The 56,945-nt window shown below is 56.0% G+C and carries 55 protein-coding genes and 1 tRNA gene (1 of these 56 running past the window's edge); 22 read left to right on the top strand and 34 right to left on the bottom strand.

Features of this window, described 5'->3' with window-relative positions:
• Nucleotides 1-18: 18 nt before the first annotated feature.
• The 8 genes from GOW48_RS05640 to GOW48_RS05675 are packed head-to-tail and all read right to left on the bottom strand — an operon-like array spanning nt 19 to nt 10,113.
• A complete protein-coding gene (locus GOW48_RS05640) occupies nt 19-1,383 on the bottom strand; it encodes an aminotransferase (protein WP_170752049.1) in 1,365 nt (454 codons plus the stop codon).
• Nucleotides 1,376-2,938, bottom strand: coding sequence for a trimethylamine methyltransferase family protein (locus tag GOW48_RS05645; RefSeq protein WP_170752051.1), 1,563 nt, complete (start codon nt 2,936-2,938; stop codon nt 1,376-1,378). The genes GOW48_RS05640 and GOW48_RS05645 overlap by 8 nt, the downstream gene beginning before the upstream one ends.
• Nucleotides 2,931-4,163 carry an aromatic ring-hydroxylating oxygenase subunit alpha gene (locus GOW48_RS05650; protein ID WP_170752054.1) on the bottom strand — a complete coding sequence of 411 codons (1,233 nt, stop codon included), beginning with the start codon at nt 4,161-4,163 and terminating at the stop codon, nt 2,931-2,933. The genes GOW48_RS05645 and GOW48_RS05650 overlap by 8 nt, the downstream gene beginning before the upstream one ends.
• Entirely contained in the window at nt 4,160-6,223 is a 2,064-nt protein-coding gene (locus tag GOW48_RS05655; protein ID WP_170752055.1) for an oxidoreductase, read from the bottom strand. Before GOW48_RS05655 ends, GOW48_RS05650 begins: the two co-directional genes overlap by 4 nt.
• 60 nt (nt 6,224-6,283) lie before the next feature.
• Nucleotides 6,284-7,345, bottom strand: coding sequence for an extracellular solute-binding protein (locus tag GOW48_RS05660; protein WP_234899375.1), 1,062 nt, complete (start codon nt 7,343-7,345; stop codon nt 6,284-6,286).
• A gap of 19 nt (nt 7,346-7,364) precedes the next feature.
• On the bottom strand, nt 7,365-8,462 hold the full coding sequence (locus tag GOW48_RS05665; RefSeq protein ID WP_170752059.1) for an ABC transporter ATP-binding protein: 1,098 nt from the start codon (nt 8,460-8,462) through the stop codon (nt 7,365-7,367).
• A complete protein-coding gene (locus GOW48_RS05670; RefSeq protein WP_170752062.1) occupies nt 8,459-9,247 on the bottom strand; it encodes an ABC transporter permease in 789 nt (262 codons plus the stop codon). The genes GOW48_RS05665 and GOW48_RS05670 overlap by 4 nt, the downstream gene beginning before the upstream one ends.
• On the bottom strand, nt 9,244-10,113 hold the full coding sequence (locus GOW48_RS05675) for an ABC transporter permease (RefSeq protein ID WP_170549885.1): 870 nt from the start codon (nt 10,111-10,113) through the stop codon (nt 9,244-9,246). Before GOW48_RS05675 ends, GOW48_RS05670 begins: the two co-directional genes overlap by 4 nt.
• Nucleotides 10,114-10,222: 109 nt before the next feature.
• Here GOW48_RS05675 and GOW48_RS05680 point away from each other — a divergent pair, with 109 nt between their 5' ends.
• Nucleotides 10,223-10,876, top strand: coding sequence for a TetR family transcriptional regulator C-terminal domain-containing protein (locus GOW48_RS05680; protein WP_170752065.1), 654 nt, complete (start codon nt 10,223-10,225; stop codon nt 10,874-10,876).
• A gap of 404 nt (nt 10,877-11,280) precedes the next feature.
• Here GOW48_RS05680 and GOW48_RS05685 read toward each other — a convergent pair whose 3' ends face one another.
• Entirely contained in the window at nt 11,281-11,928 is a 648-nt protein-coding gene (locus tag GOW48_RS05685; protein WP_170752068.1) for a class I SAM-dependent methyltransferase, read from the bottom strand.
• Nucleotides 11,929-12,024: 96 nt separating this feature from the next.
• Between GOW48_RS05685 and GOW48_RS05690 the strand changes: the two genes are divergently transcribed.
• Complete coding sequence (locus GOW48_RS05690) at nt 12,025-12,924, top strand: LysR family transcriptional regulator (protein WP_170603273.1); 900 nt, start codon at nt 12,025-12,027, stop codon at nt 12,922-12,924.
• 16 nt (nt 12,925-12,940) lie between these two features.
• Nucleotides 12,941-13,432: a P-loop nucleotide/nucleoside kinase family protein gene (locus GOW48_RS05695; RefSeq protein WP_170388911.1), complete on the top strand. Its 492-nt coding sequence runs from the start codon at nt 12,941-12,943 to the stop codon at nt 13,430-13,432.
• 299 nt (nt 13,433-13,731) lie between these two features.
• On the opposite strand, the gene GOW48_RS05700 is transcribed toward GOW48_RS05695, so the two are convergent.
• Genes GOW48_RS05700 through GOW48_RS05715 form a run of 4 tightly spaced genes read right to left on the bottom strand, consistent with a single transcriptional unit; the run spans nt 13,732 to nt 17,813 of the window.
• Nucleotides 13,732-14,643, bottom strand: a complete 912-nt coding sequence (locus GOW48_RS05700) for a glycosyltransferase family 4 protein (protein WP_108862101.1) — start codon at nt 14,641-14,643, stop codon at nt 13,732-13,734.
• 13 nt (nt 14,644-14,656) lie between these two features.
• Entirely contained in the window at nt 14,657-15,643 is a 987-nt protein-coding gene (locus GOW48_RS05705) for a glycosyltransferase family 2 protein (RefSeq protein WP_170752244.1), read from the bottom strand.
• A 20-nt stretch (nt 15,644-15,663) separates the two neighbouring features.
• Complete coding sequence (locus GOW48_RS05710) at nt 15,664-16,578, bottom strand: glycosyltransferase family 2 protein (protein ID WP_170752070.1); 915 nt, start codon at nt 16,576-16,578, stop codon at nt 15,664-15,666.
• Nucleotides 16,575-17,813, bottom strand: coding sequence for an oligosaccharide flippase family protein (locus tag GOW48_RS05715; protein WP_170752072.1), 1,239 nt, complete (start codon nt 17,811-17,813; stop codon nt 16,575-16,577). Before GOW48_RS05715 ends, GOW48_RS05710 begins: the two co-directional genes overlap by 4 nt.
• 194 nt (nt 17,814-18,007) lie before the next feature.
• Between GOW48_RS05715 and GOW48_RS05720 the strand changes: the two genes are divergently transcribed.
• Complete coding sequence (locus GOW48_RS05720) at nt 18,008-19,237, top strand: polysaccharide biosynthesis/export family protein (RefSeq protein ID WP_170752074.1); 1,230 nt, start codon at nt 18,008-18,010, stop codon at nt 19,235-19,237.
• Nucleotide 19,238: 1 nt separating this feature from the next.
• Here GOW48_RS05720 and GOW48_RS05725 read toward each other — a convergent pair whose 3' ends face one another.
• The 4 genes from GOW48_RS05725 to GOW48_RS05740 all read right to left on the bottom strand — a co-directional run bounded on the left by GOW48_RS05725 (nt 19,239) and on the right by GOW48_RS05740 (nt 24,705).
• A complete protein-coding gene (locus GOW48_RS05725) occupies nt 19,239-21,776 on the bottom strand; it encodes a PAS domain-containing hybrid sensor histidine kinase/response regulator (protein ID WP_170752076.1) in 2,538 nt (845 codons plus the stop codon).
• A 45-nt stretch (nt 21,777-21,821) separates the two neighbouring features.
• Entirely contained in the window at nt 21,822-22,328 is a 507-nt protein-coding gene (locus tag GOW48_RS05730) for a putative pterin-binding protein (protein WP_170752078.1), read from the bottom strand.
• Nucleotides 22,329-22,429: 101 nt separating this feature from the next.
• On the bottom strand, nt 22,430-23,311 hold the full coding sequence (locus tag GOW48_RS05735; protein WP_170752081.1) for a UTP--glucose-1-phosphate uridylyltransferase: 882 nt from the start codon (nt 23,309-23,311) through the stop codon (nt 22,430-22,432).
• A 20-nt stretch (nt 23,312-23,331) separates the two neighbouring features.
• Nucleotides 23,332-24,705 carry a WecB/TagA/CpsF family glycosyltransferase gene (locus tag GOW48_RS05740; RefSeq protein ID WP_234899560.1) on the bottom strand — a complete coding sequence of 458 codons (1,374 nt, stop codon included), beginning with the start codon at nt 24,703-24,705 and terminating at the stop codon, nt 23,332-23,334.
• A 252-nt stretch (nt 24,706-24,957) separates the two neighbouring features.
• Between GOW48_RS05740 and GOW48_RS05745 the strand changes: the two genes are divergently transcribed.
• The 4 genes from GOW48_RS05745 to GOW48_RS05760 all read left to right on the top strand — a co-directional run bounded on the left by GOW48_RS05745 (nt 24,958) and on the right by GOW48_RS05760 (nt 28,928).
• Nucleotides 24,958-25,572, top strand: a complete 615-nt coding sequence (locus tag GOW48_RS05745) for a response regulator transcription factor (protein ID WP_170752082.1) — start codon at nt 24,958-24,960, stop codon at nt 25,570-25,572.
• Nucleotides 25,573-25,686: 114 nt separating this feature from the next.
• Nucleotides 25,687-27,168: a GumC family protein gene (locus tag GOW48_RS05750; RefSeq protein ID WP_170752084.1), complete on the top strand. Its 1,482-nt coding sequence runs from the start codon at nt 25,687-25,689 to the stop codon at nt 27,166-27,168.
• Nucleotides 27,169-27,173: 5 nt separating this feature from the next.
• Nucleotides 27,174-28,442, top strand: a complete 1,269-nt coding sequence (locus GOW48_RS05755) for an O-antigen ligase domain-containing protein (protein ID WP_331251845.1) — start codon at nt 27,174-27,176, stop codon at nt 28,440-28,442.
• Between the two features lie 204 nt (nt 28,443-28,646).
• Nucleotides 28,647-28,928, top strand: a complete 282-nt coding sequence (locus GOW48_RS05760; RefSeq protein WP_170752088.1) for an HlyU family transcriptional regulator — start codon at nt 28,647-28,649, stop codon at nt 28,926-28,928.
• Nucleotides 28,929-29,281: 353 nt separating this feature from the next.
• On the opposite strand, the gene GOW48_RS05765 is transcribed toward GOW48_RS05760, so the two are convergent.
• The 6 genes from GOW48_RS05765 to GOW48_RS05790 form a co-directional block, all read right to left on the bottom strand.
• On the bottom strand, nt 29,282-30,895 hold the full coding sequence (locus tag GOW48_RS05765; protein WP_170752090.1) for a mechanosensitive ion channel family protein: 1,614 nt from the start codon (nt 30,893-30,895) through the stop codon (nt 29,282-29,284).
• Nucleotides 30,892-32,214: a mechanosensitive ion channel family protein gene (locus GOW48_RS05770; protein ID WP_170752092.1), complete on the bottom strand. Its 1,323-nt coding sequence runs from the start codon at nt 32,212-32,214 to the stop codon at nt 30,892-30,894. Before GOW48_RS05770 ends, GOW48_RS05765 begins: the two co-directional genes overlap by 4 nt.
• A 325-nt stretch (nt 32,215-32,539) precedes the next feature.
• On the bottom strand, nt 32,540-33,061 hold the full coding sequence (locus GOW48_RS05775) for a hypothetical protein (RefSeq protein ID WP_170752094.1): 522 nt from the start codon (nt 33,059-33,061) through the stop codon (nt 32,540-32,542).
• 351 nt (nt 33,062-33,412) lie between these two features.
• Entirely contained in the window at nt 33,413-34,891 is a 1,479-nt protein-coding gene (gene terL, locus GOW48_RS05780) for a phage terminase large subunit (RefSeq protein WP_170752097.1), read from the bottom strand.
• Nucleotides 34,878-35,309, bottom strand: a complete 432-nt coding sequence (locus tag GOW48_RS05785) for a DUF5681 domain-containing protein (protein ID WP_170752099.1) — start codon at nt 35,307-35,309, stop codon at nt 34,878-34,880. The genes terL and GOW48_RS05785 overlap by 14 nt, the downstream gene beginning before the upstream one ends.
• Entirely contained in the window at nt 35,302-36,696 is a 1,395-nt protein-coding gene (locus tag GOW48_RS05790) for a site-specific DNA-methyltransferase (RefSeq protein ID WP_234899559.1), read from the bottom strand. Before GOW48_RS05790 ends, GOW48_RS05785 begins: the two co-directional genes overlap by 8 nt.
• 458 nt (nt 36,697-37,154) lie before the next feature.
• Here GOW48_RS05790 and GOW48_RS05795 point away from each other — a divergent pair, with 458 nt between their 5' ends.
• From GOW48_RS05795 to GOW48_RS05805, 3 genes are read left to right on the top strand one after another with little or no spacing between them, the layout of a single operon-like run.
• Nucleotides 37,155-37,385, top strand: coding sequence for a DUF3489 domain-containing protein (locus GOW48_RS05795; protein WP_170752101.1), 231 nt, complete (start codon nt 37,155-37,157; stop codon nt 37,383-37,385).
• Nucleotides 37,382-37,798 (top strand): DUF2924 domain-containing protein, encoded by a 417-nt coding sequence (locus tag GOW48_RS05800; RefSeq protein WP_170752103.1) that lies wholly within the window; start codon nt 37,382-37,384, stop codon nt 37,796-37,798. The genes GOW48_RS05795 and GOW48_RS05800 overlap by 4 nt, the downstream gene beginning before the upstream one ends.
• A complete protein-coding gene (locus tag GOW48_RS05805; protein ID WP_170752105.1) occupies nt 37,795-39,474 on the top strand; it encodes a recombinase family protein in 1,680 nt (559 codons plus the stop codon). Before GOW48_RS05800 ends, GOW48_RS05805 begins: the two co-directional genes overlap by 4 nt.
• A 375-nt stretch (nt 39,475-39,849) precedes the next feature.
• Here GOW48_RS05805 and GOW48_RS05810 read toward each other — a convergent pair.
• Nucleotides 39,850-39,939: transfer RNA gene (locus GOW48_RS05810), tRNA-Ser, on the bottom strand.
• 201 nt (nt 39,940-40,140) lie between these two features.
• Between GOW48_RS05810 and GOW48_RS05815 the strand changes: the two genes are divergently transcribed.
• From GOW48_RS05815 to GOW48_RS05850, 8 genes are all read left to right on the top strand, one after another.
• Entirely contained in the window at nt 40,141-41,283 is a 1,143-nt protein-coding gene (locus tag GOW48_RS05815) for an SPOR domain-containing protein (RefSeq protein WP_170752107.1), read from the top strand.
• Nucleotides 41,284-41,332: 49 nt separating this feature from the next.
• Nucleotides 41,333-42,466: a D-alanyl-D-alanine carboxypeptidase family protein gene (locus GOW48_RS05820; protein WP_170752249.1), complete on the top strand. Its 1,134-nt coding sequence runs from the start codon at nt 41,333-41,335 to the stop codon at nt 42,464-42,466.
• Between the two features lie 12 nt (nt 42,467-42,478).
• On the top strand, nt 42,479-43,087 hold the full coding sequence (tmk, locus tag GOW48_RS05825; protein ID WP_170752109.1) for a dTMP kinase: 609 nt from the start codon (nt 42,479-42,481) through the stop codon (nt 43,085-43,087).
• Nucleotides 43,088-43,097: 10 nt separating this feature from the next.
• Nucleotides 43,098-44,219 (top strand): DNA polymerase III subunit delta', encoded by a 1,122-nt coding sequence (locus GOW48_RS05830; protein ID WP_170752111.1) that lies wholly within the window; start codon nt 43,098-43,100, stop codon nt 44,217-44,219.
• A complete protein-coding gene (locus tag GOW48_RS05835; RefSeq protein ID WP_170752112.1) occupies nt 44,216-45,022 on the top strand; it encodes a TatD family hydrolase in 807 nt (268 codons plus the stop codon). Before GOW48_RS05830 ends, GOW48_RS05835 begins: the two co-directional genes overlap by 4 nt.
• Nucleotides 45,019-45,816: an MBL fold metallo-hydrolase gene (locus GOW48_RS05840; RefSeq protein ID WP_170752114.1), complete on the top strand. Its 798-nt coding sequence runs from the start codon at nt 45,019-45,021 to the stop codon at nt 45,814-45,816. The genes GOW48_RS05835 and GOW48_RS05840 overlap by 4 nt, the downstream gene beginning before the upstream one ends.
• Before the next feature lie 42 nt (nt 45,817-45,858).
• Nucleotides 45,859-46,791, top strand: a complete 933-nt coding sequence (locus GOW48_RS05845; RefSeq protein ID WP_170752116.1) for an AEC family transporter — start codon at nt 45,859-45,861, stop codon at nt 46,789-46,791.
• Nucleotides 46,792-46,862: 71 nt separating this feature from the next.
• Nucleotides 46,863-47,561, top strand: a complete 699-nt coding sequence (locus tag GOW48_RS05850) for a CbiX/SirB N-terminal domain-containing protein (protein WP_170752118.1) — start codon at nt 46,863-46,865, stop codon at nt 47,559-47,561.
• Between the two features lie 11 nt (nt 47,562-47,572).
• Here the strand turns inward: GOW48_RS05850 and GOW48_RS05855 are convergent, their stop codons facing one another.
• The 5 genes from GOW48_RS05855 to GOW48_RS05875 form a co-directional block, all read right to left on the bottom strand.
• Nucleotides 47,573-48,595 carry a GGDEF domain-containing protein gene (locus tag GOW48_RS05855; protein WP_170752119.1) on the bottom strand — a complete coding sequence of 341 codons (1,023 nt, stop codon included), beginning with the start codon at nt 48,593-48,595 and terminating at the stop codon, nt 47,573-47,575.
• Nucleotides 48,592-49,179, bottom strand: coding sequence for a heme NO-binding domain-containing protein (locus tag GOW48_RS05860; protein WP_170724230.1), 588 nt, complete (start codon nt 49,177-49,179; stop codon nt 48,592-48,594). The genes GOW48_RS05855 and GOW48_RS05860 overlap by 4 nt, the downstream gene beginning before the upstream one ends.
• A 121-nt stretch (nt 49,180-49,300) precedes the next feature.
• Nucleotides 49,301-50,860, bottom strand: coding sequence for a trimethylamine methyltransferase family protein (locus tag GOW48_RS05865; protein ID WP_170752121.1), 1,560 nt, complete (start codon nt 50,858-50,860; stop codon nt 49,301-49,303).
• A 121-nt stretch (nt 50,861-50,981) separates the two neighbouring features.
• On the bottom strand, nt 50,982-51,674 hold the full coding sequence (locus tag GOW48_RS05870) for an HAD family hydrolase (protein WP_170752251.1): 693 nt from the start codon (nt 51,672-51,674) through the stop codon (nt 50,982-50,984).
• A 23-nt stretch (nt 51,675-51,697) separates the two neighbouring features.
• Nucleotides 51,698-51,982 (bottom strand): DUF3572 domain-containing protein, encoded by a 285-nt coding sequence (locus GOW48_RS05875; protein ID WP_170752123.1) that lies wholly within the window; start codon nt 51,980-51,982, stop codon nt 51,698-51,700.
• Nucleotides 51,983-52,069: 87 nt separating this feature from the next.
• Here GOW48_RS05875 and GOW48_RS05880 point away from each other — a divergent pair, with 87 nt between their 5' ends.
• The gene (locus GOW48_RS05880) at nt 52,070-53,458 is read left to right on the top strand and encodes a diguanylate cyclase (RefSeq protein WP_170752254.1); all 1,389 of its coding nucleotides are present in this window, start codon (nt 52,070-52,072) and stop codon (nt 53,456-53,458) included.
• A gap of 4 nt (nt 53,459-53,462) precedes the next feature.
• Here GOW48_RS05880 and GOW48_RS05885 read toward each other — a convergent pair whose 3' ends face one another.
• The 4 genes from GOW48_RS05885 to GOW48_RS05900 are packed head-to-tail and all read right to left on the bottom strand — an operon-like array spanning nt 53,463 to nt 55,361.
• The gene (locus GOW48_RS05885) at nt 53,463-53,936 is read right to left on the bottom strand and encodes a periplasmic heavy metal sensor (protein ID WP_170752125.1); all 474 of its coding nucleotides are present in this window, start codon (nt 53,934-53,936) and stop codon (nt 53,463-53,465) included.
• Nucleotides 53,933-54,286, bottom strand: a complete 354-nt coding sequence (locus tag GOW48_RS05890; RefSeq protein WP_234899558.1) for a hypothetical protein — start codon at nt 54,284-54,286, stop codon at nt 53,933-53,935. Before GOW48_RS05890 ends, GOW48_RS05885 begins: the two co-directional genes overlap by 4 nt.
• On the bottom strand, nt 54,267-54,887 hold the full coding sequence (locus GOW48_RS05895) for an RNA polymerase sigma factor (RefSeq protein WP_170752127.1): 621 nt from the start codon (nt 54,885-54,887) through the stop codon (nt 54,267-54,269). Before GOW48_RS05895 ends, GOW48_RS05890 begins: the two co-directional genes overlap by 20 nt.
• Nucleotides 54,888-54,893: 6 nt before the next feature.
• The gene (locus GOW48_RS05900) at nt 54,894-55,361 is read right to left on the bottom strand and encodes an EF-hand domain-containing protein (RefSeq protein ID WP_170752130.1); all 468 of its coding nucleotides are present in this window, start codon (nt 55,359-55,361) and stop codon (nt 54,894-54,896) included.
• Nucleotides 55,362-55,550: 189 nt separating this feature from the next.
• Here GOW48_RS05900 and GOW48_RS05905 point away from each other — a divergent pair, with 189 nt between their 5' ends.
• Nucleotides 55,551-55,946: a DUF983 domain-containing protein gene (locus GOW48_RS05905; RefSeq protein ID WP_170352630.1), complete on the top strand. Its 396-nt coding sequence runs from the start codon at nt 55,551-55,553 to the stop codon at nt 55,944-55,946.
• Between the two features lie 28 nt (nt 55,947-55,974).
• Complete coding sequence (locus GOW48_RS05910) at nt 55,975-56,676, top strand: NUDIX hydrolase (protein WP_170752132.1); 702 nt, start codon at nt 55,975-55,977, stop codon at nt 56,674-56,676.
• Between the two features lie 8 nt (nt 56,677-56,684).
• On the opposite strand, the gene GOW48_RS05915 is transcribed toward GOW48_RS05910, so the two are convergent.
• Nucleotides 56,685-56,945: the final stretch of a ribonuclease J gene (locus tag GOW48_RS05915; RefSeq protein WP_170752134.1), read on the bottom strand. It continues 1,407 nt past the right edge of the window; only the last 261 of its 1,668 coding nucleotides appear in the window; its start codon lies beyond the right edge, outside the window; the stop codon is at nt 56,685-56,687.

The raw sequence follows: 56,945 nt of genomic DNA on the forward strand, positions 1-56,945 counted from the left end.
AACAGTGGCGCAAGCTCTTCATTGTTCACTGATTCCGCCAAGCCACGTTCGTGTCGCTTCAAGCCCCTTGCGCAAGATAGAAAACATCTGCTCAATTTCACTTTCGCTGATGATAAGGGGCGGTGAAAGAACACACATGTTGATAATAGGTCGAACTAATAACCCACGTTTTTGGCATTCTATATCGATCTGGCCGCCAATCTCGTAGTCGCATCCCAGATCACTCCGGGGATCACCATCGACTGAGCATTGTACGCATCCCATCAACCCCATCCCGCGCACATCGGCAACGATATCAATCTGTCGCAAATGCTGCAGCTGATCCTGAAAAACCGGAGCGACCTTTTGAACGTGTTCGAGAAGTTTTTCCCGCTCTATGATCTCAATGCTCTTCAAACCCGCAGCCGCGCTAACCGGATGACCAGAATAGGTGTAGCCATTTGAGAAGGTCGCATCTTTTCCTCCAACGTCTGCGATCAATCGGTCAGAGATAACCGCGGCACCCATCGGCGCATACCCAGATGTCATTCCTTTGGCACAAGTGATTATGTCAGGCTGAATGCCGAAAACAGCATCTGACGAAAACCAATGGCCCAATCGCCCAAATGCCGTCACCACTTCGTCGGAGATATATAGAACATCATACTTCTTGCAGATGTTTAGGCAGCCTTTGTGGTATCCATTCGGCGGCACGATCACGCCGCCAGATGCCAGAACCGGTTCGGCGATAAAAGCGGCAACGTTTTCGGGGCCAAGAGCTACAATGGCGTTTTCAAGATCGGAAATTTTCTCCTTTAGAAAACTCTCGTCGCTTTGACCAGGTGAACGGTAGAGCGGATTCACGTCGGGCAGGAAATGTGCGAGGTCATCCGCCTTGTCTAGCCAAAGCCTGTCACGCTCTTTTCCACTGACGCTGGCCGCCAGATAAGTGCTTCCGTGATAGGCTTTTTGCCTTGAAATGATCTTCTTTTTCTCGGGCCGACCCAAAAGGTTGTTTCGAAAGTGGACAAAGCGGATGGCCGTATCCACCGCAGTCGAACCGCCGGTGGTAAAAAAGACATTGTTCAAGTCGCCCGGCGCACGTTTGGCGATTTCGCGTGCGAACAGCGCGGCAGTTGAGTTGGCGTTGTTGAAGGGAGAGAAATAGGCGAGGTTTCGAGCCTGCTCAGCCATGGCCTCGGCCATCTCCTCTCGCCCATAACCGATCTGAGTGCACCACATCCCGCCTGGTCCGTCGATCAAGCGTTCGCCTATTTCGTTAACCACATGGATGCCGCTGGCACCTTCGATAAAAGTGCGGTCGCTTTTGCCCAAAGTTGCCATTCCTTCCCACGGGTGCAGGAAATGATCGTTGTCCCAGTGCTTGGCGTTAGAGTTATCCACGGCGGGCCATGCTTTCTGCGCTCATCACAATTGGGAACTCTTCGCGCACCTGAGCGTCTGAGGCGCCGAAGTAGTTGGGGAAATGGCTGTCGAGAATGGAATTGGCCTTGTCACGGGCGCGGTCCAATAGATCAGTTTTGCCTTCGTTTTCCCATGTATCTGTACGCTCACGATCCATGAGCCGCGGGTAGACAAATTCGGTGTTCATATAGTTCAGCGTGTGAGGGTTACCGAGGAAATGACCTGGGTCGATGGCACACTGGTGGATCACATCTACCGCCATGGTTTCATCCGTGACCTCTATCCCGCGCAACGATCGCAGGATCATACCACCCGCTTCGTCATCGATGACCATACTTTCAAAGCTGCATCCCATCAGGCTACCCATCATACCGCCGAACTCGCACAAACGATTGGCACCGGCATGGGCGGCAAGCGTGAAGGTCAGTGCTTTTTCCAACCCGTATTGCGCGTCGGGTATTTTTGCATCGGTCATGCCTGCGCCAACGGATGTGGGAAGGCCGTAGAAATTGCCCATCTGAATGGCTGCCGCCCCGATGAGAGCCTGTTCACCGCTGCCGCCGGTGAACGATCCGCTACGCAGGTCTGTGATGAAGGGCCAGGCGGCAAAGCAGACCGGACAGCCCGGTGTGATGAGGTTTACAATGGCAACACAGGCCAGCGTTTCGGCCACGGTTTGCACCAGTGTTCCCGCAAGCGTCGCGGGGGCTGTGGCCCCGGCCTGAGGAGGCACGGCCAGATCGACAGTTAGACCAAGTTTGGCAGTATCAATCAGGATTTCCATGTTCTCCTTGCCGATCCGCAAGGGGGAAACCATTGGGCAGCCGCCAAATATGACGCTTGGCTTCTTCATGAAAGCCCCTTCACCACCGTGAGCCAAATCAAACATGCGGATGGCATGCGGGATATGGCTGCGGTCGCGAAAGGTCAGACAGGCAGGCTTTTGGCTGCCTGCGAGCATCGCATATATGGTGTTCATGTCGTGAGCGAAATTATCGGTCACGTCGGTGGCCAAAACTGTGTCGCCCAGCATATGGATGTTGTCCAAGCGGTCCACTAGTCGGGTGAAATCATAAACGTCGCGCAGAACCGATGGACGATAGGACTTGGTCTCGGAATCGAAGGTTGTGACGGCGGTGCCAGAGTTGGCGAAATAGACACTCTCGGCCGAGCAATGCATGTCGTCTTTGCCTGCACGCTCACCGCGGGCATAGACATAAAACTCTCTGGCGGCAACCGCCAGGATGTCTTCCATAAGGGCGCGGGGGAAGCACAGCCTATTGAGGTCATTCAAAACTGCGCCTTTGGGAAGCACCAGATCAAGCAATTCCGGGAAATGGTCGGTAACGCCCGTGTTTTCCACAACGGTTAAGGCCGCTTGATGGATGTTCTCCATATCTGCTTGGGTCAGCGGTTTATAGCGGCCGCCACTTAGGCCTCCACGTACGGCCTCATTGCCCGTGGTAGCCTGTTGAACCTTGATGCGCGCGGCGCGTCCGCCGCCGCCGCGACGGCGTGATTTTGCCTCAGCCATGACCGGACATCCTTTGTTCTGGGTCCGGGCTGATCATGTTGAAATAGAAATCGTAGAAGTCCTGGATCGAGGTTTCCATCTCGCCCAAGGGGCCCGGTTGGAAGTATTGAGAATTTACGCCGGACTGGTTGTGGCGAATGATGCGTTCGTCATCCAAAGATGTGACATGCCAAAGCCAGGTCAGGTCTTCTTTGTCGTAGTCTTCGCCTTCTTCGGCGTCAGCGCGAACCAGCCAGACCACCTGAATGTCGGTTTCCTGTAAGCCTCGTGGAATGAAGCGGTAGCCGACCATGTGATCCGAATAAATCAGGAACCAATTCAACGGACCAACATCAAAGTCTGTTGCGCCACCGTCGAAGCCTTTGAGCGTTCCAAGCAATGGTGCAAGTGCCTCGCCCGATTGGCTGCCGGTTTTGTAGCCTTGGTAAAGCGGATAGCGACGATAGTACCCGCTGGTAAATGGGGTCAGCGCAGCGTCGCCGACAAGAGTCAATTCATTGGGTGACAGCCCGGCTTCTACAGCCCTAGCCTTTAGCGGTTCGACCAAACCAGCCATGTCTTGCGGTGATTTCAAGCTATGGGATCGAGAATACTCTTTGTGAGCTGGCCCGCAGTGGTAGCATTCAAGGTAGTTCTCAACCGCTAGTTTCCAATTCGCGGGAACAGGAAATGACGCGGTATGCGCTACTTTCAAATCGTTCAGGCCATAGGGTTCGACGAGTGGCTCAAGTTTGCTGAGGACAGGATCAAGTGATGGGGTGTTTGCATCGGCACAGACAAAGATCAGGCCCTTTAAGACACTCACCTGAACGGGAAGAAGCCCAAACTTTGACGGGTCGAATTGTTCCCCCATATTGTGACTTGCACGAAGTTTTCCTGATAGCTCATATGTCCATGCGTGGTAGGGGCAAACAAGAACGCGGGCGTTGCCGGATTGTTCAGTGCAGACGCGAGATCCGCGATGGCGGCAGACATTCAAATGAGCACGAATGTCGCCATCGCGGTCGCGAACAACGATAATGCTCTCCGGGCCATAGTCTAACAGGAAGTAGTCACCGGGGCTTGGGATTTGACTGACGTGACCTGCCCAAAGCCAGTTGCGGTTCCAGACCCGGGCGATGTCATAGTTATAGATGTCTTGGGAGGTATAGAATTCGCGCGGCAGGGCGTGGCCGTACTGGTGCGAGGCTATCAGCGCATCCAACTCAAACGGTCGGCTGTTCATCTCGTTTCCTCCAAATCGATTATCTCGCGGCGAAACCAATCCTGGTCTGCTTCTGCCTTGGGGCGTTCAAAATCACGGGCCGCGCGGTGGCCCGCGAAGACTGCGTCGACGATCAGCCCTGGAGAAGCGGCATCGCCAATAAGTTCGACGGTTTTCAACCTGAGCCCGCGCAAGCTGTCATATAGCGTCGTCCCACGCTGACGTTCAGTGACCAGAATTGTCGAGGCACATGGAATATCCATTTCGCGACCAGTAAAGGCACAACCGATGCGGGCCATGTCACCTTGAACCGCCGTCAGCACCTGATTGCAACGAATGTCGATACCAAGCTCCATCAGACGGGCCTGAATGCGAGGCTGCTCCAAAGTATTGATGGAGTAAGCTGAAACCAAATTCTCCGGCGTGACAAAGACCACCTGGTATCCTGCCGTCGCCAGTTTTTCGGCGATCACTCCTGCCAGATAGATATGATCGTCATCATAGATCATGACCGGGCCATCAGGCGGTAGAACACCATTCATTATGTCATCAGGCGTCAGCACATTGGCGCTTTGCTCGATCTGTGGCACATGGCGCTGGGTGTTACGGCCCATGCCGTCGGTTCGCCAAAGGCTGCCGGTGGCCACAAAGACATGTTCGACGCCCAGCTCTGCCACTTGATCGCCATCAAGCCTGCTGTCAGTGAAAAGCTGAACGTTGCCGCGTTGCTTTAAATCATGCAGACGATAGTCGACGACGCGGGACCAAGCTGCGAGGCCGGGAAGTTTGCTTTCCTTCGTAACCCGCCCGCCCAATTCGGCTGACGCTTCGGCCAAGGTCACCTGATATCCTCGCCTTGCCAACTGCATGGCGCATTCAAGACCGGCAGGGCCACCGCCAACAACCAAAGTATCCGCGTTGCTCTTTTTCGGCGCGATGATCTCGGGGTGCCAACCGCGTCGCCATTCCTCACCCATCGTAGGGTTTTGAGTGCATCGGATTGGGATACCCAGATTGTCCGACGACACGCAGATATTGCAGCCGATGCATTCGCGGATTTCGTCGATCCTGCCTTCCTCGATCTTTTTTGGTATGAAAGGGTCCGCAATGGATGGCCGCGCGGCACCGATAAGGTCGACAATTCCTTTTTTGACCATCGACAGCATCATGTCGGGGGATGTCAGGCGACCGACACCAACCACAGGTTTTTGGGTGATCTGCTTAACGTCGGACAGAAACGCGTTCTGATATCCGTCCTCTGGCTGAAAACGAGTCGTGGCACTGTCATTGGACCAGTCAGCCACATTCACATCCCATAGGTCAGGAAGATCGGCCAAAAGCTCGACAACGGCGCGGCCTTCTTCTGCTACCTGCATGCCCCCGGCACCCATCATCTCATCAATAGCAAAACGGAACGCCACAGCGCAGCTGTCGCCCACGGCTTCGTGAGTGTCTTCCAGCAGTTCACGTGTCAGACGCACGCGATTTTCGAGCGACCCACCATATTCATCGCTACGCTGGTTCATATGCGGCAGCATGAAATGTTGCGCCAATGTCATGTTGTGCCCGGCATACACATAAATGATGTCAAATCCGGCATCTTTCGCGCGCAAGGCGGCCTCGCGGTGCCAACGGCGAAATTCCCGAATGTCGGCTTTATCCATAGCCCGCGCCTGCTTGGGGTGTGTAGTGTCGACAGACATTTCGGAAGGTGCAAGAACCGGGGCGCGGGTAAGCAGGTTTTGCGCATGATTGCCGTTATGAACCAGCTGGATAGCCGCCAGCGCACCATGTGCATGCACTGCGTCTGTCATCAGCCGCAACGCGGGCACATCGCGCGCGTCCCATAGCCGCCCTTCGGCGTAAGGAGAAAGGTCAGAAGTCGGGTGAATCTCGGTCTCCTGATTGGAAACCACCGCCCACCCGCCTTCGGCCTTCATTCCACGAACGGCAGCATCCGCCCTTGGTCGGAGGTGCCCCAGCCCGGTGCAATGAGGCACCTGATAGAAGCGGTTCCTGGCAGTGACTGGCCCGATCTGAACCGGTTCCAAGAGCATAGCATATGGGTTCGCGTCTGACATGTTCACGCGTTTTCCTGTGTTTGTGTTCCAGGGCTGGTTGGCCCCGGAGATACTGTTGAATCAGAAGCCGGCTTTGATCCGTTCAAACTCCGCCAGCATTTTTGCCTCAAGCTCGGGGTTCACCGCATCAAAGAACAAACTGCCCTCGAAGAAGCTTTTTGGATCGGAGAAACCATAGGCTTCGATGTTGGCCTGATCGGCAACTTCGAACGCTTTTGCGTTCGAATGCGGGTAGCCCCAGTTGTCGATGATGTACTGACCGCTGGCCGGGTCGGTAAGCGCGTTCAACAGATCATAGACCTGATCGACCGGTGTCGTGGATGATTTCAGATGCACGTAGCCGCACGCCCAGGTCGCGATACCCTTGTCGACGTCTCGCATCATCGCGGCAGGCACCTCATTCCAGATCAGGTTTAGTTCTGACTGGTTCCAGGCCCAACCGAATTCGATCTCGCCGCTGGTCATGGCCTGGTCAAACTGACCTGCGTCGGACCAGTAAAAGCGCATGTTCGGGTGGATCGAGCGCAGGAAGTCAGACGCTTCCTTGAACTGCTCATCGCTCAAGTTGGTGTAGTCGTCAGCATTTCCAGTAGCCAGCGCCGCTAACGCATAAGCAGATGATGCGGCATCCGGGATAGCGATCTTACCGGCATAGGCCGGGTCGGCCAGCAATTGCAGTGAGATATCGTCCCCCGAGATCTTGTCGGTGCGATAGATAAGGCCCGTGTTCCCCCATTCGAACGGCAACATGTAAAGCTGGCCGTCCAGAACGATGGCGTCGACCTCCTTGATCTCGGGCAGCACATCCGCCCAATTGGTCAGCTTGCTTTCGTCCAGCGGCTGAATCAGATCGGCTGCGACCCATTTTCTGACCGCGTCGGAACAAGGATGCGCTAAATCAGCTGTAAATCCGGAGCTTAGCTTGGTAAAGGCTTCTTCCTGGCTACCGAAATAGGAATAGCTCGGTGCTTCATTCCCGTATTTTTCCATGTAGCTGGCAAAGAATCCCGGGTCTTCATATCCCGACCAGTCAAATACCGTCAGATCAGCTCCACCAGCGCTGGCGCTTCCTGTACTTATTGCCGTCGCACATGCGAAGGCCGCAATTCCCTGAAGTTTCAATTTTTTTCCTCCCATTTTCTTATTCTGTGTCAGTGCCAAGATCGATCACGCTGGCGCTTTGGACTCCCAGCCAAACTGCGTCGCCGCGATTGAAATCAACCGTGTGAAAGTAGTTCGGAACCGAGACCGAGATCGGCTTGTCGGTTTCCGCAACCTGAATGTGGTAGTGAATGTTCTCGCCATAGAAGGCGACGTTGCTGACTTTGCCCTGAACAGTTGATGGATAGTCTTCGGGTTTTTCAGAGGTGATTTCCAATTGTTCGGGTCGAATACCGATGTTCATATCTCGGGCGCTGGTTGCGACGTTGGGGTTTTTTTCAATCTCCATTTGGCCAAAGGCCTTCGCGTCGATTGAAAGCGTATCGCCATTTTCCTCAAGCAACTGGGCAGGCAAAATGTTCATCTCACCGATGAAACTGGCAACCTGCTGATCGCAGGGCCGGGCGTAAAGCGTTGTTGGCGTATCCACCTGCTTTAGCCGCCCATTGAACATCACGCCAATGCGGTCAGACATTGTCATCGCCTCGTATTGGTCGTGTGTGACCATCACAAAGGTTATACCCAGCGATTGCTGCAGATTACGCATTTCAAATTGCATCTGCTCGCGCAGCTTCTTGTCCAAGGCCGACAAGGGCTCATCCAGCAACAATACTTTGGGTCGCATGATCAGCGCACGGGCGAGCGCCACCCTTTGCCGCTGCCCGCCTGACAGCTCACTTGCGCCGCGATCCTCAAGACCGCCCAGCTCGACCATTTCCAAGGCTTCGGCCACACGCTGGTCGATTTCGGCCTTGGGGGCCTTGCCACGTAATCCATAAGCCACGTTGTTTCCAACATTCAGGTGCGGGAAGATGGCGTAGCTCTGAAAAACCATGTTCGTCGGGCGGTTGTTGGCAGGCACACCATCCATATCCTGACCGTCGATCAGTACGGTGCCTTTGGTCGGCTCTTGGAAACCAGCGATCATCCGCAATACCGTGGTTTTGCCGCATCCCGATGGGCCGAGGAGTGAGAAAAACTCGCCTTCCTTGAGATCGAGGTCGATCCCGCTAGCCGCAAGAAAAGTGCCATAGCGTTTCTCGACGCCCCTGAGTTCGATGATGTTTTTTTCTGTCATTGGACCCCTGATGCGGATGAGCGGCGCCGGAAATACTCGGCCAGCACCAAAAGTAGAACCGATGAAAGCAGCAGGATAGAGCCTAAGGCCAAAACGTTTGGAAGCTTGGCGGGGAAACGAATCTGGCTCCAGATGTAGACTGGCAAGGTTGGTTGGTTGCCGGACAGGAAAAAGGCGAGCACGAACTCGTCGAAGCTGACTGTGAAAGTGACCAGCAAACTTGCGACGATACCCGGGGAAACGACCGGAAGCGTCACGCGGCGGAAGGTGTCGAACACGCCGACACCTAGATCGTATGATGCTTCCTCCAGCGACGCATCGAAGTCATCAAACGCAGACTTCAGGATCGAGACGGAAAACGGCAGCGCAAGAAATGTATGACCCAGAACGACGGTCAGCAAAGACGGCTTAAGACCGATAAACAAAAACAGAACCAGCATTGAAGAAGCGACGATAATGCCCGGTATAACCAAAGGCAGCATCACCAGACCTTCGGCAGCACGCTGACCCCGAAAACGGTACCGAACAAAGGCGCGGGCGGCGAACAATCCCATAGCGGTAGAAAGAAGTGCCACGACGGTGCCGACGCCAAGCGAATTCCAAAGGGCCTGGATCAAGGTATCCTGTTCGCCCAGCTTCCGATACCAGTCCAGCGTCCAGCCCTTGATGGGAAAGGCAACGATTGTGCCGCTGTTGAATGAAAACAAGGGCAGAAAAAGGACCGGCAGGTAAAGAAAAACCAAATACAGAAAGGCGTAGGCTGTCAGGGTCGAAGGGCGTCTCATCTTATCCGCCTCCCTAGCCGGGTGGCGGTAATTACAAACACTATAGCGACAAAGCCAACCGATAGCATCGCGATCAGTGAAAGGGTGGCGCCGAGTGGCCAGTTGTTGGCGGCCCCGAACTGCACCTGAATAAGGTTGGCGATCATCTTTCCATCCGACCCGCCAACCAGTGCCGGGGTCACATAGTCACCTACCGTGGGAATAAATATGATCAGACAAGCAGCAATGATCCCCGGGATGGTTAGTGGCAGCGTCACCCGCATGAAGCGTTGAAAAGGGCTGTTACCGAGGTCGGTGGCGGCTTCTAGTAAGCTCGGATCGATCTTCTGCAATGAGACATAGATCGGCAGGATCGCAAATGGCGCCCAAGCATGGGCAAGCGTCAGCACGACTGCAAATTCATTGTAGAGAAGGAAGTCGAGCGGTTCGTCGATCAGACCAAGCATCAGCAGTGCAGAATTCATTACGCCGTTGAACCCCAGGATGAGTTTCCACGCAAATACACGCAGGAGGTAGCTAGACCAGAATGGAATGGTGATGAGCAGAAGCCAGATGGTCTTTTTACGGGCCTTCATCGCGATGAAATAAGCGATGGGATATGCCAGTGCGACAGTAACTGCTGTAACTGCTCCGGCAATCCAGATCGACCTGAGCATTAAGTGTCTAACCAGAGGATCAGCAAACGCGTCGCTATAGTTTTTTAGTGTCGGCGTCTTGTCGAGCGTTACGTAGGTTTGCGTCCAGAACGAATAGGCGATCAGGATCAACAACGGAGCCGCCACCAGAAAGCCCACATAAGCCGTGGCTGGTGCGCTGAGGGTATAGCCCCGGGATGCTTCGCTACGAAAGATTACCCAAACTCCCATCCGGATTTTCACGAGTCACTAATGGACGATCGTCCATTAAATGTTGCGCCAGAACGGTCTTTCGTGTCAATCTTCCTGTGAGAAAGACTTGAGTGATGCTATCAAGTAAATGGAATTATTGAATAAAGTGGAAAACGTTAGAGGAAGAAAACGTGGCTCGAAACGTGATCCAGATGCCAGTAAGCAACTTCTGATCAAGGCGACTCTGGACTCTATCGCGGATATTGGAGTCACCGAGACGACGGTCAGCTGCATCTGCGAGCGTTCTGGTTTGTCACGCGGAATGATCCATTTGCATTTCGGCGGGAAAGACAATTTGTTGACGGCAGCAGCCCAGCATTTCAGTGCCCAATATTATTCCGAGATGGACAAAATGACCGATCTGGGCTCGGATGCATCGCCCGAAGACCGAGTGATGGCTGTGATCGAGGCGGATCTGTCCGAAGCACTGCTCAATCCAAGAAGTACAAAAATCTGGCATGCATTTCGCGGCATCGCGAGCTCACACCCAGGCATTGCCCGCTACAGCAGCACTCAGGATCAAAAACTTGTCGAGACATTGCGGCTTGCGTTTAAGGAGATAGCTCAAAAAAACGAGCGTGACCCAAACTTGGTGGACGATGCCACTGCCGGAACGCTGGCTTTGCTGGAAGGTATGTGGGTCAATTACCTAACAGATATGCAGGGTTTTTCACGACGACGCTCTGTTGATCTTATCAGACGTTTCTTGTGCGGACTTTTCCCCGAAAAATTTAAATTGTGAGATTTCGGGACGCTCAGATTTGAGACGGAAAAACAGCATGTTCTTGGAAAGCCGACTGCTGGTATTGGCGAATTCCCTGGCGTCTAAATGCAACACCCCCGTGCATTGGACGAAATCCAACGCCCGCTTTCCCCCGAAGAAAGGTTTCCATTGCACGTGCAGCGAAAGACCGCTTTCCGCCCAAAACGACAAATGCTGCGCCCGTAGCCTAAGTCGCCTTTGGGCTCGAAGTAGACATTCGCTGCACTCGGTGTGAAAGACTGCTATGCGGACAAAACGGCCTTTCGCAACAACACTCTTAAGGTACAAGCAGGCCGAGGTAACTCCGTTCCTTCCAGTATGAAAGTATCGTGCAAGTTTACGCAAAGATCGTTTCAACGGATGCAGCTAAACGAACTAAAACTTCAAGATTTTTGCGCGACAATATAGCGGCTCTGGAGCATTGAGGCTTGATCAGAAGTATAATGCACGTCGAAGCCTGCGGACGCGATTTTCCTTTCAAGCACTGATCCAGACACAAAATGCACAAACGGGGCTTTCCCAAGAGCCTGCATGATTGGGATGGCGATCCGACTGATCATCGCATACTTGAAACCACCGCTCTCAGGTGCGCAGACGGTTTTGGATATGAAAAGCCCACCGGGTTTTGTAAGTGCGGAAATGTGCTCGAGCGCTTGGTCCAAATCGGGCAGAAGATGAAGCAAATTATGCGCCAAGATCGCATCGTAAGAACCTTCATCTAAACCATGCTCAAGAACTTCAGCCACCTTGAAAGTGACGTTCTCCAATCCTTCTTTAGCACGCTTCTCATCGGCAATCTTGATCATGCCCGGAGCGAGATCCGTGGCAGTGACATGGGCGACATGCGGTGCAAGCAGCAGCGCGGTTGAACCCGTCCCGCACCCGATTTCCAGTATGTTGTCCTCCGCTTTCAGATACGACTTCGTGAGCTCGAGTGTTTTCAGATACCCTTCCATGTTGCGGATTGGGTCTGCCGCATACTTTTGTGAGATATTGCTCCAGAACGCGGCATCCTTGGACAAAGCAGTCATTTCATTACTCTCAAAAAAGGTTGTCGCCGTATCCTTTACTTCCAAACAATCATTTATGGAATTGCCACAATTTGCAGAAGTGTTATTCAAAAATGCATGAACTGGAAGGCAATCAATTTCGACTGGAACCAGGTACGGTCCTTTCTTGCGACAGCCGAAGAAGGCTCGTTTTCCGCAGCCGCACGCGTTCTTGAGCAAACTCAACCCACTGTTGGCCGTCAAGTTGCTGCGCTGGAAACGGCCCTTGGCATCACTCTGTTTGAAAGAGTCGGCAAGTCGCTTAATTTGACGACTGCTGGCGCCGAGCTTTTGTTGCATGTCAGAGAAATGGCGGATGTGGCGAACAGGATTTCTCTTACTGCGACAAGCCAGTCGCAAGCTGTTGAAGGGCAAGTCAGGATTACTGCGTCCGATGTGATGTCTGCCTATCAGCTGCCACCTATACTGAAAAAGATCCGACTTGCGGCACCGCGACTAGAGATCGACATCGTTGCTGCAAATGACATACGAGACATACAGCGACGTGAGGCTGATATCGCCATCCGACATGTGCGTCCAACTCAGCCGGATCTGACAGCAAAGCTTGTCGCCGAGGCCACGGCCCATTTTTACGCAGCACCTTCGTACCTTGATCAGGTGGGACGGCCGAAAAATGAAAACGAAATTGCGAAATTGGACTTTGTCGGGTTTGGGGACATCGACACGATGATCGGTTTTCTCGATCCGGCGGGCATTAAAGTAACCCGAAAGAGCTTCAGGATTGGCTCACAAAGCGGGATTGTATCCTGGCAACTGGTGCGCCAAGGTTTTGGCGTAAGTGTAATGTCGGATGATGTGGCTGCCTTAACACCTGGTGTGGAGCGCGTGCTCCCCGACCGCGAGCCGTTTAAGTTCCCGATTTGGCTGGCGACACACTCCGAGTTACATACCGCACGAAGGATCAGGTTGGTATTTGATCAACTAGCGGACCAACTTAGCGCAGGGACCATCAGGTAATCCGGGAGTTCGTTCTATGTCACAGGCTATTCCAACGCTTCACTTGCTATGCGGCAAAGTCGCTTCTGGAAAATCTACTCTGGCAGCGGAACTAGCGGAAAGAGACGCAGTCGTGCTCATTTCAGAAGATGAATGGCTTAGCGCCCTGTTTGGCGACCAGATGAAGTCCCTGCAGGACTACGTGAATTGCGCTTGGAAACTGCGACCGGTCATGGGGCGTCACGTGGCTTCTTTGCTGAAGGCTGGCGTTTCAGTGGTTCTCGATTTTCCAGCGAACACAATTGAAAATAGAGCTTGGATGCGCGACTTGCTGAAAGACACGGCTGCGCAGCAGCACCTTCACTTTTTGGATTTGCCAGATGAAGTTTGTCTGCACAGGCTGCATAAGCGCAACAGAGAAGGCGCGCATGCCTTTGCACCAACAGAAGATCAATATCGCCGTATTGCGCGGCATTTCGTGCCACCATTGCCCGAAGAAGGTTTCAACATCATAACTCACCGTCAGTAGCGGCGGCACCAAACATGTTTCGAGCACCTGCTCTGCATCGACGGATGCACGACTGCTTTGGGCTCGAAGCGGAGCTTCGCTGCAATTGAGTCGAACGACTGCCATGCGGACATAGCTGCCGTCCACTTGGCACAAGGCAATAACCGCTCGCAGTCCACAGAGGGCACCAAGATGTACTGCGCTAAGTAGGCTCGCGCACAAAACGCAAAGCTGGCCTCAGGCAATTTCTTTGAAATCACAGTTGATTTTGCAGCGAATGGCTCGGCAATAACGCAAAAGATCCAGTGTCAAATTTTGATTCAGCTGCTTTTCTCAATAGTGTTGGAAAGCAGAAAATTATTGATCGCAAGTCGCCAATCATAAGGGTCAAGGTTGCAGAATGAAACTCTCGTATCTCCTTCACGGTCACGTAACCCATCAACTTTACTGGCAATCACATTGCGCTTCGCGGCAAGCGCTTCGTCCAGCACAAGTCCGTAAGCCTCCCAACGCGACGGAATCGCAACAATATCGACGGCTTGATAGGCCTCTGCAGGGTCCTCGGCGTGGCCCCGAAATTCTATGCGCGGGTCACCCTCTGCCAGTGTCTCAAGGTATAAACGCTGACTGCCTTCGCCAAAGATCAACAAACGCGCGCCCGGCGTTCGGGTTAACCGAAAGCCTTGGATCAGGATGTCGAAGCCTTTCTGCTGCTCGAGCCGCCCGATGGCACCAATTGTGGTCTTTGACTTGGGAGGCATCGTGTTGCGCGACAACTGCTCAAGATCAACGGTCGGAGGAATGACGGTCAGTTTTTCCGAGGCGGCCAGGCGTCTTTCCTTCATCCAGCCCGACTGCGAATGGCTGACCGCGACCACCTGATCGAAGAAGGAATAGATCACCCTCAGCATTGCAAAGAACCGACGTTTGTGTGGGACATTCAGAGTGGTGAATGCCCGGGTGTAACTGTGTTCGACATGGACCAGTCGAGTGTCCAGATGCATTGCGCGAAGCGCCGAGAACGCGGGTAAGCTTCTCCAGCTTGGTACGACGTGGGACACGATGACATCCGCATTCAGTTTGCCCCAAGAAAATGCAGTCCGTTTAACCTTCAACACCTTTTGATCGACCGTTTCGGACAGATCTGATTGCGCCAAAAGATGGTCGAGCATCCGCATCACGCCGCCCGCTGTCGTGTCGTCCACCAGGTGGAGTATCTTTTTCTGTTCCATGATGACGCCTCTCTCAGATCGATTGCAGTTTGGATTTCATTTGTCCCAGCCGGGTGATCGGGCCGGGTCCGAACGTTTTCAACACAAGGGCTGCGGCGAAAGTGCTGAACGTTTTCACAGGTTCCTCAAACACCGGGCGGAGGCTTTCCTGGACGCTGCGTGCAAACAACTCCCAAGCTTTGTCCCGATCGAGGTTGGTGATAGCCCGCCGCGCCAGATAGCGCAGCTGATAAGCACGGGACGAGGGTTCGTGCCGGGCAAAGAATTCAGGGTTCAGCGGGCGCAGCTTCGCGATCATCCTCTCCCACGCCTCTAACTGGCGATCTAAAGCCGCCGAAAGCCCGCCTGCATTGATCCGGTAGTGGGTCAGCAGCCCCGGAACACCTTCGATCTGCCAATCGGTCTTCAACATCAGCCGCATCCAGCATTCGATATCTTCGGACTGCCGGAAGGTCTCATCGAAGACCCAATCCCGCTCGGTTTCAAAGCTCGGGCGGTAGGCCAAAGCCTCCAGCACTGTCTTTCGAATAACGGCCGCCGATCCGTTGCCGATCGGGTTGCGGTTCAGAACATGTGCTGCGGTCACATTCTTCAGGCGGGGTGCTTGTTTGATCCCCATCATGCACCCCGCTTCGTCGATCAAGGCACTGCCGGAGTAACTAACCCCCACGTCCGGTTCGGCCTTGAGATGGTGAACATGAGCCGCCAGCTTCTCGGGCATCCACAGATCGTCGGCGTCGCAAAAGCCGACTAATTTACCCCGCGCGGCAGCGATGCCAGTATTTCTTGCCCCCGCCAGCCCACGATTGGCTTGCCGGACAAGTCGTACGCGTGTGTCGCCTTGGTGCGCGCGAGCAATCTCGGAGGTCGCGTCCTGCGATCCATCGTCGACGATGATGATTTCGAAATCGTCATAGGTCTGCGCCTGCAGTGAGGCGAGCGTTTCGGCCAAGGTTGCTTCGGCATTGTAAGCGGGTACGACGATGGATGCTGTGGGCATGGTGATCTCCTTCAGAATTCTCATGAAAACAACGCGCTTTTGAGTGCTTGCGGCAGGATCGGAGCCAGTGCGGCCCCTGCTGCGGTGGGCAGACCTCGGCGCAGGGGCAGCAGGAAACTGCGCGCATCCAGACTCAAACCGTTGCGTGTGTAAGACAGGGCCTGATCTTGATGCCCCAGCCGCAATGCCCGACGCGCGAGATAACGCAAATAGACGGCCTCGGACGATCGGGACGGGAACACGCCATAAGACGCAGCCGTTTTGACCGCGTAGGCCCGCCCAGCGCGCATTGCGGCCAAATCCGAAGACAATCCCCCGGCACTGGTGCGATACCAGACCTGAAAATGATTGACCCCTTTGATTGTGAACCCTTCGCCTGCGAGGCGGATCAACAGCTCCAAGTCTTCGTTATGAACCGTTCTGGTGTCCAAACCGCCCACTGCGTTGAAGACTTCACCGCGGATCGAAAGATTCGACATGGTGCAGACCGGGTTTTCCGCCAACAGGTCCTGAACGGTCAGGGGGGCACCAGGAACGGTCGAGTATGTCTGAGAATCTCCGGGCTGATCGGCAAAGAACCGGATCTGTCCGAAAACCGCGTCCGTAGAGGAAGGTTGGAAGGCTTCGTTTAGTTGCGCCAGCTTGTCCTTGAGCCACAAGTCGTCCGCGTCGCAGAATGCCAGTATGTCACCCTTGGCCAGTTCCGCCCCATAGTTACGCGCGGCACTTGGGCCATCGAAGGGGTTACTTACGACCCGGATACGGGGGTCTTGCGCGATGTGGTCCAGCACGGTGGACAAGCACACGCTTGAGGGACGATCGCCGACGCAAATCGCCTCCCAATTCGTGAAGCTTTGCGCGCGAATGCTGGCCAGCGTTTCGGCAATTGTATCCGCGTCGGTGTGAAACGGCACGATGACGGTAAAGCGGGTCATTGGTAGCGGAGCCCTTCTGTTGTTTGGTGATCCCGAGGCAGCAGCAACCAAGAGGCTGTCAGCATCAGAGCAGTGCTCGTCAGCAAGTATCCGATCGCCACTGGCATCAGCCCGAACGGCGCCATGATCGCGGTGTTAAGGATCAGTGCGAAAGCCAAGGCTGCGCTGACCCGTAGCTCGATAAACGCGCGGTTTTCGGACCGCAGCCAACCGGCCACGGCAGACCAGATAACACTGGGCAATGCGGCAAGGCACAGCACCGAGACCACGGGTGAAATCTGGTGCCACTCGGCTCCCAGCAGCAGTGGCACATAGACCGGCGCGAGCGCGGCTTGCAGCAAAACCAGCGGGCTCAGCACCAGGAGGGACGTGCCGAGCCCGTGACGCAGCGCCTTGGTTTTGTCCGGGGCTACGCACAGATGTGGGAAAAGAACGACTGAAAAGGCCTGGGTGAACGAAGTCGCCAAGCCGAGCCCGGCGTTGAAGGCCATGAAGTAGATACCAAGGCTCTCAGCCCCCAGCATCACGCCGACCACAAGCTTGTCAGCTTGCAGACGCAGAACTTTGACAACCTCAACCCCCAGTACAGCACAGCCGAAGCCAACAAAGGGGCGAAGGGCGGCAAACCCTTGTTTGGCGTCAGGTGCCCAGGGACGCAGGCGGCGCATCAAGACCAACCAGATCGGCGCCGCCAGCAAACGGGGCAGTACCAAAGCCAATGGCGAGGCCCAGAGCAGCGCCAGTAGCGCCGCCGTGACATTCGCACCAACCACCTGCCCTCCGGCAATGGCGGCGGTCTGTTGCAACTTACCCTCGCGCATCGCGAGCGCGGCCTGCACCAGACCGGCAGGCATGAACAGGTACTCTCCGGCCAGAAAGGCGAGCAACAGTGCCAGCGTCTCGTGCCCTATCGCGTAGAGGAACGCAGCGATAGCCAGTTGCAGCAAAAACAACGCTCCGCACCAGACCCAGAAGATACGATGCGCGCTGTTGCAGCGTTTTTCCAGCTCGGCCGGCGGGGCTTGGATGATCATCTGCCCCACGCCGTTTTCGGTCAGAGCCTTTAGGATTTCCCCCGCTGCAAGGGCAGCGGCAGCCAGACCGATCGCCTCGGGGCTGAGGCTGCGGGCCACGACGACAACGACCACAAGACGCGACGCCTTTGCAGCCACTTCGGACGCAGCATAGGCCAGCAGATGCCGCAAGAAACTGGTATGTGCCAATCGCTGAGTCATGTCGCCAAATGTCCAAAATAGTGTCGGGATCAGTTCTAATTGGTCGCGGCATCCCTGTCCCAGACGCGGGAGAACAGCTGGGCGCACCATCCGGCGAGCGACCTATCCGAATGGGATAAACGGCAATCCCAATGCCGGTCTGACGCACATCAAGACACTGCTGTAGCTGTGGATGCAGTTCAGGAGAGTTCAAAATGACACGACATTTCAAAGTATTGGTTTTAGGGGCCGTCAGCGCGATCGCTCTGTCGGGTTGCAGCAGCATGAAAACCCCGCGCAACATCGAATCCGTTGCGAAAGGCGATAGTTATCAGGCGCAGTACCGTGCCCCATCGCGGCGAAGGGCAAATACGGCCCTGCTACAAGCGGAAAATCTGAACGGGCGCGCCTGTATACCTCAAACCGGGGATCAGGGCGCAAGCGCCTTTGCTAAATGGTCACAGCCAACGCTGAGCCCTCTGCTGGGCGAGAAGCTTTCGCGCAATGACATGGTGCAGATTACCATCGACGGGGATGAGCTTCTTAGCGACACTTATGTTGTATCCCGCGATGGCGACCTGAAACTGCCCTACCTGCCGCCGGTGCGCGCGCAGGGCAGAACAACCGAACAGGTGGAGCGGGATGTCGCCCGCGTTCTGGTGGCGGCGCAGTTCTACGACAGCTCCCCACGCGTCACGGCACGCATCAGCGATTTCGCCTCGGTCACTGTCGGTGTGAAAGGCGCAGTGTTCGAACCCCACTCGGTCGAGATCGGAGGCACCCCCGGCGATGCGCTCGATCGAGGGCGCCAAGGCGCGCTTGGGGCGTCGACCGAGGCGCGCAATCTATCGGTCGCCATTCGCGCCGCCGGAGGGGTACGCCCGGATGCGGATTTGTCAGCGGTCGAGTTGCACCGGCAGGGCACGATCTACCGGATGGACCTGCGCGGAGTGTTCGAAGGCTCGGACCCGACTGACATCATGCTGCTGACTGGGGACCAGATCGTGGCCAATAGCCGCGGGTGTTTTCAGGACGATCTGATGCGACCCAGCCCGATCAGCCCGCCCGGTGTGACGCTGTACATGTCCAACCTTACGCAACCAGCCGCGGGCAACGCGCAATCCGCTATTGGACGCGACGTGCGAGAGGTTCCCTATGGCACGCGCTATCTGCAGGCCGTGGTCGACACCAACTGCGTCGGCGGGGCCAAGACGACCAATGCCAATCGCAGTGCGGTCCTGTTCACCCGCAACCCGATGACCGGGAACTCGATCGTTATTGAACGCAATATCGAAAAGCTGCTGCGACGTGGGGATCGCGATGACTATGACCCCTATGTTCTGCCAGGAGATGCGATTGCATGCTACGACAGTAAGGTTACCGGCCTGACCGAGGTCGCCCGCGCAGTTGGCATCGTCGGCGCAGCGGCGCTGCTGGCGCCCTAAGTCAATCCCAAGCGGGCGATGATTTCGCCCGCTCCCAAGCAGTGGAGACTGCAGCGAGTTTGTTAGTGATGTCTTTGTGTTCTTTGGCTGCAGTCTCTACCGCAACTAACGCCTCTCGAAACTCTTCCACGCCGAAGGTTGCTGCACTCCCAGCCAGTTTGTGACAGGCCTGAGCTATTTGACTTAAATCTGTCTGGTCAAATGCCCCGGTTTCTAGCTGTTCAACCAATTCATCCCCTTCGGCAATGAACTTGGCATGCAGGCGGGCAAAGACTTCAGGGCCGAGGCTGCCTTTCAACTCCGCTAACGGATCTGGCTGCGCATGCTCCGAAATCTGCCCGTCGGTGCGCGTGACCACTGAAAGCGCCCTGCGCAGGGCACTCAGCGAAATCGGTTTTCCAATGAAAGCCGTCATACCGGCCGCGCGAAAGGTCTCAACCGCATCTGGCAGGACATTGGCCGACACAGCGATAATCGGCACATCGGTCGACTGACCCTGACCGCCACGAATATGGCGCGCAGCAGTTGGCCCATCCATCACTGGCATGCTGATATCCATCAGGATCGCATCGAACCTCTGACTGCTGGCCTTGTCGACGCCAACCTGCCCGTTCTCCGCCGTAGTTACACGGTGCCCGTCCAGCGCAAGCATATTGCAGATGACCTCGAGGTTGATCTCGTTGTCTTCGACCACCAACAAGTTCAGCGGGAGAGCGGTCTCGGTAACGATCTGAGCAGCTTCTAGCAGTTGGTCGCGCGCTGACGGCTGTAACGGTATCCGCAGCCAAAAAATGCTTCCTTCGCCCAATGTGCTTTCCGCCCCCACCTCACCACCCATGGCCTGCGCGAACCTGCGGGCAATTCCCAGGCCAAGCCCGGTTCCTCCGACCGTTCGACCGATAGAGGGATCGCTGGTGTGGAAGTCATCAAAAATGGCGTCGATCTCATCCTCGGCGATGCCAGCCCCGCTGTCGATCACACGCACTTCGTAGACATGCGCTTTACCCTGACCGCAAGGTTCACATCTTTCGACCTCGATCGACACACGGCCATTTTCGGTAAACTTGATCGCATTACCCACAAGGTTCAGCAGAATTTGCCGCAACCTTTGCGCGTCAGTCGCGACATACGGATAAGCTCCGCCCACCCATTGCCACGAGATTGAATTGCCGCGCGAGGCCGCATTGCCGCTTTGACCATCCACAAGGTCCTGCAACATCGCGTTCAGGTCGGTTGGCTCGTGCGCGACAGACAGCTTGCCGGCCTCGAACCGAGCAATATCCAGCACTGCATCCACATGGTTTTGCAGAACCTGGCCCGAGATCTCCATGTTGCGGACAAACTGAGACTGCTGTTTGGTCGTGCGTGTATTCTTGAGAAGGGTGAGGTTGCCCAGCAACCCGTTCAACGGGGTTCTGATCTCATGACTCATAACAGTCAGAAAATCCGACTTGGCCTTTTCCCCGGCAAGGGCACGGTCGCGGGCCGAGACAAGCTCTTTCTGATCCGCAACGCTTTGTGAGATATCGCGGACAAAACCGATAACAATTTCCTCGTCCCCGGCCTGAGCGGATTGCAAGGCGAGTTCGACGGGAAATACATCGCCATTCTTGCGCAACGCCTCAAGTTGAACGCGACCCTTGCCAACCACGTGGCGGTCGCCCCCGCTCTGCATCCGCTCCATGCCTGCATTATGCGCCGCGCGTAGATGCGCGGGAACAATCAAGTCGCCGATCGAACGCCCTTTGGCCTCATCTTCGGAATACCCGAAAATCGCCTGTGCAGCTGGGTTGAACTCCAGCACTTCGCCGTCGGCGTTCACCACGATCACGGCATCCAATGATGTAGAAAGGATCGTATTCATGCGCTGGTTGGCTTGCTGGATTGCCCCACCACGTCGATCTGCCTTGCGATTGACCACCAAGAGATAGGCGCTGACCGCAGTCAGCGTCAGAAACAATCCCCCGGACAAAACGGCTAGTTGAAACAGGCTGAGCGCGGTTTCTTCACGGCGCTGATCCGACTGGCTTGCAAAGTACGAGATCGCCGAGACCGAAAGCTCTCGCACTTTTTGAGCGATCCCCTGCGCGCCGTCATAGAGAACCGGCAGCCCCGCCTTCAACCCAGGGTCCTCAGCATCGATTGTAGGCACCGAGACCTCCAGATATGCGGAGACGTCGTTCAGAGGTTCAGCGAATTTCGGGTCACTTCGCAGCGTTTCAAACAGACGCGAGGTGTCTAGAATTTCGATACGGCTGTAAAAAAGATCGAAACGGCGCCGGACAAGGTCCAGGTTTTCTGTGCTTGGCTCTGCGTCCGATACACCCGTCTCAAGCGCGTTGAGGTAGAACAGGAACTCGACCTCGACCTGCGTCAACGTCCATTGCACGTTATCTGTCTGGGCTGACTGCCGGTCGCTTAGGTCGGATATCACCTTGACGGACAGCAACACGACCAAAGCAAGGGCACCCAAAACGGCGATACCGATGAGCCCGAGAGCCCACCGGCGACGCGAGTGGTATTGGAAATTTCTTGTCAAAGTCTGGCCCGTATCACCCACTTCACACTGTGTTTTAACCCCACGCTATTTTACGATTTCCAACCTGTCGAGTTGCCAAATGCTGCGAGAGTAAATCACCTCGGTCTGGTACTTGGTGTCACTGTCATATGGATATACGATCCATAGCGGTCCTTTCTGCCGCCGGGACATCGCCGCGCCGTCCATCTCATAGGCGACAATCGGGTCTTGCGCCGATATTGAGCCCACAGGTATCTCAACCGCGTAGTCGTTGATCGCCGTTGCCCGGATCGTAGCACCTTCTGCTTCGACCTTTTCCAGCAAGACAGAGAGGGGAACGCCGACAAAAGTGGCCTCGCCTTCAGTCCAGATCGTCGAGGTTTCAAAGCTGCGCTGCGGTAGCGCCTGCAACATTTCCATATCGAACTGCGCCGCCCCGTCGGGGCCGGTCTGTGCAATGTTGCCCGAAACGGTCAGGACCACTCCTCCTGTCGGAGTGCCCAAGTCTGCGGCTTGCGCAGGCGTCAGGCAAATGGTGAACGCCGCTGTGAGGATCGCAAAAAACATACGCATCGTAGTCTCCACTTCATTGACCTCAAGAAACCAGAAAGAGATCCGCCGCGACAGATGGGCATGGGGATACGCACCTATCCGAACGGATAGGTGCGCAGGTCTCATGCCGCGGCAGACAGGAGGTTCATGCGCTGACGCAACATGGATTTGAAACCGTCACGCAGCTCGGCACGTTCCAGCGCAAAGACGGTCGTTGCCTCCAGATATCCGGCGACTGACCCACAATCGAAGCGCTCTCCTTGAAAAGCGAAACCGCAGCATCCGGTCGCTTCGATATCGGCCGCAATCGCATCGGTCAGTTGAATTTCATTACCCGCGCCGGGTGCCAAACCGTCCAGCTGATCGAAGATCGAAGGGTGCAGCAGATACCGCCCGACAATGCCAAACTCAGACGGAGCCTGATCGGCCGCGGGCTTTTCGACCAACCCTTTCAGATGCTGTACCTGCCCTGTCCCATGCGCGATATCGACCACGCCATAGTCGCTGATCCGGTCGGATGGAACGGCCTCGGTTGCGATCATGTGGCTGCCTTGAAAGTTCTGGACCATTTGCGCCAGGACCGGGCGCCGCGCGTGGATCACATCATCCGGCAGGATCACCGCGAAGGGATCGTCACCTACAAAGTCGCGCGCCAGAGACACCGCGTGGCCCAAACCACGAGGGCTGTCTTGTTGGATAAAGTTGTATGTCTCATCATCAAGATTCGATCGGCGCAAACGGTTCAGCAGGTTGGTCTTGCCACCATCCTTCAGTTTGCGCTCCAGCCCTGAGTTGCGCCCGAAATACGCCTCGAGCACGGATTGTCCGGTTGAGGTGACGAAGATGAATTCATCAATCCCCGCGGCGCGAGCCTCGTCCACAGCGTATTGGATCAAAGGGCGGTCGATCAGCGGCAACATTTCCTTTGCCACAGATTTGGTGGCGGGCAGAAACCTTGTGCCCAGACCCGCGACCGGGAAAACAGCTTTGCGAATACCTGTCATTTCAATGCTCCTAGGTTTGATCAGTAAGCGCCGCGACCTGACACGACGGCACGTGCGGTCATTGCAATGAGGATGAGGTTCAGAAGGGGCGAGCGGGAGCGGACATAGGCTGCATCCAGCGCGATCATGTGGTCAAAGCCGATGCCGGCGCGGCCCGAAACCTGCCAGAGGCCGGTGATGCCGGGACGCACCTGCAGGCGCTCCAGCGCTTGTTCGGGATAGGCAGCAACCTCTTCGGGCAAAGCTGGGCGCGGGCCGACCAGCGACATGTCCCCTTTTAGCACATTGAAGATTTGCGGTAATTCATCCAGCGAGAACCGGCGCAGAACCTTCCCAACGCGGGTGATGCGTGGGTCATTTTTGGCTTTGAAGCACACGCCCTTACGATCCGAATGGGTGAGCAAATCCGCACGTCGCGCTTCGGCATCCTGCGTCATCGAGCGAAACTTGTACATCGTAAAGGGCACCCCGTTTCGACCAATACGTGTCTGCCGAAAAAAGGCGGAGCCGCGACTGTCCAATCGCACCAATGCGGCGATTGCGGCCATGGGAAGGGCCAGAAGAGACAGCGCGACCACCGCCAAAGTGAGGTCCAGCAGGCGACATGCTGAGACCTTGGGAACAGAATTGTGCGCGACACGCACGAGGAATTCGAAATTACCCACTAGATATCTGCGGGCCATACGGCGGGGCTCCATCGCCAACCGCCATGCCCATTCCATCCGGGCGCGCCGAACGATGCGCGGTGCCCGACGCACATTCCCGGCCAGGAAGTCGAACAAAGCACCCACGCCAAGCGCGATTCCAGGGTCAAGCCGGTGACGGTTCTGCGTAATCCAAAGCTCCTGCAGTGGGACGCCCATAGCGATCAACAGAATGTCCGCGCCAGATTGGTTGATATCGTCGATCGCCTCATCAACCCGCGCTGCCCCTTCATAGCCATCGCGCGTACCAACCACGACCAAATCGGGGATCATGTGCTGCAACCGCGCCGCCGCAGCCTGAGCTGTTCCGGGACTTCCCCCCAACAGGTAGACCGACTGGCCAAGACGCGCGGCACGTTTTAGTAGTTTTGGAACAAAATCCGTACCGTTCAGATTCTCGGCCAACGGGACGCCTTGCAACTTCGCAGCGACCTCCACCCCAATTCCGTCAGGTAGGATCATATCTGCCCGAGCCAAAGCTGCTCGATATGTATGGTTGCGGGCCCTTATATTTGCGCAATGTGCATTCAGGAAAAACACAGTCCGGCGGGTCCCATCCAGCAGTTTTGAGATCACCTGTCCGGATCGGGCGTTCACAACTGGCAGACCCAAAATCTCAGGCTTTTCCAAAGTTGGTTTGGGTGTTGGCTGCGCGCCTTTATGCATATCTTGGACTGACAGGAACTGCATGGAACTCTCCGATCAACGATGACAATCTGTGGCTTCAGACTGCCAATGAGACCCTGCAACCGATAGGCGAGCATCCGGAGAGGGATCGGAGAATAGGTCTATTAAAACGACCCCGCAGCACATAGCGTGGTGAAAACGGCCGGCTGACCTATCCGATTGGATATTCACCTGTCCGTCAGGAAGGCTTCATGCCATGGGTTTAATGTTTTACTGACGCATTTGGGTGTGGTTGGGGGCAGACGGAGATTTGAGATGAAAGTTCTTATTGCTGACGACCACGACCTTATTTTGGATACGCTCGTTGCCTTCATAGATGCAGCAGGCGGGATCGAGGTGGAGACCGCGCCGGATTTCCCAGCCGCGAAAACTTTGATTGAGAACGACGGAGCCTTTGATCTGGTTCTTCTGGACCTGAACATGCCCGGCATGAACGGGTTGGCCGGACTTGAAACCTGCATCGCTTTGGACGGTGCCCAGCATGTGGCCCTGTTTACCGGCGACACCTCGCGTGATCTGGCGCAACGCGCGCTAGAGCTTGGTGCAGCCGGTTTCGTCCCAAAAACTTTACCGGCTAAATCTCTGGTCAACGCGATCCGCTTTATGGCGATGGGGGAACAATACCTTCCTGCGGGTTTCATGAACGCAGAGCAGCCGGAAGACTCCCACCCCATGGCTCAAAAACTGACAGAGCGTGAGCGGCAAGTTCTGAAAGGGCTGACTGAGGGCAAATCCAACAAGGAAATCGCTCGTGATCTGGATCTGTCAGAGCCGACGATCAAACTGCATATGAAGACTTTGTACCGAAAAGTTGGTGTCAGCAATCGAACGCAGGCTGCCCTGGCCGCGCGCGAGGCTGGGTTGTTCTAGGCCTAACTATCCGAAGGGATAGGGGACGCTCCCAATCCCCTCGGCCCCTAGCCTGCTGAGCGAATGATCAGCAATCAGATGCGGTGTATCACCCTTGTAAGAAAGGGTTTTTCCATGCCGCAACAGATTTCGAACTCCTCTGAGTCCACGCGCGACATGCAATTTCTGCATTGGGTGCGCATTACCCGATCCAATTTCAGAACGCTCGGGTGGCGCCGCATCGTAAAGGGCGGGCGCCTTAGCGATGTAGGCCGCCTGCCTCGTTACGTGGCATTATACCTTCTTGGTGCGAGTTGCATCTGGGCCCCGATCAGCGGCCATTTGGCGACCGCGCCTGTCAAATACACCTCTCACGCATCATTAATCCTGCCAGGATCTGGCGCTTCGGCATCGGTCAATCTGGCCAATATCGGTCAGGCATCCTCGTACGCGAATTCCGCCTTTGCCAACGGGTCAATCAGCCCGACCGAGACGTATAAACGTTTGTTGTCGGCCGACCGTATACTCGACGCGGCAGCCAAGGCGGTAGAGGCTGACCGGGACGCGTTTGGAAAGCCGCGGGTGCAACTGGTCGATCAAACCAGCCTGATCCATATCGAGCTTCAGGCGGCCTCTCCGGCAGACGCTCAGCAATATGGAGACGCCTTGGTGGCCGCCTTTTTCGCTGAGATTGACGCCCTGCGCGCCGATGAAATTGCCACCCGTGAGGCCAGCAATACCGGCGCGATCGAAGACTACACGAGCGCGATTCAGGCTACGCGCGCCGAGATCAAACAGCTGCAATCGCAAAGCGGTCTGATATCAGTCGCGCAATACCAAGAGCAGGTCGCCGCTAATGACCGTGCAAAGCAGGAGCTGCGAACGCAGGAGAGCGAGCTGGCACGCCAATCGGAACGTGTCGCCGCGCTTCAAGTCGCGTTGAATCTGCCCTCTGACGCAGCGGCGGCAACGCTGAAACTCTATGCTGATGCGCAGTACCTATCGTTGCTTGCGGATGTGTCGGTGGGGGCTGCAAAGCTGGCGCAAGCCGACGCGACCTACGGATCGCGCCACCCAATCTATGTGAATGCCCAAAACGAATATGAAGGGGCGCGTTCGGTTGCTTTAAAACGCGCGGCGCAGGTGACTGGTCTTGAGGTCGAGCAGCTCGGTGGACTGGATCGCGCGCCGGAAGGGCAACGGGCGCAGTTGCTCAGCGAGTTGGTGCGCGAAGATGCCTTGCGCGCCGGATTGGAAGAGCATGTCGCGACACAGCGCGCGCAAGTTCGTTTGGAAACCCTGCGCCTGTCAGACCTCGCCCCTATCGCCGCTGAATTGGAGGACCGGCAGAGAGATTTCGCCGTGGCAGAAGCCGTGTTCGCCTCTGCCATCGCGCGGTCCGAGTCGAAAAAGACCGATGTCTATGCCTCCTATCCCTTGATCCAAGTGCTGGAGAACCCGTCTCTGCCGACTCGCCCGTCTTCGCCGAACAAGAAGATCTCGATTGCCGCCGGGATCGTTGCAAGCCTTATGCTGCTGATGGGTTTGGTTCTGGCATGGATCCGGAACCCGCTGATCTCAAAGCTGCTGAAAGACCAGAAAGAGGCCGCAGTTTGACGCGTGTGGCCCCTCAAACGCCAGCCGAAAAGATCGTCTGGTGTACGCTGATCTGGACATGGCCGTTCTACGGGCTTGGCGCGCTGTATGTTGTCGGTCCGGTGCTAGGTTGGATGTTGGCTACGATAGCCGGGGTGTCACTTTATCTCGGCCCGGTGATCCGTTTGGATATGCGTGCAACGGGCCCTGTACCTGCTTTGGTCTGGATCTGGAGCGTTGGCATGCTGGTGATGCTGGTCTCACTTTGGGCAGGCCATGCGGATTGGAACCTCGGCACCACCAAAACGATCAAATCGACTATCGGATGGGCAAAGGGTTGGGCGCTGATCCCGTTGTTTATCCTAGCAGGGGCGGTTTTGCCAATACGGCGCGAGGTTTTGGTCAGAGGGCAATGTGTGGTAGGCCTTTGGACCTTGTGCCTTCTGCCGTTGCTCATTGCCGCCCCGTATGCCGGTCTGCCGCATCTGCTGTTTACATCTCCCCTTAAAGCAGTGGGCGGCCCGGGACCTGAATATTTCTCGGTCTACCTGTATACAATCGACCCCGCCAGCGGCACGCCACGGTGGCAGTTCTTTGCGCCCTGGTCGCCATTCGCAGCCTTGTTGGGTGTCTGCATGGTCCTATTTGCCCTGGAAGAAAAACACAGCAGCTGGAAGGTCATCGGCTTGGCTGCCGGAGTTCTGATGATCCTTATGTCCAAGTCCCGAATGGGTATGGTCGGATTGGTGATCTGCTCGCTGTCACCCCGCCTCTTGCCACTTGTCGCCCGCAGCTTGGGGTGGATTCTATTGTCTGCAGTCACCACCACCGTAGCCGTTTGGAGCGCAGTCTTTGTCGAATTCGGCAACCGAGCCCTTTACAGGTTCAAATCCGCGCGCGCCGATAGTACCCGCGTGCGCGAAACTCTGCAGCGTATAGCTTATGAGCGCTGGCAATCGGATGCGATGGTTTTCGGGCACGGCACAGTCAGACCCGGTGCGCATCTTGTTGAGTACATGCCGATCGGCAGCCATCACACCTGGTACGGATTGCTATTCGTGAAAGGGCTGACCGGATTTGCCGCGTTTCTCGTTCCTTTCCTCGGTCATTTAGCAATCGTCACCCTGGACGCCATAAAGTCGGAACGCGGGAGGCTGCCGCTCGGGCTGTTGCTCACAGTTCTCCTGCTGACCTTTGGAGAGAACGTTGAAATCCAAACCTATCTACTCTGGCCGACCTTACTGATGCTCGGATTGCATTTGCGAGAGGTCAAATCAGTGTGTCTGGGAAGCTGATACGCCGCTAGGATTGTTGCGACACCAGCGTAGTGTCAGACGTCACTCTTTTGGGTTGGTTCTTCACTGCTGATAGGGACATTTTGACCTTGTAAAGTGAGTACTTTCACATCGGGCAACCAACGAATTGACCGTGAAATGCTCTTCAGCCCGGCATTTAGTGGCACTAGTCGCCGACTAGAGCCGGCTGAAAGGAGCCGCTCGTTGTCTCTCTACTCAAAACTCTTCGGCGGCGTTGAGAAGTCCAAGCCGGACCCGCTCTCTTACAAAGGGTTCGAGATCTTCCCCGACCTGATGGCGGAAGGCAGCAAATACCGTCTGTTGGTCCGTTTGGAGAAGACCATCGACGGAGATCGAAAGACCCATACTTTGATCAGGGCGGACGTGTTTGACAGCCGGAATCAAGTCGAGAGCTTTAGCATTGCAAAGCCGAAGCAAATGATTGGTGAGCAGGACGAAAACGTTTTCGACTTGGCAAGCCGGTAGCTTGAAGCTCGATCTATGATCGGGAGCACTATATGAGCGGCACCGTGCGCGCGCCGCTAGGCATGCTTCTACGTCCAAGATTGAACGGACGGCTTAGGTTATCATTGGTCAACCATTTGTTGGGCAAAGGAGACTGTTTATCCGTCCTGTTGGTTTGTTAACGGATTCCGCAAAGCGCGGAAAGCGAACGTTCGCGTAAAACACTGTAAGACAGGTTTGTCCCGCATCGCAGTCACTAATGTACTGCAGAGAGAATGGCTCCTTTGCGGACGGAGCAGACAAGCGTACTCAATCACCGTTTTTTGCAACACGAAGCTCAAGCACCGACACTGAAAGCCAATTGCTGAATGCGGTTATTCAACTTGATGAGCAAGCTTTCCGTCCCATTCTTCTGTCGAAACCTTGGGTTCCGGCGGGTCTGCAATGTAGGACGGTGTCATTATCTGTGTTCCGTTTTCATTAAACACATCGACAATGTTTTCGCGCAAATCCGACAAAATCTTGGGCAAGCTCGATCCGCGCGAAGTATATGCGTTAATCTCATAATTGATTGCGTAATCAGCAAGCTGCGTCCATAGGACAAAAGGTTCGGGGCTCTTTCTTAACCCTTGGGTTCGCTGAGCAGCTTCTATCAGCATCGCTTTAATCTTCTTTGGTGGCTCCTCGTATCCGATCCCTACTGTCGTGTGGACCAACAGCCCTCGGCCATCCACTTTGCGCGAATAGTTTACGACCTCGGAGTTGAGCAGCTGTGCATTTGGAATGCTTATCATCTCGTTCTTTATCGATTTAATCAGTGTTTCCATTAACTTGATCTCTGTTACGTCTCCGATCTTGTCGCCAACCTGAATGCGGTCACCGACGTTGGTACTGCGTCTGTAGATGACAAACAGGCCGGCCATCATGTTTGAAACAACGGTGTTCGAACCGAGCGAAACCATAATACCCGCCAAAATCGTCAAGCCCTGAAAAGCCCGGGAATCGGAACCAGGGATATAGGGGTAGGCAAACACAAGCGCGATGACGATGACCAACGCTCTGAACAACATGTTGGTAGGAGCGATCCAATGATCTTCAAAGTCTTTGAGTTCGAAAGCACCATTCTCGAGGTTTTCAAAGAACAGATCGAGGCCGCGAATTGCCAACCGTGTCACAGCTGCGATGATTGCGAGCATGACTAAGTTGGGGACGTATCCAACAATCGCCAAAACAACAGTTACGAGCGGCTCGCTTACGTACTTCAAGAGGATCTGGGCTATGCCCTGCGTTTCAGCAAAGGAGAGCAGCACTAATGAAAGGTAGTAATAGAAAAAGAACAGAAACAGGACCCACATCAAAATGTGGATTGAATAGACGATAATCGACGCGATTGCCCTGCTTCGTAAGATCGATTTTGTGGCTTCCTCAACGCCTTCAGCTCTCTTTTCCAAGTTGTTTCTGATGTAGTCCAATAGCTTTCGCCGCTTCGCAAAAAACGCATACGAAGCGAGGGCAAAGACTGCCGTCCAAGCAAATGCAGCCATCGCACTATCTACTCTGCCCTCATTGGACCGAGCATCTCGGTATTGAAGGATCGCAGTCTCAATCGCTTCAGCCTGAAGCCCAGCCAGAACCTCAATAGCCATTTGTTCGTGCTCGGCGTCAGCTTGGGTGGTTATTGTAACCATTTGCCCGTCGACGCGTATCATTTTCCCAAATTCGGCGTCCGAAACCTGAACCTGAACCGAAGCTTTCTTAGAAGCATCGGCGACCTGAGCAATCCGTTCCTCGATCTTTCTCGCTCGTTCGGTAGCGGGCAACGCACTTGATCCGCGAACCAAGAATAACTCTTCGCCATCCACAATCACTGGCGCAATAAATTCGGGATCCTCTCTCCCTTCAGCCGGTGCGACAATTTCTTCAGACTGAGCAAGCGCAACAGTGCAGGCAAATAGAAGCGGCAGTAACCATAACGTAAGAGCCCTCATGATTTTGCTCCTTCTACGGGAATTATGTGCACATCGCGTTGCGGGAACGGTATGGATATACCTTCCGTGTCAAACCGTTCTTTTGCTTGACCAGTAAGGTCCCAATAGACAGTCCAATAGTCATCGGATTTGGACCATGGACGGCAGAAGATGTTGACGGAGTTGTCTCCCAACTCACCCACGAAAATTTCTGGTTCTGGTGTCTTCAGACAAAGCTGGTGACGCGCAACCAAGTCCTTGAGGACCTCAATTGCTTGGGCAGCGTTGTCCGAATAGGCGATACCAAAGACCAGATCGACCCGACGTTCTTCGGATGCACTTACATTAGTAATCACATCCCCCCAAATCTTACTATTTGGAACTATGATAATCTGATTGTCGAAAGTTCTGATCTTGGTCGAAACCACCGACATCTCATCCACAAACCCAGATGAGCCGCCTACTTGGATATAGTCGCCAGTGTCGAATGGCTTGAGAACCATGATCATCAGACCGCTTGCGAGGTTTCCCAGCGTTTCCTGCAATGCAAAGCCCAGGATGAACGACAAACCGCCGAGCACGGCAAAAAGCGGTGTAACGTTAACTCCGAACAAAGCTAAAACGACGAGTATACCAAGGACGAAAACGGCCCAATATACGGCGGTGGCAATGAAGCGTTTCAGCATTCTGGAGATAGTTGGAATTTTGTTCAAACCCCGTTCAGTGACCCGGCGCACCATTCGAGCAATGAACATCATGGCCCAAACTGCCAACAAAACACCCAGACCGGCCATCAGGAGACCGACGCCCCCATCCCACGAGAACAACCACGCCCAAGCGTTCTGAAAAAGCGTTTGAAGGTCGGTAGTTTTTAGGGCTCCCGTTTTCAACGCGAGAATATAGTTAGTATGCGGTTCTAGATCTTCCGCCTTCGCGCCTTTCAGGGTCCATGCTTCGAGTACCAGGCGATAGTTGTTGAGAATTTCTGATCCAGAGTCGTTCAAGGAGGACAACTGAGACCGCAAGGTGTCTTCCCGAGTTCCGCTCGCCGACCGAAGTTGCAAGTTTACTTGCGCGACTTCTTCGAGCCGAGAGCGCACATAACTCTGCCAAGTACCAGCAATCTGGGAAAGCTCTTCCGCAGTTAAGGGAACAAGTAGGATCTCGAGATCGTCGGCCGCAATTATCTCATCTACGACTGCATCCATAAGATCGTCGCTTTTCGCCTCCGAAACTTCTTGGTCCGCCACAGTTTCTTGCGCGCCGGCAGGAAAAGCGCCTGATAACGCCGCAAACCAAAGGAATGACCAAATCGTCAACGTTTTCAGTGCTCGTCTCATCTATCTGTCCCCCACCTATTTAGCAGTCGAAGAGAGCACACTCAGACGCAACAAATCCAGAATTATGTTTATGTTTGAATGTTTCACTGTGACCAACAGATACTTTGTGTGGGTCTAACTCTAGATCTGATCACTCACCCGGATCAGCCGGAAATCTGTACTCTGCTGGAAACGCTCACGCCAGTTTAAGTAGGTTAGCCGAAAGCTTGAAGCCTAGGGCCAAGAGGCAAACACAAACAAAAGAAGGACCCCGCAAACAGCGGGGTCACGACACGGTTCGAAATCACGATAACTCAACTAACTCGCGTTCTAGTAAGAGGCTATGTCAGCTAGCAAGTGCAAGATTGCACTTTCGGCCTTCTTCCATTGCTTTCTTTGTACCGGTCAGATCCACAACGAAATTTGCGGATTTCTTTGGAAACGCAATCAAGGTCTGTCCCTCAGCTACGGCAGTCGCCATATTTGCGTCCTTTACAACAATATAACCACCTGAGTAGTCGTCCGCTAGCTTCTTGCTTTTAATACCTTTTGCACGGCCTTCATAAACGAAATCGTCAATTGCTATCTCGATTTTCTGGCGATTTTTAATGTCGATGTCAGCCTGCGTGAATACTCCCAAATAACCGTGTTTTTGGTTTTTGGTGAGACCCATTTGCATTACGTTTCCGCTCTCGAAGACCTTTTCAATAAGGCATGTACCAGAGTCGTTGTCAGCATATACAGTCCAGCCTTCAACCTCACTGTAGATCTCGAAGTTATCACTACTTGCCGGTATCGGATCTTTGGCAGCGGCAACAGTTGCACAAGCGGAGATTGCCACGGCGGCAAATATGGCAGCATATTTCATGTGTTCCTCCCAAAAGATTACGCATCACGAAGCTTCTCTCGACGCAACGAATCCAAATATCGCGATGTGAATCCATTTCAACGTGTACAAGGTTTTCTCGTCAAAATTCCTGCAAAACGCTCTATGGGTCTTTGTCTGATCCCATCCTCTTTTTGTGGCATAGATATAGGTTAGTGAATGCCCATCGCCTGCGCACGGAAAAGTCGGCTTTGGGCTCGAAGCAGTCATCCGACGGCACTAGCGATGAGACTGGTTTGTGGTTGCGAGCGGCATTGGGGCCGCTCTCAGGATTGGTCCGACATCGGCCCTCCCCGCACTATTCAACGAGTTTTCAAGCTTGACGCTGAGGTTCTACCGCCGTCTGACCCTCTCTCGATTGCGCTCCCGACGTTCGATGTTGATCCGGTGGTCCCGGCCCAATGCCCGGTAGAATCCCAGTCCCTTGGACCAGTTCAGAAAATGGGCAAAGCTGTCGACCTGATCGTCGTTGCGCCCGCGTGGAAAGGACTGAAGCTCTCGTTTGAATACCGGCAGCCAGGGTGCGTCTGCAGGCAGATACACCTTGCCCTCTTCGACAGGACCGCAAGCGGACTGGAACCGGGTTTCCTTGTCCTTGTCGGGTTTAATGCGTTCGTAGCGCCGACGGTCATCACGAAACAGCTCGTCCAAAAGAGGTTTGCCTGAGGCAGCATCTTCGATCAGAACGCGATCCGGTTCCCAACGGTGAACAAGCTGCAGTGCCTTGGCTTTTAGGTCTGGGTAGTCTACCTGCCCGCGCCAGACGTCGATAAGATACCACGCATTTTCGCGGAACCCCCAGGTTGTACAGGCCGAGAAGTCGGACCGGGGATCCGCTGACATGCCCGTATCCCAGCTCTGAACGACCAGCTGGAACCAACGACGATCTTCGATGGTCTCGTAGGTGCCAAACCACTCCCAGCGCAAGGGTGATCCGTCTGGCGCAATGGGGTTCTGCTGATACTGGCAATTGAACACGGCTGCGCCCATTTCACGACGCTTGGTATCCAGCGTGTTCTGATCCAGGCGCGACGGGCACAGCAGATCACCCGGCTTGCGGCGCATGACCTTTCCACGCCCAAGAGGAACCGTTTCATGGTCTTCGGCGATGGCAGGCAGATTCAGATGCCGATAGGTGCCGCGTTCGAGCAGATAACCCGGCGGATCCATCTCGTGCAGCCGCTGTGCAACCATAACCACACGCCCTTCGGCCGGGTTGTCGAAGCGCGACAGCAAGGTCCCCTCAATGAACTCCTGTGCCTTGACCAGCTCGGCCTCGGAACCCGCATCACCAGCTTTCAGCAGGTCATCGATGATGATGTAATCGGCGCCATGGCCAGTAACAGAACTGCCGATGGAGACAGCCTTGCGACTGCCTCCCTTTGTGGTGCGGATTTCTTCTGAGGTGTTGCCCTTTTTAGCCAAGACAGTTTCAGGGAACATTTCCCGGTACCAGCGCGCAGACATGATCCGACGACAATCTTCGGAATGCTTGCGCGCCAGATCCAGCCCGTAGCTGGCAACAATAATCTTGGCGCTCGGTGAGTGCCCAAGAAGATAAGCGACATATGCAACGGCCGCGGTGACCGATTTCAGGCAACGCGGCGGAATGTTGATGATCAACCGCTTGTTCTCGCCGACGCGAACGTTGTCCAACTCATGGCACATGGCCCGCACATGCCAGGCCGGATCAAAGCTGCGGTCACTCCCCTGGTGCAGCGTGTCAAACACACGCCACACGAAGGGAAAGAAATTGTCCCGGCAAACCTCGCGCGCGGCTTGCTGGACCATTCTGGGATCAGGAGCCGTCATCTTCCGCCTCCTCATCTTCAGGACCGCCGTCACTGCCCAGTTGGCCGGAAAAGAAATCCCGGAGGATATCAAAGTCAACACTGTCCGGCTCAACCGCACAGGCGCTTTCTTGCGGCTCCATGTCACTCGTGTTGAACAGATCTGTGTCCAGCTTCAGCAGCGCCATCAGCATTTTCGTGTCACCCTTCAATGCGCTGGCCGTGACCCGCTTGGCAATTGCCTCCGCCTTGGAAATCCGGACTTCCCGGTTGCCTTCGCGGACGGTGATCTTGGCTTCCAATTCGCGTTTCAGGCTGGCATTAACCCCTTTAGCACCTTTCGGGCGCCCTTTTGGATTGCCGGAGCGGCCTTTCTTGAACTGGGTTGCTTTGGGCGGTTTGCCGTAGCCCACCTCATAGTCCTTCGTATCGTCAGACATGATCCGCCTCCAGCTCTGAGGTGGCATTGGTTGCCGCAGAACGCGCATCGAACGTCTCGCCTGTCACCGCGTGCACGGCGTTCTCACCGGTCATCTTCTGCCAACGGCGGATCGCGACATCGACATAAGCCGGATCGAGCTCAATCAATCGCGCCCAGCGTCCGGTCTTCTCAGCCGCCAGCAAGGTTGCACCGGACCCTCCAAAGGCGTCCAGCACGAGATCGCCACGATGGCTCACATCCATGATGGCATCTGCAACCAGTGCCGTTGGCTTTACTGTGGGATGATCTGAAAGATCGGCCTCGCGCTCTGCCCCAAAGCTGTTCACTCCGGCATAATCCCATATATTGGTGCGGTTGCGCCCGTGTTTGCCCAATTCGACATTTTTGATATGCGCAGCACCGGGCTTCTTAAAGATTGCGACCAGCTCGTGCTTGGAGCGGTAAAGGCTGCCCATGCCTCCGTTTGTCTTGTTCCAGACGCAGAGGTTGATGAGGTCCAATCCACCTGCCTTGCCCGCCGCAATCAACTCTTCAATGTGACGCCAGTCCATGCAGATCATCGCAATGCCCCCGTCTGGCAGACGGCCAAACAACTGGGTAATCATGCCTGAAAGAAAGCCGCGGAACTCGCTATCCGACATTTCTCCCGACGCCATGGCAAATTCGCGATGAGCGCCATCGGTGCCACAGCGGACATGCCCATTGACCGGTACGTTGTAAGGCGGATCAGTGAAGATCATCTGTGGTGTCTCGCCTTCCAGCAAGGTGTCGTAGCTCTGGGCGTGCAAGGCATCTCCGCAGAAGATGCGGTGATCTCCGAGAAGCCAGAGGTCGCCTGGCTGCGTGATGACAGGTGCCGCAGGGTCCGGGGTGTCTACAGTTTCAGCTTCGGTCTCCGCAGCCTCGCTCGCAGCGTCGATGATGATGTCGATCTCCGGCGTTTCGGACCCGGTGATATCCAGATCAAAATCGAGCTCGCCATCAAGGCTGAGATCCATCAGCTCGGCAAATTCGATCTGCAGAGCAGCTTCGTTCCAATCCGACAGTTCCGCCAGCTTGTTATCCGCGATCCGCAGGGCGCGCACTTCCGCTTTTGACAAGTGATCCGCGACAACAGTCGGCACGGACATCAACCCCAGGGCCTTAGCGGCCTCATAGCGGCCATGACCCGCAATGATTGTGCCCGAACCATCCAAAAGGATCGGAGTGACAAATCCAAACTGAGCCACCGACGCCTTCAGCTTGTCAATACTCTTGGCCGCGTGCACGCGGTTGTTGTTGGCGTATGGCATGATCTGGCTGATCTGAGATTGGACGACTTTGTCCGCCATCCAGATCGGTGTGTTGGACGCCTTGGCGTCGCTCTGTGTTTTTTTGGCAGACATAGCCGCCTCCTTTCGTTTGACGCTCGTTAGCGTCGACAAGAAAGGATCGTGTTGGGAATTCGGAGAGAGCACGATTAACAACTCTCCGGACCAATCGATCCGGTTCGTTGCCCCTTCGAATGCTCTCTGCGGAAACCTGTGTTTCCAATGAGTGCTGCCTGCGGGAGCAGTTTCCCGCCCTGATAGTCCGGGCGATTGAGCCAAATGTAGGTGTCATCAATACGAGACGCAACCCCCAAACCAAAAGTAACCAAATCGTAACCAATTAAGATTGTTGACGAATAATCGGGGGGTACAACAGCAGCGCCCTGCAAAACACACCCCTTCTGAGGCTGCTCCAGAAAGGGCTGGACTGTTGCTATAAACCACGCACCAATGGTTCTACGCCCGAGCCAATCGAGCGCTCCTCGGTACCGGGGTTCGGCATCTCGCTGACCCAAGATCAGAGGAGACAGTTCATGGCCAAGCGGAAGCAAACCAAAATTGACAAGGTAAAAGCCTTGTTGCGCCGCCCGAGTGGCGCCAGCCTTGAGGCGCTCTGCAAAACAATAGGGTGGCAGCCTCATTCGGTCCGAGCGGCATTAAGTGGGTTACGGAAGAAAGGTGTCACAATTGAACGGCGCGCATCCGACAAGCCACATGGTTTTTCCACATATCACCTCACAGCAAACAAGGGCGGCGAGTCATGACCAAGACGAGCGATGTCGCCGATCTCGCCGCCATGGGTCGATCGGATCTGGTCACGCTTTGGCAGCAACTGTTTGATCAACCCGCCCCCACCATGCTCAGCCAACCCTTCCTGCGCCGTTTTATCGCCTTTGAGATGCAGTCCCGCCGTCATGGCGGGCTACCCCGGCAGGTCAAAGCCACGCTGGAAAAGGGCTCTAAGAAGAAGCCCCGGCCTACATGCCCTGCTCTTAAGCCCGGCGGGCGCCTGCTGCGCGAGTGGAATGGCGTGACCCATATGGTCGATGTGACAGGGGATGGTTTTACCTGGAACGGTCGATCCAATCGCTCGCTCTCCGCCATCGCCCGAGAGATTACCGGCGCGCATTGGTCAGGGCCGCGTTTCTTCGGACTCACCGGAAAGATCGCCAAATGAGCCCGCGCCGTAAAATCCGATGCGCCATCTATACGCGCAAGTCCTCAGAAGATGGTCTGGACCAGGACTTCAATTCCCTGGACGCGCAATATGAGGCCTGCGCGGCTTATGTCGCCAGTCAACGACACGAAGGTTGGACCACTTTGCCAGACCGCTACGATGATGGCGGGCTGTCCGGCGGCACACTCGAACGCCCCGCCCTTCGACGGCTGCTTGAAGAGATCGATGCAGGGCGTATTGACATGGTGGTGGTTTACAAGATCGACCGGCTGACCCGGTCGCTTGCCGACTTCTCGAAGCTGGTCGAACGGCTGGAACAGGCAAACTGTTCCTTTGTTTCGGTTACACAGGCGTTCAACACCTCATCTTCCATGGGCCGGTTGACCCTGAACGTACTGTTGTCCTTCGCTCAGTTTGAGCGGGAAGTCACCGCCGAACGTATTCGCGACAAAATAGCGGCGTCGAAGAAAAAGGGGCTCTGGATGGGTGGCAACCTGCCCCTGGGCTATGATCGCCACCCCGATCCGAAGGCAAGAACGCTGGTGGTGAATGAGGAGGAGGCCAGAACGGTCCGGCATCTCTTTCGGGTTTATGGCGAACTGGGTTGCCTGCGCCAAGTAGAAGAACGGGCAACGGCAGCAGACCTGCGGTCAAAACGCGTTGTTCGGACGGATGGAAGCGTGAAGGGGAATTGCCCACTTTCACGCGGCCAAATCTATTACCTACTGCGCAACCCGGTCTATCTCGGAAAAATCCGCCACAAGGATAAGATCTGGAACGGACAACACCCGGCGATCATCGACCAGGGCGTTTGGGACCGGGTGCAGGAGAAAATGCGCCAAGCGTCGCGGCGATCCCGTGCAGACCCTACACCCAATGAGCGCCAACACTCCACTGACCCCGGGGCTTGGCTCACCGGTCTGCTGCAGGACGAATCTGGTGATCGATTGACGCCAACCCACACCACGCGCACAGGCCGACGGTTGCGCTACTACATCTCCAATCGGCTGATCTCGGGCGGCAAGGATACCTCCGGCTGGCGACTGCCCGGCCCGGCGCTGGAACACGCAGTCATTGATGTCATCGCCAGACATCTGCAAGACGCCGCCGCCGCGCATCAGGTACTGGCGCAGCCGGAGGCCGGGTCAGCGGAGGCGGTACAGACTTCAGTTGCGGATTTAGTAACCCGGCTTCAACGCCAAGCCGGTCAGGTCGGCGCTGCTCTTCTGACCAAAGGCAAAATTGCACGAGGACACATTGATCTCGAGTTAAACCCCAAAACTCTGGCAAGCGCAATTTGCATTGCTGCCGACCATCTGCACCCAGATCTCACCCACATCACAGCATCCTTCGATCTGCGCCGCCGCGGCGTCGAGACCAAGGTCATCGCTGGAGACATGGCACCCCAACCTGATCCCCACCTCCGGTCCATGCTGATCCGAGCCCATGGCTGGGCGCGCGATCTGAAAGCCGGAGTTCAACTGATGGAGATTGCACGCCGCAAACGCGTCCCCGGCGCCTTCATCCGCACCCGTGCTCAGCTCGCGTTTCTTTCACCGAAGATTCAAGCCGCGATTCTCGACGGCACACAGCCGCCCGAACTCACACTCAAGCGCCTGGTCAGCGTGGCTCACCCACTTGACTGGGCCGAGCAAGAGCGCCTGTTCGGCTTCTAACACCTCCAGATCCGGCGTCCCTGATACGGGGTTCGCTCTCCCTGATCCGTCGGCACAATTCTCTGTTCCCGCAAGAAAATTCCCTGTTTAACGTTTTAGGGAATTTGCAGCATAAACCTCTGTAAAATATGCAGTTCTGACCCGAGAAATGACGGAACTCAGAGCCTTTTCGCGAAATTTCCCTGTAAATTGCCGGGTATCAGGGAAATTCGCCCCAAAGCGACCCCGCCAAAATGCACCACTGAGACCAGGGCCGGAATTGCGCCCTGAGTGTACGGTCTGCTCTGTCTCTGATTGAAAGCACATGCGCCAACGCACGGGAATTGCGGCACAATTCCGGGTCAGAAAACACAGCTGAAGTGAACCAGGTATGAGTGGCGGGGAGACAGGGATTCGAACCCTGGGAACGCTCTCACGTTCAACGGTTTTCAAGACCGCCGCATTCGACCACTCTGCCACCTCCCCGCGTGATGCTGGGTCTAAGGCGAACGCAAACCGGTGGCAAGACCAAATAGGGAATTCTTGCCGAAGCTGTCGCAGCGGTCTTTCCTTGATACCTTGCTCACGCTATGATCAGGCCACAAACCGTACCAGACCGGCGTTGCAGAACCGGCGAAACGCGGTGGGGTTCAGGAAACCGACCCCTTACAGGCAAGGGATAAAACGATGGATCGAGCGACCGAAACACGCGCAAAGCCGCTGGCGTTGGCGGTTCTGGCCGTGATGTCTTTGGTTCTGGCCGGATGCGAAGAAGCACTTGAAACCGGCAACGAAGCGACCGAGGCGTCTTCGGACAGCACGCAGAACTCAGCAAAACGAGAGATTTTCCCCGAAGCGACCGGAAACCCCCGTGACGATGTCGAGGCACCTGAGGTGTTTGCATTGACCGAGGCCGGATTGTGGGATGGCCGTCCGTCTCTTGGTGGAATCTGGATCGCACATCCTGATGTCACCCAGCCAGAGCGCGTTCGCATCAAGAACACCGCAAACAACAAGACAGTCACAGGCGCTTTGTTCCGGCGGGAACGCAACTTGCCGGGCCCTGCATTGCAGCTGTCGTCTGACGCAGCAGTAAAGCTTGGCATTCTCGCCGGTTCTCCAACACGGGTCGAGGTCGTCGCCCTGCGGCGTAAACCCGTCGAGCCTGCACCAAAAGCAGAACCCGAAACCACTCCGGAACCCGAGGTCGCAGAACCAGCTACAGGCGACGCTCCGACCGAAGATCAAACCGCCGAGGTCGAAGATAAACCCAAGCGGAAGTGGTGGCAGAAAAAGGAAACCGCCGCTGCTGCGGGCACCGCCGCTGTGGCAGCGGATGCCGCCGCCGAGACCACGACCGAAGTTGCCGAGACTGCCGTGGAAGCTGCGCCTGAGGTGGCGACTTCCACTCTGTCTGATCCCGAAGTCACCCCGCCTGCGGACGCGTCCACCAAGAAGAAATGGTGGCAAAAGAAATCTTCTGACGAAATCACCCAGGCATCGCTCGACCCGATTGAAGGGGCTGCGGCGGCGATTGAGGCGTCTGAACCAACCCCGCCCACCGCTGCGGCATCGGCAGAATCCGATACTGCTTCGGTATCCAAACCATATGTTCAGGTTGGCACATTCAGCGTCGAAGAAAATGCTGAAAGCGCTGCTCGGAAAATTCGCCGCAATGGCCTGACAACCGAAGTACGCGAGTTAAAAACCGGCGAGAAATCCGTCTGGAGAGTTCTTGTAGGCCCTGCCAAAACCCGGGGCGAACGCACCGCTTTGCAGCGCGACGTCAAGGATCTGGGCTTTACCGACGCTTTCGTCGTCAAGAACTGAAAAGCAGGAGGTTACTGTGCTGTCCACTTTGCGATCATCCGTTCTGGCAATGGGGTTGGCGCTGACCGCTCTGCCCGCCTTCGCCTTTGATACATCCGCCCGCGCAGCCTATGTGATGGACCAGACAACAGGCACTGTGCTTTTGTCGAAAGACGCCGAACAACCCTTGCCCCCTGCCTCAATGTCGAAGCTCATGACCCTATATGTCGCATTCGAGGCGTTGCGGGATGGACGACTTACCCCGAACGAAACCCTACCCGTGTCTGAACACGCCATGAGCTATGGCGGCTCGACGATGTTCCTGAACACACAAGACCGCGTGTCGGTCGAGGACTTGCTGCGCGGCATCATCGTTCTGTCCGGCAATGACGCCTGTGTTGTCATCGCCGAGGCGCTCAGCCCTGACGGAACCGAGGCGGGTTTCGCTCGGTACATGACACAGCGCGCGGAACAGTTGGGTATGGACAATTCCACTTTTGCCAACTCGAACGGCTGGCCTGCAGCCGGGCACATGATGTCGGTTCACGATCTTGCCATACTGGCCGATCGGTTGATCACAGATTTCCCAGAATATTATCCCCTGTTCGCCGAGGAAGAGTTTGAATTCGATGGCCGCGCGCCTTCGAACAAGCGCAACCGCAACCCGTTGTTGAAGCTGGGGATCGGTGCGGATGGTTTGAAAACCGGCCACACGCAAGAGGCCGGCTATGGACTCGTTGGCTCGGCCAAGCAGGGTGATCGCAGGGTGATCTTTGTGCTCACCGGCCTGGACAGCACCGGCCAGCGCGCAGAGGAGGCTGAGGCCGTGGTTAACTGGTCGTTTCGAAATTTTGTCGAGAGGACAATTGCCAACAAAGACGCGCCGATAGCCGAGGCAGAGGTTTGGATGGGGGCGCAAAAGACGGTTGGCCTTGTACCCGAAGACGATCTGAACATCCTGCTGCCGGTTCTGGGCGACGAAAACGTGGCTGCCGAGGTCGTCTATGACGGCCCGATCAACGCTCCGATTGCCAAGGGTCAGAAACTGGCCGAACTGGTCATCAAGCCTGAAGGTCTGCCCGAAATTCGGCGCCCTCTGGTTGCGGTACAGGATGTGGCCGCGGGTGGTTTTCTGGTTCGGATGATGACCGTTGGAGGGATCGTTCTGACCGATGTGATCGGCAACCCTCTGGACGCTTTTTGACAAGGGCACCGCGTGTTTCTGACATTTGAAGGCATTGATGGGTCGGGCAAGTCCTCGCAGGCGCGTATGCTGGCCGATCACTTGCGCGGATTGGGTCGCGACGTTGTTCTGACCCGCGAACCCGGCGGTTCAGCCGGGGCCGAGGAAATTCGCCGGCTGGTACTGGAAGGTGATCCGGACCGTTGGTCAGCCGAGACCGAGCTGCTGCTGTTCACCGCCGCCCGCCGCGACCATATGGAACGCACTATTGAACCAGCGCTGGCGGCTGGAAAGGTCGTAATTTGCGACCGCTTCGCCGACAGCACCCGCATGTATCAGGGCATGTCGCGCGGCAATCTGCGCCCTCTGGTCGATCAGTTGCACAAGCTGATGATCGGGCGCGAACCCGACCTGACCGTCCTCATCGACATGGACCCGGAAATCGGCCTGTCCCGCGCCAAAGGGCGGCAAGGCACAGAAGAACGGTTCGAGGATTTCGGACTGGAATTACAACAGAAAATGCGCTCCGGGTTTCTGGCGCTGGCCGATGAGTTCTCGGACCGCTTTCGCGTGATTGATGGCAACCGAGACATGGACAGTGTAGCCCGCGATGTGACAGATGTCGTCCTGCAATCCTTGTGACGGACGACCCATGAGCGACGACAACCCGACCCCGGATCAGGCCCCCGGTGCCCCGCACCCGCGCGAAACTGCGACCTTGTTCGGGCAGTCCGAGGCTGAACAGGCGTTTCTGAACGCCTATAACTCGGACCGCTTGCATCATGGTTGGCTGCTGACCGGACCCCGCGGGGTGGGTAAAGCGACTCTGGCTTGGCAGATCGCAAGGTTCCTGCTGGCGACCCCTCCGGCCGAGGATGACGGGCTGTTCGGTGCCCCCCCGCCCCCTGAGACGCTCGCGATCGACCCCGACCACCCCGTCGCCCACCGCATTCAGGCCGGGGCCGAGCCCGGCCTTGCCGCAATCACCCGGTCATTGAACGATCAGGGACGGTTGCGGACCGAAATCGTAGTGGATGACATCCGCAAGCTGGGCAAATTCTTCGGCCTGTCTTCGGCCGATGGCGGGCGGCGCGTGGTGATCGTGGATTCAGCCGATGAGATGAATGTTAGTGCAGCCAACGCCCTTTTGAAAATGCTGGAAGAACCGCCCGCGCGTACGACGCTGCTGTTGATCTCACACCAGCCCTCACGCCTTTTGCCGACGATCCGCTCGCGCTGCCGAACCCTGCGCCTATCCCCGCTAGGGGCTGACGACATGCAGTCTGCACTGGCCCAAACCGGGACCGAATTGCCCGCGCAGCCGGATCATCTGGCCGCCCTCGCCGCTGGCTCTGTCGGGGACGCGGTGCGCCTGATCAACCTCGGCGGTCTTGAGATCTACGCCGAATTCACCGCCATCCTCGGCACCCTGCCCCGCATGGACCGTCAACGCGCCCTGAAACTGGCCGAGGCCGCCGCCCAGCGCGGCGCGGCTGAGCGGTTCGAGTTGCTGTTAACCCTGATCGACGTGGCCTTGTCCCGTCTTGCCCTGACCGGAGCGACCGGCGCAGCCCCCCTGCCCGAAGCCGCTCCACATGAGGCCGAAATCCTGTCGCGCCTGTCTCAATCCCCCCATCAGGCCCGCAAATGGGCCGAGGTGGCTGCGACAATCACCGCCCGAGCACGACATGGTCAGGCGGTGAACCTTGACCCTGCCGCTCTGGTCCTAGATACGGTGTTCAAGATACAGGAAACCGCCGGTCAGAGCAGATGAGCGACACTCCCCAAATCACTGACAGCCATTGCCATCTGGACTTCCCCGATTTCGAAGGCCAGTTGGACCAGATCGTTGCCAATGCGATTGACGCGGGCGTGACCCGAATGGTCACGATCTGCACCAAACTGCGCAACGAACCAAGCGTCCGCGCGATAGCCGACGCCCACGCCTCCGTCTTCTACGCCGCGGGCACCCACCCCATGAGCGCTGCGGATGAGCCGATGGCCACCGTAGACGAACTGGTCGCACTGTCCCGGCATCCCAAGTTCGTTGGTATTGGTGAAACCGGGCTGGATTACCACTACACCGCCGACAGCGCCGAAGTGCAAAAACAATCTCTGCGCGTCCATATCGAGGCGGCCCAGCGCACCGGCCTACCCCTGATTATCCACGCCCGTGCAGCGGACGAGGACATGGCCCGCATTCTGGCCGAGGAACATCAAAACGCGCCTTATTCCTGTGTGATGCACTGCTTTTCGTCGTCGGCGGAACTGGCCAAAGCCGCGCTGGATCTGGGTTTTTACCTGTCCATGTCCGGCATCGCGGCCTTCCCCAAAAGCCAGGAGCTGCGCGATATCTTCGCCACCGCCCCGGTCGACCGCATTCTGGTTGAAACCGATGCGCCCTATCTGGCCCCGCCCCCGTTTCGCGGCAAACGCAACGAGCCCGCCTATACCGCCCACACCGCCCGCAAGGGGGCCGAGGTGTTCGGCATGGACTATGCCGATTTCGCCGTGCAGACCCAGTTGAACTTCGAGCGGCTGTTTACCAAAGCCGCGACCTACAAGGCGGCTGCATGACCCAGCTGCGCTGCACCATTTTGGGCTGCGGATCTTCCGGCGGCGTGCCTCGGCTGGGCGGGCACTGGGGCGAGTGTGATCCCGAGAACCCAAAGAACATCCGCCGTCGCTGCTCGATGCTGGTAGAACGGGACGGGCCCGAGGGCACAACTTCGGTCCTGATCGACACTACACCGGATATGCGCAGTCAGTTACTGGATACGGGTACTGGGCGGCTGGACGGGGTGGTCTACACCCACAGCCATGCCGACCACGTCCACGGCATCGACGACCTGCGTATGATCGTGTTCAACATGCGCACCCGTGTGCCCGTCTGGGCCGATGGCGACACTCAGAACGACCTGCTCGGGCGGTTCGGATATGCGTTCATCCAGCCTGACAGCTCGCCCTACCCGCCGATCCTTGATCTGAAAACCATCAGTGGCCCGTTCGAGATCGACGGCCCCGGCGGCCCGATCCCGTTGCAGCCGTTCAAGGTTAATCACGGCTCGATCGACGCGTTGGGCTTTCGGATTGGCGGACTGGTCTATCTGCCTGACGTGGCCGAGATCTATGACGACGCATGGCCTGCACTGCAAGGGCTGGACTGTTTGGTCATCGACGCACTGCGCCGCACGCCGCATCCAACTCACGCGCATCTGGAAAAGACGCTCGGTTGGATCGAACAGCTCCAGCCCAAGCGCGCGGTGTTGACCAATATGCACATCGATTTGGACTACGCCACGGTCGAGGCTGAAACCGCCGACCACATCACCCCTGCCTATGATGGCATGGTGATCCATCAGGCCCTTTAAATAGCCCATGGTGCCTGCCGCAATACTCCACAGGATGGCACCATGCTGCAAAGCCTGATCGACGTTATCCTGCCAGTATTTCTGGTGATCGGAGCCGGGTACACAGCCACCGCGTTGGGCTATTTCAAAGAGGCCCATATCGACGGGCTGATGAAGTTCACTCAGGGGTTCGCCATCCCGTGCCTGCTATTTCTGGCCATCGCCAATCTGGACCTCGGTGCCAGTTTCGACCCGCGCCTGCTGTTCAGTTTCTACACAGCTGCGGGTCTATGTTTCTGCGCCGGCCTGTTCGGTGCGCGCCTGATTTTCCGGCGCGAGTGGGAAGATTGCGTCGCCATCGGCTTCTGCTGCCTGTTCTCTAACTCGGTCCTGCTGGGGCTGCCCATTACCGAGCGCGCTTATGGCCCCGAAAACCTCGCGGGGAACTATGCAATCATCGCCTTCCATGCGCCATTTTGCTATGGCATCGGCATCACGGTGATGGAGGTCATTCGTAGTCGCGGCCACGGTGGCATACGGATGGTGCGCTCGGTCTTGTCAGCTATGTTCCGCAATGCACTGATCCTGGGGATAGCGTTGGGGTTTATCGTAAACCTATCCGGGATCGGTGTGCCCGGAGTGGTCGATGACGCTCTTGGCTTGATCACCCGTGCGGCCCTGCCCGGCGCGTTGTTTGCCTTGGGCGGCGTACTGGTCAAATATCGACCCGAAGGCGATTTACGCACCATTGCCTATGTCTGCGGCGTTTCGCTTATGCTGCACCCCAGCCTTGTGTGGTTGTTCGGCTCGACTGTGGGATTGCCGCAAGACTTGTTCCGCTCAGGCGTGCTGAACGCTGCCATGGCACCCGGCTTTAACGCCTATATATTCGCGAACATGTATGGCCGCGCCAAACGGGTCGCGGCCTCCTCCGTTTTAGTCGGCACCGGCGCCTCGATCCTGACGGTCTGGCTGTGGCTTACGTTGTTGGGTTAATACGTTCGCAAGGCGCATTGACTTCGCCAAAACACACGCCACCTTTGTTAGAACCAAGCAGGATCGCACCTATGCCAAACGCTGTAATTGTCGCCCACGGTCAACCGTCTGACCCCGATCCAGCCGAAGCGGCCCTGGCGGCTTATGCGGCCGAGGTGAATAAAATGTGCGGTGGGGTGAATGTCACTTCTGCAACGCTCGCTGCGCCAAGCAGGCTAGAACATTGCCTGGACGACTTACCTGACGACACGGTGATTTACCCATTGTTCATGGCCAAAGGTTGGTTTGTCACTAGCGCTTTGCCAAAACGGCTGGGGGGAAGAGAATTGCGCATCCTCGATCCTCTTGGCGTTGATAAAGCCCTTCCAGCCATCGCTGCCGATGCGATTGGATCGGCCATCCAAACACACACTTGGTCAACAGACCAGTGCAACTTGATCCTCGCCGCACATGGGTCGGGTCGCAGTCGCAATCCTTCGGCTGTCGCCAATCAGTTCGCGGAACTTGTGAGTGAGAGGATCAAACTGAAGTCCATCCGGGTAGGATTCGTTGAAGAGGCCCCTTCGATTTCTGAGGCAGCAACAAACTCTGGGCAAATCGCGCTTTGCCTGCCTTTCTTCGCGTGCCGCGGCGGTCATGTGTTGGAAGATGTACCTCAGGAATTGGAACAAGCTGGATTTCAAGGAAAAGTCATGCCTGTAATAGGCGAACTGCCCGGAGTAAAACGCCACATCTCGGCTGTTCTGGCGCAGGCTTTCGAAAAAGTTTAAGTCGTGAAAGCTTAGTGCGGCGAGGCTTGCGACTGCGCAGATTGTACGCGCTGACCCAAAAATGACGAATACAGGCAATGCCTTGATCGCCCCATTCGCTTGGCCTCATAGAGGGCCTGATCTGCCGCATTCAAAATCTCGGCTGCTTTCGGCGCCTGAAACTGCGTCGACAACGCAGTGCCAATACTAGCTGATATCTGACACACGGAACCCTCAAAGATCATGGGTTGTCGCAACCTGTCAATCAGGCGGGACGCAATTGCGGACAGAACAGATTCGTCGATCAGGTGTTTGAAGATGATGACAAATTCATCGCCACCAACCCTTGCGACAGTATCGTCGTTTCGGGTTTCTTCGACCATAATACAAGCCGCTTGTTGCAGGACATAGTCGCCCGCCGCGTGACCGTATCTGTCGTTCACTGACTTAAAGAAATCCAAGTCCAGATGCATCAAGGCAAATGGCGCGTCACCAGAAGCCAAATGCCCAAGCAACACATCCATGGCCCGGCGGTTTTTCAACCCGGTCAGCATATCCGTGTATGCCTGTTCCTCGGCCGCCAGCATCGCGCCCTGCAGGCGCAGGTTCAAAGATCGCGACGCCTCCATCGCGGCAGACTTAGCCTCGACCAGATAAAGTAGCTCGATCGCGAGATCCGTTCCTGAGAAATCCGCACTGGTCAGCGCATAGTCACGAACCGCATCCAAAATAGAAATTCCGAAGGACAGGTTTATCACCGCCCCCTGCCCGTTTGGCAAAGGAGCGATCAACCCCTTGAGCGCTGTGTGTGGCTCACCCTTTATTCTCAGGTGCAACTTCGCTCCGGCCAATGACAAGAGCGCTGCGAGCGTCGACACTTTGCGAAGTCTAACAAGCTCGAATACTTCCAAAAAGTCTTTTCCAGGCATTGGCTGATCTGGACGCAATTTCTGCAGGGTCGGACCGACCTGAGCGATTCTACCCCCACCATCCACAAGAACAAACATCGGACACAAGGTCCCAAGCATACCCGCAAGATCATCGATTTCGATCATGGCTTCCTGGCCCCCAGATCGAAATTCCGCCCGGCGGAAAATGCGCTTTCAACGAGTGCAATCGTGATGACCTCGACCTCACCTTGCTGTCCTTCATGTGTTAGGAAGGCAAGCGCCCCGTAGTCGTCGGCCACAGCGCGCAATACCCCAACCATGACACTGGCATACCCTGGCAAACCCGAATAGCAGTGCAAGTGATACTCTGACGAAGAGACCTCTCGCAGCTCCAGAAGAGGCAACCGCAAATCGGACACCGCCAATCTAACCCGATCCGAAAGATCATCCAAAGAATGCAGGAACTCTACATACGTATCGCCGCCAAATCGGAGTAGACGACGCAAATCCTCCATATTGGGGTGCGAAACCAAATAGGTTCCCAGATCTTCCAGAATCTCTGCTCGTGGGCGCTTTAGTTCGGCACAAAGCGCATCCAGAACCCGCGTGGTCATCGCGTCATCGTAAACCAGCATTGCCTCGAACTCGGTAAAACCAAGATCTGCGGCATCGGTCACCCGCATCCAGCAAGATTGCCCGTATGTCGCGCTCACAAAGGACTGTACTGCCCGGTTTATCAGACCATGCATGGGAAGCCTCGGTTTGGTTTCCGATGCACTGTGACTCAGAAATCCTTAACAAAACGCGAAAATGAAAGTTCCGAGACGCAAAACACGCACAAGTCTCAAAGTGGAAGTCATTGGCTTTGCACTAAAAATCAGTCGGAGCGCCCCCTTCGGCTTTACGACGCTCGACAAAGTCTGCAAGTTCTTCACGAATGCCCTCATCTATTTCCGGGGGCTCAAAACTGGTAATGATTTCCTTGAACATGTGATGGGCCCGTTCAGCGGTCCAGATTCCGCCCGCAACGTCCCAGCCTTCATAGTTCTTCCAGTCACTCAGAAACGGTTGGTAGAACGCTGTGGTATAGCGATCCTGAGTGTGCTGAATGCCAAAGAAATGACCGTCATTCCCGACCGCACGGATCGCGTCCAAAGCAATCTCATCCGGTCCCGTCGCCGTGATTTCGGGCTGCATATAGCGTTGGATTTGCTGTAAAATTTCGCAATCCATGATAAACTTTTCGGGGCTGGCGATCAGCCCCCCTTCCAGCCACCCGGCCGCGTGATAAACCATATTCGTCCCCGACTGCACAGCCGCCCAAAGCGAGTTCGAGGTTTCCCAAACCGACTGACCGTCGGGTACGTTGGCCGCGCAGACCCCAGATGACCGCATGGGCAAGCCATAAAACCGCGCCATTTGCCCGGTCATCTGCGTCGAACGCATGTACTCGGGCGTTCCAAACGCGGGCGCACCGGATTTCATGTCTACATTCGATGTGAACGTCCCGATCACGCAGGGTATACCCGGCCGGACGTATTGGAACAGAGCAATCGCACACAGAGCCTCGGCCAGCGATTGCGCCACCGCACCCGCCATTGTTACCGGGGCCATCGCTCCGGCCAGCGTGAAGGGAGTTACAACAATCGCTTGCCCACGTCGCGCCAACCTCAAACACCCGTCGATCATCGGGTGGTCATGTTTTAGCGGCGAGGTCGAGTTGATGTTGGTGTACATCCGGGGTTCCGCCTCGAATTCTTCGTGGCTGTGCCCACCAGCGATCCGCACCATTTCCATGACGTCTTCGACACGTTCCTTACCCAGCGAATACGCGTGCATCGCTTTGTCAGTTAGGGTCAACTTGTCATAGAGTACATCTAGATGCCGGACACTTGCGTGGATATCAACGGGCTCGACCGGGTATCCGCCCGCGAAATGAATACAGTTGAAATACTGAGTCAGTTTCAGCAGATTTCGGCACATTTCACGGTTCCCCGGAACCTTGGTACCGATCTCCATATCCCAATAATTCGGAGGCGATGACACATTACCAAACAACAGGTTGCGACCACCGATTTCGATCCGGCGATCCGGATTGCGCGGCGTGATCGTGAAAGATGATGGTGCCTTGCCCACCATCTCCATAACAAAATCCCGCCCCATACGAACGTTATCCCCTTCGATGGTGCAACCGGCCTTACGCAGGATATCGATAGCTTCTTCATTGTAGAATTCGACACCGATCTCTTCGAGAATGCGCATTGCGCCCTCGTGGATCGCTTGAATTCCCGCCTCGTCCAGAGGCTCGGTCGGCTTGTCGATATTGATCGGTGGGCTCCACGGCATCTGTTCAATAACCGCGCTGCCTCTGCGTTCGGCTGCTCCTGCCCGCCCGCCACTGCGACGTTTGCGTGTTTTCGCCTCTGCCATTGAATCCTCCGCGAGCTTGTCTTTTGTCAAGCAAGCCTCGAAGCAAGGCATGTGGCCGCTCTGTCTGCGACACCTCTTGTCGGTTTTGAGGTCCGATGCGCCGATTCTGGAGCTTAGGCGATCAGTTTCGTGTCAACCATTCCGGTATGTGGCCGATATTTGGTAAGACGACATCCGCCATTGGCTGCAGAACTTCAGCCGGAGCCAAGCCCGTCAGCACACCGATTGTCGTCATACCCGCTGCCCGACCCGCCTGAAGATCATGGAGACTGTCACCAACCATAGCGACGCGCTCAGGCGGCAGATTCACATGCGCGGCAAAGGCCAGCAACTGGCCCGGACCCGGCTTGAATCCATGGCCGCTATCGTAACCAGCGACAAAATCGAAATGATCCCGAATACCGGCTGATGCCAAATGCTCCAGCGCTGGCGCTTCGCCGTCATTTGTTGCAACACCCAGCTTAAGTCCCGCCTCCCGCAACCCGTCAAGAAATGGGGTCAACGGCACCGCTTGCGCCTGTGGGGCCGAGGCTGATTCTGCGTTCAACAGGTCGATCAGGGCGTCTCGTGGCATCTCCGCCAAGTGTGGTGCCAACGTCTCGGCCACTTCTTCGACTGTTCCCGCAATCACGATGCTGTCTTCCGAGTATGTGACTTGATCCAGATCGAAGCCAATCACACGACCCAGCACCCTTGCCCTGTCATGATCCCCATCGGTCAGGCGCAGCAACATATTGCGCCCGAAAGCACCCCAGGTATCGGCAAAATCGAACAGAGTTCCGTCCTTGTCGAACAGAAGCGCGTCTATCGGCATCTCAAGCTCCAGAAGTGTTTTCATCAAGTCCAATGCATGTCTGCCGTCCCGGACAAAACCGCACGCGCCTGTCCGGGAAGATCATAAGGCACAGAATTGGCGTCACAGAATTCCACAACCCACGAATCGTCAAGCATGAGGAATTCAAGAATCGAGCCAAGGAACTCCGGCTCTGCAGCCCTGTCGCGCAGATCCTGAGCCGAAGCGCCAGTTGACCCAAGAAATACAGGCAGCAATTCCTCATTTCCCGCAAGCCAAGCCAGAACATTCAGCGCCAGCGTTTCGGCAGATTCAGCAGAGATTGGCATAAAGAGACCCCGGAATTGATCTTGGAAAGGGTTTGTTAACCAGACTCATAAACACTTTGACAACGCATGCAATCAACGGTGACAGATATGTCCGTGCAGGGAACTATCCTTGTCCTCGACGGGACCTCGACCAATCGCATCATGCTGAAGGTTCAGTTGACCGCAGCATGGTACCACGTCGTGCAAGGTGAAAAACTGGAAGGGCTGGCTGGGCTTTTACGGCGAACACGGCCTGATCTGGTTCTCACGGCCCAGACTCTGCCGGATGGAACAGCTACTGATGTCAAACAGCTTCTCGCGGCTGATCCGGACTTAGCCGATGTCCCTGTTGTTGCGATAGCGGCGCAAAACGACAAAGCCGCCCGGCTGAAAGCCCTTTCGGAGGGGCTGGACGACGTGCTGGTGCATCCTTTTAAGGATTCGCTTTTGCTGGCGCAGGTCCGCAGCCTGTTGCGCGCTCGTGCTGAAACACAGGATCTGAAGCTAACTACAAACGTTCAACCATTGGGTTTCGCCGAGCCCGCAGTAAGTCTGATCGCGCCACCCAAACCGTCGCGCGTGGCCGTTTTGGCCAGAACCGCGCGATCGGGTGCCGCGTGGCGAAATTTGCTTGCGGATCAGACAAGACATAACGTCTCTGCGCACACTTCTTCGAACCTGCAGGGCGTTTTATCAGGGCCGGTTCCAGACGCAATTGTAATAGAAGTCGGCACAACACTGGCGGGGCTCAATGTTCTGGCGGATCTGAAGTCCCGAGCGGCCACACGTCGCACAGTATTGATCGCGGTACTTGACCGCAATAACGCGACGCTCGCCGCCGAAGCACTCGACCGGGGGGCTGACGCGGTTTGCATGGGAGGCTTCTGTGTTGAGGAGGTTAGGCAGCGACTGACCAACAGGCTTGCCCGCAAAACCCAGATGGATCAGATGCGCGCATCGCTTCACAGGGGAATTGCGGAATCTTGGATTGATCCTCTGACCGGTCTGCACAACCGCCGATACGCCATGCGGGCTATGGATCAGATCGCGCGCAAGTCGTTACAGCTAGGTCAGGGTTTTGCCGTTATGCTGGCTGATCTAGACCATTTCAAATCCATTAATGACCAGTATGGCCACGCTGGCGGGGATATCGTTCTGACCGAGGCGGGAACCCGGATGGAACGTGCAATCGGATCCGATGGTTTTGTCGCGCGGATTGGTGGCGAAGAATTCATGATCGGGCTACCTCATGCCACTGAAACGAGGGCGGTCAATGTTGCGCGATCACTGTGTAATTGCATCAGACAAAAACCGTTCTCGCTACCGGACAATACAGAACCCGTTCCAGTCACTATCAGTATCGGTCTAATCACAACCCAGCCCACTCCATTTCAAACTGAGCCACTAGATGACCTGATCAAGTCCGCCGATACGGCGCTTTATGCTGCCAAAAAGGCAGGGCGCAACCAAGTCAGGGTCAGGCAATGCGCGGCCTGAGGCACTAATTCTTCCTCTTCTTGCCATGAGGACCATGACGCACAACCTCGTCCAGGCGGTCGGCGTAAAGCGCGCGTTCCGCGTCAGTCATGTCGGTGACCTGCTCCAGCCATTGACCTTGCAAGTTTGACTGCAACTCCGCCAAAGACTGTGACTGCTGCAACAAGATATCTTGCACCGTCTCGGGGTCAAAAGGGACTTCCCTCAAAGCAGCACTGAGGATCTCGAAATTCCGGACCCGATCCTTCGATCCGGCTTTATGGCGCGATGAAAGTTGCCCACGCAGTGCCTTTCGGTCCTCTTTCGGCAAGGCCCGGTACAGCGCCGATCCAAATCCCGGAGGCGCCTTGGCGTGATCTCCGCCCTTGACCCGCAGCACAGTTCCTACGGCGACACCAACCACAAGAAGGTTGAACCCCAAAGATACGGCCAACAGAACCTTCACCCATCTGCGTTTTGGTTTAGGATTGTCGCTCATTCCGCGCCCTCCAGAAATGAAGTGTCCAAATCGGCCAGAGCAAGCCCGGCTTCTTGCTGGTAGATATAGGTCGCAGGGTCCGGCAAAAAGTCGGGCGCAGCAAAGCCGATCCAAACGCCGGCCGCGCTGGCCGCCACCAAACCACCAAAGCTGTGCCAGCCGCCGATACCATCTAACACCCTAGCCCAATAAGAACGTCGGGGCCTGTCAGCAGCTTTGATCTGATTTAGGCGTACCTGCTCTGCATCTGTCAGGATACGAACCGTCAGATCATCAGAAAGCAAAGGCCGGTTCTCACGGGCCGTCGCAAACATCTCGTCCAGATTTTTTTCATCTTCGGTCATCGTCATACCCCAATTCCTCGCGACGCCCTGCCAGAATCCCGGCCAAGGCCCGCTTGCCACGTGCGGTCAGGCTTTCAACCGCTTCTACCGAAATCCCCATGACACCGGCGATCTCGGGGTTTGGCAGCTCTTCTATGTGCCGCAAAATAACTGCCTGACGTTGCCGTTCGGGCAGCTGCTCCAGCGCCAGTTGAAGCGCATCCTTGCGGGCTTCGTCCTGCATACGGTCCGCTACACTCGGACTGCCATCTTCTGGCTCGGGCACGTCAGCAAGCCGGTCAGGTTTGTTCTTACGCAAGTGATCAACGCACAGGTTCATCGTCACGCGATACAACCACGTCGACACTTTCGCCTGCCCCGACACCCAATCCGGCGCAACTTTCCACAGACGCATCATCGCATCTTGGGTAACATCTTCGGCCTCGGCCCGATTGCCCAGCATGCGCATGGCGACCGACAAACACCGCGGCCCCAAACGGTCCGTCAAAATACGAGCAGCTGCAGCATCACCCTGTGCGAAAAGGCCCAGCAACGTATCGTCGCTGGGCATATCCGCAGCACGTGACTGGCTGCGGATGGAAGTGGATGAGGACGTCAGAGCCTCCATCCTGCATCAGCTGTCGTCAGTGTCCGACTTTGCCCGCTTTTTGTGGTGCCGGCCCATCTTGTCCTTCGCATCGGCAAATTCCTGTTCCGAGATCGACCCATCACTATCCGCGTCTATTCGATCAAACATCTTGTCAGCGCGGCGCGGTTTCGGCAACTCGTCCTGGCTCAGAGAACCGTCCTGATTGGTGTCATGCTTCTCGAACATCTTGGTCACACGGTCATTGACCCTTTTCTGGCCAGCGGCCTGCATCTCTTCAATGGTCAACTGCCCATCTCCGTTCGTATCCGCATCAGTAAAGCGTTTGCTGCGATGGGCCAGCATTTCTTCTTTCGTCACCTGGCCATCGCTGTTGGCATCCAGTTCCTGGAAAGTCACAGGTTCGCGATCACGCGGCCCTGCGGCCAGTACAGAGGTGCCGGTGACGGCCACAGCCGCGATCAGGACTACCGGGATGAATTTGGCGCTTTTCATATCGTTTTCCTTTGTTTTCGCGGCCCTTTTGCCGCTGCTTACATGGGTTCAAACGATGCGGCGCCCGGGTTCCGTCGCGAAACTTTTAAAATTCCCAGAAAAAAACAGCGATGCAAAGCGACGCACCCCCCTTTTAAGTTGCACAAAAGATGCGCAATATCCGCTTTATTCAAACCCGCGAGTATCGAAATGACAGATCAAACGATAAACACTCTGCCCGAAGCGGAACGTGCCACCAAGCCAGCGTTGCTCAAAGGTTTTCGCGGTCGTTGCCCAAAATGCGGCGAAGGCAAACTGTTGAAAGGGTATCTGACGGTAAACGACAGCTGCTCGAATTGCGGGCAAGAACTGTTTCATCATCGCGCCGATGACGGGCCAGCATACCTGACAATCCTACTTGTGGGTCACCTTCTGGCCCCCGCCCTGCACGTAACGTATGTCGAATTCCGCCCAGAACCGCTGACCATGTTTCTGATCTTCGCAATCGGGTGCACCGCGTTGTCCTTGTTCCTTTTACCTCGCTTAAAAGGGGCCGTTGTGGCCTATCAGTGGGCACGTCGGATGCACGGGTTCGAGAACGCGTAATGCTTGTTTCCAACGAATTGACCCGCATATGATTCAGGACAAGACCGCAATCCGCAACGCGGCCACGGTTATTGTTCTGCGCGACCGCAAGACCGCCCCGTCGATCCTGATGGGTCAACGGGGGGCCAAGGCCGCTTTTATGCCCAACAAATTTGTCTTTCCCGGCGGAGCTGTTGACCCCGAGGATGCCGACATACCGCTGGCAAGCGAGTTGCCACCTGTGTGTTTTGATCGGCTAGGTGAACGCTCGGAACTTGGGTTGCAAGGTGCCCTTGCGGCGGCGGCAATTCGCGAGCTTTGGGAAGAAACAGGTCTGGTCTTGGGCCAGCCGGGTAATTGGCCTGAACCCGCGCCATCGGATTGGCGCGGATTTGCCGAGCTGGGGTTTCGACCTTCGGCTGAGGCTTTGCAGTTCGTCTTTCGCGCGGTGACCCCACCCGGTCGCCCGCGCAGGTTTGATGCCCGTTTCTTTCTTGTTGATGCGTCGGCGATATGCGGGGACTTGGACGATTTCAGCCGCGCCTCGGATGAGTTGTCGCATCTGCAATGGATCCCACTCGACCGCGCGCGCGAGTTCGACCTTCCCTTTATTACCGAAGTCGTCCTGGCTGAAATCGCGGCACGGGTTTTGGATCCGGCGCCGCCCAGCTCGGTCCCCTTCCTGTTGAATCAGGAAGAGGAAAGTCTGTTCTTGAAACTCAAAGGCTATCCGATACCTCTGACCGACTGAAGTCGGGCTTATTTCATCCGGCTGATAACAGTCGTGACTTCGGGTTTTTTACCAATCTCAGCTTTTGCGGTCTGACGCACGATGCGGCGCATGGCTTCTTCCAGCTTGTCATCATCACGCAGAGTCTTGGTATCCGCGCGCATCAGGAATTGGTTCAGATCTTCTTCTAGAATTTCAACCAACCCGGCACGAGACGATCCCATTTCGGGCAAGCCCATCGTGTCGCACCACGGCTCGCCCAGCGGCTCGTCTTCTTCGTCCAGAATAAC

The sequence above is a fragment of the Ruegeria lacuscaerulensis genome (assembly GCF_013033355.1).
In the GTDB taxonomy this organism is placed as follows: Bacteria; Pseudomonadota; Alphaproteobacteria; order Rhodobacterales; family Rhodobacteraceae; genus Ruegeria; species Ruegeria lacuscaerulensis_A.

Coding starts and splice junctions, on each gene's coding strand:
- GOW48_RS05730 (WP_170752078.1), bottom strand. CDS start 22,328: ATGCGTATGTTTTTTGCGATCCTCACAGCGGCGTTCACCATTTGCCTG.
- GOW48_RS05700 (WP_108862101.1), bottom strand. CDS start 14,643: ATGGAACAGAAAAAGATACTCCACCTGGTGGACGACACGACAGCGGGC.
- GOW48_RS05720 (WP_170752074.1), top strand. CDS start 18,008: ATGACACGACATTTCAAAGTATTGGTTTTAGGGGCCGTCAGCGCGATC.
- GOW48_RS05670 (WP_170752062.1), bottom strand. CDS start 9,247: ATGAGACGCCCTTCGACCCTGACAGCCTACGCCTTTCTGTATTTGGTT.
- GOW48_RS05840 (WP_170752114.1), top strand. CDS start 45,019: ATGACCCAGCTGCGCTGCACCATTTTGGGCTGCGGATCTTCCGGCGGC.
- GOW48_RS05865 (WP_170752121.1), bottom strand. CDS start 50,860: ATGGCAGAGGCGAAAACACGCAAACGTCGCAGTGGCGGGCGGGCAGGA.
- GOW48_RS05790 (WP_234899559.1), bottom strand. CDS start 36,696: ATGTCTGCCAAAAAAACACAGAGCGACGCCAAGGCGTCCAACACACCG.
- GOW48_RS05645 (WP_170752051.1), bottom strand. CDS start 2,938: ATGGCTGAGGCAAAATCACGCCGTCGCGGCGGCGGCGGACGCGCCGCG.
- GOW48_RS05775 (WP_170752094.1), bottom strand. CDS start 33,061: ATGAAATATGCTGCCATATTTGCCGCCGTGGCAATCTCCGCTTGTGCA.
- GOW48_RS05795 (WP_170752101.1), top strand. CDS start 37,155: ATGGCCAAGCGGAAGCAAACCAAAATTGACAAGGTAAAAGCCTTGTTG.
- GOW48_RS05905 (WP_170352630.1), top strand. CDS start 55,551: ATGACAGATCAAACGATAAACACTCTGCCCGAAGCGGAACGTGCCACC.
- GOW48_RS05875 (WP_170752123.1), bottom strand. CDS start 51,982: ATGCCAATCTCTGCTGAATCTGCCGAAACGCTGGCGCTGAATGTTCTG.
- GOW48_RS05885 (WP_170752125.1), bottom strand. CDS start 53,936: ATGAGCGACAATCCTAAACCAAAACGCAGATGGGTGAAGGTTCTGTTG.
- GOW48_RS05655 (WP_170752055.1), bottom strand. CDS start 6,223: ATGTCAGACGCGAACCCATATGCTATGCTCTTGGAACCGGTTCAGATC.
- GOW48_RS05680 (WP_170752065.1), top strand. CDS start 10,223: ATGGAATTATTGAATAAAGTGGAAAACGTTAGAGGAAGAAAACGTGGC.
- GOW48_RS05740 (WP_234899560.1), bottom strand. CDS start 24,705: ATGCAGTTCCTGTCAGTCCAAGATATGCATAAAGGCGCGCAGCCAACA.
- GOW48_RS05705 (WP_170752244.1), bottom strand. CDS start 15,643: ATGCCCACAGCATCCATCGTCGTACCCGCTTACAATGCCGAAGCAACC.
- GOW48_RS05745 (WP_170752082.1), top strand. CDS start 24,958: ATGAAAGTTCTTATTGCTGACGACCACGACCTTATTTTGGATACGCTC.
- GOW48_RS05855 (WP_170752119.1), bottom strand. CDS start 48,595: ATGATCGAAATCGATGATCTTGCGGGTATGCTTGGGACCTTGTGTCCG.
- GOW48_RS05665 (WP_170752059.1), bottom strand. CDS start 8,462: ATGACAGAAAAAAACATCATCGAACTCAGGGGCGTCGAGAAACGCTAT.
- GOW48_RS05715 (WP_170752072.1), bottom strand. CDS start 17,813: ATGACTCAGCGATTGGCACATACCAGTTTCTTGCGGCATCTGCTGGCC.
- GOW48_RS05910 (WP_170752132.1), top strand. CDS start 55,975: ATGATTCAGGACAAGACCGCAATCCGCAACGCGGCCACGGTTATTGTT.
- GOW48_RS05675 (WP_170549885.1), bottom strand. CDS start 10,113: ATGGGAGTTTGGGTAATCTTTCGTAGCGAAGCATCCCGGGGCTATACC.
- GOW48_RS05650 (WP_170752054.1), bottom strand. CDS start 4,163: ATGAACAGCCGACCGTTTGAGTTGGATGCGCTGATAGCCTCGCACCAG.
- GOW48_RS05860 (WP_170724230.1), bottom strand. CDS start 49,179: ATGCATGGTCTGATAAACCGGGCAGTACAGTCCTTTGTGAGCGCGACA.
- GOW48_RS05750 (WP_170752084.1), top strand. CDS start 25,687: ATGCCGCAACAGATTTCGAACTCCTCTGAGTCCACGCGCGACATGCAA.
- GOW48_RS05870 (WP_170752251.1), bottom strand. CDS start 51,674: ATGCCGATAGACGCGCTTCTGTTCGACAAGGACGGAACTCTGTTCGAT.
- GOW48_RS05850 (WP_170752118.1), top strand. CDS start 46,863: ATGCCAAACGCTGTAATTGTCGCCCACGGTCAACCGTCTGACCCCGAT.
- GOW48_RS05890 (WP_234899558.1), bottom strand. CDS start 54,286: ATGACGATGACCGAAGATGAAAAAAATCTGGACGAGATGTTTGCGACG.
- GOW48_RS05835 (WP_170752112.1), top strand. CDS start 44,216: ATGAGCGACACTCCCCAAATCACTGACAGCCATTGCCATCTGGACTTC.
- GOW48_RS05820 (WP_170752249.1), top strand. CDS start 41,333: ATGGGGTTGGCGCTGACCGCTCTGCCCGCCTTCGCCTTTGATACATCC.
- GOW48_RS05805 (WP_170752105.1), top strand. CDS start 37,795: ATGAGCCCGCGCCGTAAAATCCGATGCGCCATCTATACGCGCAAGTCC.
- GOW48_RS05690 (WP_170603273.1), top strand. CDS start 12,025: ATGAACTGGAAGGCAATCAATTTCGACTGGAACCAGGTACGGTCCTTT.
- GOW48_RS05800 (WP_170752103.1), top strand. CDS start 37,382: ATGACCAAGACGAGCGATGTCGCCGATCTCGCCGCCATGGGTCGATCG.
- GOW48_RS05695 (WP_170388911.1), top strand. CDS start 12,941: ATGTCACAGGCTATTCCAACGCTTCACTTGCTATGCGGCAAAGTCGCT.
- GOW48_RS05735 (WP_170752081.1), bottom strand. CDS start 23,311: ATGACAGGTATTCGCAAAGCTGTTTTCCCGGTCGCGGGTCTGGGCACA.
- GOW48_RS05685 (WP_170752068.1), bottom strand. CDS start 11,928: ATGACTGCTTTGTCCAAGGATGCCGCGTTCTGGAGCAATATCTCACAA.
- GOW48_RS05830 (WP_170752111.1), top strand. CDS start 43,098: ATGAGCGACGACAACCCGACCCCGGATCAGGCCCCCGGTGCCCCGCAC.
- GOW48_RS05815 (WP_170752107.1), top strand. CDS start 40,141: ATGGATCGAGCGACCGAAACACGCGCAAAGCCGCTGGCGTTGGCGGTT.
- GOW48_RS05900 (WP_170752130.1), bottom strand. CDS start 55,361: ATGAAAAGCGCCAAATTCATCCCGGTAGTCCTGATCGCGGCTGTGGCC.
- GOW48_RS05845 (WP_170752116.1), top strand. CDS start 45,859: ATGCTGCAAAGCCTGATCGACGTTATCCTGCCAGTATTTCTGGTGATC.
- GOW48_RS05770 (WP_170752092.1), bottom strand. CDS start 32,214: ATGAGACGAGCACTGAAAACGTTGACGATTTGGTCATTCCTTTGGTTT.
- GOW48_RS05895 (WP_170752127.1), bottom strand. CDS start 54,887: ATGGAGGCTCTGACGTCCTCATCCACTTCCATCCGCAGCCAGTCACGT.
- GOW48_RS05765 (WP_170752090.1), bottom strand. CDS start 30,895: ATGAGGGCTCTTACGTTATGGTTACTGCCGCTTCTATTTGCCTGCACT.
- GOW48_RS05785 (WP_170752099.1), bottom strand. CDS start 35,309: ATGTCTGACGATACGAAGGACTATGAGGTGGGCTACGGCAAACCGCCC.
- terL (WP_170752097.1), bottom strand. CDS start 34,891: ATGACGGCTCCTGATCCCAGAATGGTCCAGCAAGCCGCGCGCGAGGTT.
- GOW48_RS05880 (WP_170752254.1), top strand. CDS start 52,070: ATGTCCGTGCAGGGAACTATCCTTGTCCTCGACGGGACCTCGACCAAT.
- GOW48_RS05710 (WP_170752070.1), bottom strand. CDS start 16,578: ATGACCCGCTTTACCGTCATCGTGCCGTTTCACACCGACGCGGATACA.